Raw genomic sequence first — 57671 nt, 5'->3', positions numbered from 1 at the left:
TCGTGGGTAACCAGGATCATAGTCATACCTTCGGTGGCCAGTTGCTCCATCACTTTCAACACCTCGCCTGTAAGCTGCGGGTCGAGAGCGGACGTCACTTCATCGAACAGCATCAGTTTTGGCTCCATTGCCAGGCTTCGGGCGATGGCGACGCGTTGCTGCTGACCGCCGGAAAGCTGTTCGGGGTACGCCTCGAGCTTTTCGTGAAGCCCGACCTTTGCAATTACTGCTTCCGCGACGGTTCGCGCTTCAGCACGCGAGACGGCCTTGACCAGGCGCGGCGCAAGCATCACGTTTTCGGCGACTGTGAGATGTGGAAACAGATTGTAGCTCTGGAACACAATGCCGACATCGCGCCGCAAGGCCTTCAGATCGATTTTTTCATCCTCCAGCCTATGCCCGCAGATCATCATCGATCCACCCTGGATAGTTTCGAGCCGGTCCATGCACCGAAGCGCCGTGCTTTTGCCCGATCCGCTCTGGCCGATGATGGCGGCGACTTCACCCCTGTTCACTTCGAACGAGACGCCTTTCAGGATTTCGAGATTGCCGAAGCTTTTGCGGACGTCCTTGAGTTCAACGATTGGCGACATTGAGCTTCCTTTCGAGTACCCGGCTTTGAACGGAGAGCGGGTAGCAAATGGCGAAATACATCAGGGCGGCGATCCCGAAGTAGAGGAACGGCTGAAAAGTGGAGTTGTTGATGATCTTTGCGTTGTACGACAGTTCGGCGTAGCCGACGACGAGTGAGGCGATCGATGTATTCTTGATGATCTGAACCATAAAACCGACCGTCGGCGGTGTGGCGATGCGCAGTGCCTGCGGCAGGATGACGTGACGCATCCGGTGCCAACGACTGATGCCCAGGCATTCGGCGGCTTCCCATTGGGGCTTGGCCACGGACTGAAGGCAACCGCGCCAGATCTCGCCCAGATAGGCGCTGCTGTAGAGTGTAAGGGCAAAGGTGGCAGCCTGCAGCGGGCTCAGGGAATCGTACCCGAAAATACCAGGTCCATAGAAGCATAGGCCCATCAACACCAGCAGCGGCATACCCTGCAAGATCTCGATATAAACGCTGGTCCCTCGTGAGATCACCGCAACCGGAGAGATTCGGGCCAAAGCGATGATGAAGCCCAATATTCCGCCAAATATGAACGTCAGCATACTGAGGATAACTGTGCCGAAAAGGCCCTCCAGCAGAGAAATGATAAAAGCGTAATTCATTGCATTACCTCCAATCTCACAGCGACGTCCCGAGCTTGCGTCGGCGCGGGAACAGCGCAAGACCCAGCAGCGAGAAGCCCGTTCGCACGACCACAGCGAGGATGAGATAAAGGACGCCAAGAACCACGAAGACCTCGAAATTGCGGAACGTGTCGCTCTGGATTCGGTTGGACATGCCGAAAAGCTCTTCCACCCCGACAGACGATAGAATGCTTGAGGCCAACATCAGGAGAACATACTGGCTGGCCAAAGCGGGATAGACTCGCTCCAGTGCAGGGCGAATGATGATGTGGAGATATGTCTGGACCTTGGAAAGCCCCAAACATTCCGCCGCCTCCAGCTGACCCCGATGAATAGATTCGATTCCGGCACGAACGATCTCGGTCGTGTAGGCGCCGATATTGACCGTCAGGGCAATGGTCGCGCCGACAAGGATCGGGAGACGCAAACCCATGCTGGCAATGCCGAAAATCAGGAAGTAGGACTGGATCAGCAATGGTGTGTTGCGGATAAATTCCACATAGAGTCCGACGATCGTGCGCGCCCATTGCGGGCCACCGGTTTTGACCAGGGCGCAAAACGCCCCAATCAGAATGCCGAACACGGTCGAGAAGAGAGTGAGGCGGAGAGTTGTCCATGTGCCTTGCAGCAACAATGGCCAATATCCCAATACAGCCCCAAAATCGAATTCATAGGTCATGGATAGCTTTCTGCCTCACTTCTTCTGGGTCATTGCGATCCGGCAATGACGGCCTCGGGAAGGTCGGTGCCCTGGAATGTCTTGTAGATTGCCTGCAGCTTGCCGTTGGCGATGTTGGTCTTCACCCATTGGTCGACCCACGTCTTAAGCTCGACATCGCCCTTGCGCATGCCCACGCCCATGGTCGCGGTACGCAGCGTTAGTTTTGGCTCAAGGCTCAGGCTGGGGTTTTTCTTGTTGATGAGGTCCACCAGCGACTGCGCGATCGCGACGATGTCGACTTGATTCGATACGACGGCGGTCATGGTAGTGGCCTCGTCTTCAAACCGGATAATTTCGGCATCAGACGGAGCCGACTTTGTAATATCACCGTCGTTGGTCGTTCCACGTGTTACGGCAATGCGCTTGCCGGACAAATCGGCGAAGGACTTGATGGGTACATCTTTTGACGCGAAAACGGAGGTTGTGTTGCCAGAGTAAGGCAGCGAAAACGCGATGGTCTTCTTTCGTTCGTCCGTTATGGACAGCGCCGACATGATTATATCGGCGCGATTCTGCATCAGATAGGGAAGACGGTTCGCACCGTTGGTGCTGACGATCTCCATTTTCACGCCAAGATCCGACGCCAGCAGTTTGGCGGCCTCGACCTCCGATCCGGTGGGATTGAGACTGTCGTCCTTGAATGACCACGGCGGCACGCTGAGATCGATGGCGATCCGAATCGTGCCCGCCGATTTAATCTTGGCGAGTGTATCCTCGGCAAATGCGTGGCTTAAAGATGCGCCGACCATAGCCAGCGCCGCAAGTAGAGTTGTGACTTTGCGCATTTTCAATCCTCCCGATTGATGTTGGCAGTTACATAGATGCTGGAAACTCTTCACCGATCCGCGCGAATAGTGGGGTAAGACCTTCCACAATGCTCCCATCAAGGTAGACGCCGGATTTGCGTGCCTCCTGCACGCGTGCCCGTGCCCGATCGCCCGGAACGCGCACCGCATCGACGCCTGGCCGAGGCGGATTGGCGTGGCACGCGTTCGTGAGCCACGTCGTTTCATCCAGGAAGTTGGTCGAGCCGCCGAATGCAGCGGGATCGATAACCTGAAGGAAGGTATTCATTGCAATGCCGGAGAGATGGTCCTTGCGGCCGACGCCGCATAGGCCCTGGGTTAGGGCTTCAACCAATAGAGCCATAGCATAACCCTTGTGGCCGTGGTCCAGTCCGCCGACCGGCATCAGCGACCCGCCATGCGACAGGACTTGAGGATCGGTCGATGGCCTTCCCTCCGCATCCAGCGCCCATTCGCCCGGATAGGATCGCCCTGCCTGTGCCAGCTGCCCAGACCGCTTGATTGTCGTGATCGAGCAACTGATATCGAGAAGGATGGGATCGGCCTGCGTGGGAATTCCCGCAGAAAGCGGGTTGGGGGTGAACAGTCCGACGGTACCGCCATAGGGCGCAACACCGGTCGAGGCTGGGCCCGAACAGGCCAATATTACCATGAGCCCTCGGTCAGTCAGACGCGGCAGATAAGTCGCAAGCGCTCCAGTATGGTGTCCATCGGCGATCGTGACGGTCACGACACCAAATTGCGCAACCCGCTCCAGGGCGCAGTCGATAGCACGATTGACGAGCCAGGCCCCCGGAAGTCGCCGACCATTCCACGCCACACAAGCGCCGCGGTCCGAGATCTGCTCGAAACTTCCGTCAAGACGCAGACCGCCGCTTCGGATTTCATCCAGATACCAAGGGGCAATGACCAAGCCATGGGTCGAGTGCCCCATCATGTCTGCCGTAAGCAGGCACTCGGTTACGTCGCGGGCTTTTTCGCCATCCATGCCGGTTGAGCGAAATAGTCTCTCGACCGCTGCGCGCACCGTGTCAACGTAATACCGGCCCGAAGTGTCACTGTTGCGTTTGTTGAGGTTATTTTGCATCCGTCACCTCTGGCGGAAGATCGAGACCAAAATGCCGCTTATAGATGGCATTGAGACTACCATCTATGATGCTGGCATTGATCCACTGATTGAGCTTATCTTGAAGCGTGGTTTCGCCCTTCTTGACACCAATGCCTGTGACGTTCGTTTTCAATACGATCTTCGGCTCAATTTCCGCGGACGGGTTCTTCTTATTGACCGTGGTCAGCAGTGCCGGCGCCGTGACGTAGTAAGAGGCCTGGCCGCTCAGCAGTGCTGTAATTGAGGTCGCGTCATCTTCAAACCGGACAATGTTCGTTCCAGGGATTGCGACCTTGGAGATCTCGGCATCATTGGTGGTTCCACGCGTGACCGCGACCTGCTTCCCGACAAGATCCTCCAGCTTCGAGATGGTGTCAGTCTTGGGCGCACCCACGACGATCTGGATCGCGCTGTAGGGTTTGGAAAAGTCGATGACCTTCTTGCGTTCATCGGTGATCGAGAGCGTTGAAATCACGACGTCTGATCGATTGGTGACAAGGTAAGGGATCCGATTTGCAGGAGAGGTCGGGATCAGTTCCAGCTGAACGTTCCAGTCTTTTGCCAACTTCGCTGCAATCTCGACCTCGGATCCGGCATATTTGCCGGCCTCGCTCACAGAAGAGTATGGCTGCGCGGCCGGATCGATCGAGACACGGATTTTGCCGTTCGCGGTAATATTCGCCAAAGCATCCGCACTGGCTACCCCGGATGTCAGAATGGTCAATGCCACTCCGACGCCGAGCAGTACTCTTTTTCCATTGTGAGATGAAATACCCATTTTTGTCCTCCCAGATCGAACATCTCAGCTCTCATATTTTGAGACGTTAAGATTTGTTGTGGCTAAACTAAAGCTTCTTTATCGCCATCCCGAATCGGCGTCTCACGTTGTGAGAATCATGTCGATGAGAGCAGGAGAAGACGCAGCGGTAACCCGACGACCAGCCAAGCCAGTCGACTTACCCGGCGTTTGCGAGCATGAACTCAAACAGCAGCTCTATCTGGCCATCGAGCATGTGGGTTCCATCGCGTGTAAGGCAGCCGATTTGGGCGGCTTCCTGCAGAAATCGTGTGGGCACCGGATCGGTAATGACATCAGCCGCAACCATGTTGGCAGAGAGCTGCGAGGCGTCGACCGGCAGGGGATCAGTTGCCTTCATCCCTGCCGATGTGGCATTTAGGACAATGTCGCAGTCCTTCGGGACTGTCGTCGACACCGATACCCTGCCGGGATAAGCGCCATTCAGTTTTTCGAGAAGCGCTTGCTGGTTCGCTTTGTTGATATCATGGAAAGTGAGGTGACGAGCGCCTTCCTCAAGCACCGAGACCGCGATCGATGATCCAGCGCCGCCGGCTCCAACCATGAAAACGCTTTTCCCCCCGATAGGATGACCGGCTTTCAAAATGCCGGTGATCAGTCCTGCTCCGTCGAAATTATCTCCAAACCAGCTGCCATCCTTTTCACGACGCATCGCGTTGATTGCGCCGAGAACCTTGGCGCGATCAGACAGGCGGTCGCAAAAGGCAGACGCTCCAAATTTGTGAGGCAGCGTAATGAGAATGCTGTCGACGTTGGGCATGGTCTTTAGCACCGGCAAGGCGCTGGCAAGGTTGTCCTTCTCGATATGCAATGGCACCAGTATGCCGTCGTAACCGGCCTTCCGCATTCGCTCGGTAAGCCAGCCAGGCGCAAGAACCTGTGCGATCGGCGAGCCAATTAGGAAGTGGACGCGGGTTTTCCCAGTTATCGTGGGTTCCTTCATCGTAGTATTCTCTCTAAGCCAGCGTGTAGGCCGTCTTGACGACGGTGAAAAACTCGCTCGCATACTTGCCCTGCTCGCGTGACCCGAAGGACGATGCCTTGCGACCGCCGAACGGTACGTGGAAATCGACACCCGCCGTCGGCAGATTGACCATCACCATGCCGGCTTCCGAAGTGCGCTTGAAATGTGTTGCATGTTTCAGGCTCGTCGTGGCAATCCCGGCCGACAGACCGAATGGTGTGTCGTTGGCAACGGCGAGCGCTTCATCATAATCCTTGACGCGAATGACCGATGCGACAGGTCCGAAGATTTCCTCGCGGCTGATACGCATGTCGTTCGTCGCTTCCGTGAACAGAGCAGGCTGCAGGAAGAAGCCGGGCGTATCGCGCTTCAGCACTTCGCCGCCAAACGCCAGCTTGGCGCCCTCCTTTTTGCCGATCTCGATGTAATCGGTGTCCTGCTTGAGCTGCTTTTCATCAACGACCGGGCCGATATGCGTTTCCTTATGAAGCGCGTTGCCGACATTCACCTTGGACAGGCGCTCCGTCAGGGCAGCAACGAACTTGTCGTGAATGCCTTGGGTGACGATGATGCGCGAGGATGCAGTGCAACGCTGGCCGGTGGAGAAGAAGCCGGAATTGACTGCAGCTTCGACGGCAACACCGAGATCGGCGTCATCGAGAACGACGAACGGGTTCTTGCCGCCCATTTCCAGCTGGAACTTGCGGTTGAACGGCAGCGAGGACGCAGCAACGCGCTGGCCTGTGCCGGTCGAACCGGTGAAGGTGATGCCTGCGAGATCCTGGCTGTCGAGTATCGCCTGCCCAACGACGGAACCACGACCCATGACGAGGTTAAGAACGCCCTTCGGCAGACCTGCGCGGTGCAGGATATCGACGATTGCCCATGCGCAACCCGGTACGAGGTCGGCAGGCTTGAAGACGATGGTGTTGCCGTAGCAGAGTGCAGGCGCGATCTTCCAGGCAGGAATAGCAATCGGGAAGTTCCATGGCGTGATAATGCCGATGACGCCGAGCGGTTCACGGGTGATCTCGATGCCAATGTTCGGACGAACCGACGGCAGGACTTCGCCAGCCAGGCGCAGCGTTTCGCCGGCGAAGAAGTCGAAAATCTGCGCTGCGCGGATGGTTTCGCCGATGGCTTCTGGAAGGATCTTGCCTTCCTCGCGGGCAAGTAGTGTGCCGAGTTCGTCCTTGCGGGCGAGGATTTCGTCGGAGGTCTTCCTCAGAATTGAATGCCGCTCCAGGATGCCGGAGCGCGACCAAGCGGGAAACGCGGCCTTGGCGGCGGCGATCGCCTGCCCGGCATCCTCGGCGCTACCCTGAGCATATATTCCAACGACATCATTCGTGTCGGACGGGTTTATGTTCTTGGAAACCTCCGTACCAACCCATTCGCCGGCAATGAGATTTTGATACATGGTCATTTCTCTTCGATCCTGTTCTATCGCCATTGAACGCGGCGGAAAGGAAGGACTTCGATGTCCTTCCAAACGCCATCGACATGGTAGATTTCGCTGTCGATATAAGCCTGCAGCGCTGCGCGATCGGGGAACTCGCAAAGGACGATCGAGCCAATCATCTTGCCGTCGTCGTTGAGAAGGGCGCCGCCGTCGATGATCGTTCCTTCCGCCTTCATGGCGTGGATGCGTTCCATGTGCTTCTCGCGTGCTGCGAGACGCTTCTCAAGCGTCCCCGCGGTGGTATCGTCGCGGGCGATAAGGGTGAACTGCATGTGCTGTCTCCTAATCAACTTTTGGCGCGGGCGACGGGGGTGCCAAGGCGTAGCCGCGCGCCTCGTAATCGAAATCGTGAAGCTTGTTGACTGGTTCAGCCTTGTTGACCGGCGACGCATAGTAGGCGCGGATTTCCACGATCCGCGTTATGTCTTCGTTGAAGATGTACCACTCGTCACCGCGCAGCACTTCACCGATAGCTGTCTTCCAGTGGGTCCACTCGATCACAGCTTCGCGGCCATCCTGAGAGGTCAGCACCTTTTCGATAGTCCAGCGCGACCCCATGTTCTTCACGCACCAGACCCAACCATCGGCGATCGCCTCGGCGCCCCGCCAGGGCGCGCCGGGGAGACCTGGCGGAAAATAATGGACGCCATCTTTCGTGAAGCTGTCAACCAGACCTTGATGGTCCGCGTCGTTACAAGCTTGGAAATAACGCCGGATAAGCGCTTCGGCCTTGGCCACAGGTGTTAACTCCGACATAGTTTACTCCGCTGCGTTCTGGCGAGCGCGCCAATCGGCATATTCTTTCAGGGTTTCTTCGTTCGGAGGATAAGTGCCCCAGAGCGGCGCACCGGCATCGATCTTGGTGAACAGGAATTTTTCCCGCATTTCCTGCTCATAGGAATCGTTCGCCAGTTCCTCGGCAATCGAGCGAGGGATAACCACGACACCATCGCTGTCTCCAACCACGATATCGCCTGGATAAACGGCGACCCCTGCGCAGCCGATCGGCAGTTGCATGTCGACGGCGCGGTGATAGGCGGGGCGTGTCGAGGCGGTGTTTGCTGTGCAATAGGCCGGAAACGGCATTTTCGAGATTTCCGTGCCATCGCGGAAAGCACCATCTGTAATCGCGGCCATAACGCCTTTTCGCATCATTCGCGTCATCAGCATGTTACCGGCGGATGCAGCCCGAGGATCATTGCGACTGTCGATTACCAGCACCTGACCGGCTTCGATGGTCTCGATGGCCTCCCACTGCATGTTGTCCTCGCCGCGCTTCTTCAAGTCACCGAGGTCCCAGTCCTTGTCTTCCCGCGAGGGTATGAAACGCAAGGTAAACGCCTCACCGGCAAAGGAACCGGCATTGGGGTTGAGCGGCGATATTCCGACGAGGAACTGCTGACGGTAGTTGCGTTTGAAGAGCTGGGTGGTGAGCGTTGCCGTAGAACATGCCTTCAGCTTGTCGAATGTCTCGGTGGAAATTTTGGTCATAGAGGCGTCTTTCTAGGTTTTCAGAAAAGTGGCGTCAGGAGGCAGCCGCAACTGCTTCGTCGACCATGTCGAACATCGAATATTGAGGCGCGAAGCCGAGGATCGAACGGGCCTTCACACTGCTACCATGCGTCTTGCCGAGTTCGACCGGTATCTTTGCCTCGACAAACCGGCGGCCGGTCTTCTCCGCCAGATAGGGAATGAATTGGCCCAAGCTGACAGGAGAAACGGGCGCCAGGTTGAAAGTCTCTCCGATAGCTTCAGGCTTGTCGAAGATCAGCAGCAGGCCCTGCACGATGTCACGCACATCGACCAACTCCTGGGTATGGGCAAGGCCATTGGCATCGACCGGCAATAACAATGGTTCATCTGGACTCACCAACGGTTCCAGGATCGACAGGATCTGCGTGAGTTCGGAGTTCGAGGTAGCCCCGGCATGATGCGTGCTGCTTGCCTTCAGGCTGCGCACGCGGCTGTTCACATAGAAAGCCGGGCCAGCATATTCGCCATTGGGATCGATGAGTTCACGAGCCGCCTCCGTGTGCGAGAACACCGCGGTGCTGATATCAAGTTTCTTCTCGGACCGGTGGTAAAACTTCACCATGTCCTCGCCGAGAACCTTGGTCATGCCATAGAATGTGTATGGTTCCTTCGGGTGGTTTTCATCGGTTGGACGGTAACGCGCAAACCGCGTCGGGTAAACCTGATCGCTTGAGGCGAAGACCATACGGATATGCCGCTTCTGGGACTCCACCGCAGCGGCGCGGAGAACATTGTACGTCCCGGCGACATTCACGTCCCAAAGGAGGTCCCTTGCAGTCGGCTGGAACGAGATGACCGCAGCCATGTGGAAAATGGCATCTACACCTTCCAAAGCCTTGGCCACGTCGTCATAATCAGCAAGGCTACCTGTGTGGCAGACGACACCTGCCGCCTCGGCGGCTGCCTTGTTCGGATCGTTTGGAACGGCAATCGTTCGAACATTGTGACCACGCTCCTTCAAAGCAGCCGACAATACGCCCCCTACCCGACCGGTGGCGCCGGATACGAAAATATTCATGACTTCATCCCTGCAGTGGCGCCGCGCGGATCACATCGTGAGATCAATCCGGCGCGGATTTAATTCAAATCTCGCTCCAGGAACTCTTGTTCCCGGCAAGCTTACTTTATCGCCAAACAGTGTCAGTTAAAGTATTCTTTCCAAGGCGTGGAAGTCTCGTCTCATATATTGAGACTTATAGACTGGCGGCGTATCTTGCCATAACATCCGGGTCCGGTGTGAAGCCGATGCCAAAGTCATCGCCCGCGCTGAGCAACCCGTTGACTGGCTGCGGTGTTGCCGCCAGCCAAGCCTCGGGTTCAACAAAAAGATACTCAACCAAGGTGCGCGGTGACGTCAGCGGTAGCATTGCAAGCGTCGCAAAATATCCAGGGCCAAAATAGGGTGTATGCGGCATGGCGATCTTGCCTGCCTGCGCGCAGGATTTTAGCACGCTGATGAATTCTGAAATTCCGCCCACCTTTGTCACACTCGGCTGCGGATATGTTACGGACTGGATCAGGCGCTGGAAGTCGAACGCCGTTGAGACATTCTCGCCGGCTCCGGTCGCGATGCCCTGACCTTCGATCCTGGCAAGCCCTGTATAGTCATCTGGCGGGAATATCGGCTCTTCGACCCACAGAACATCACACTCCACAAAGGTTTTGCGAAGAGCGATCGTCTCTTCGACCGACCATGTGCAATTCGCGTCAACCATCAAGGGGACATCCGGTCCGACGATTTCGCGAGCTCGGCGAATGACGTCTGGCGCGATCTCATGAAGCTTGACGTGCCTGTAACCGAGATCCAACGCCTTCTGACATTGCACTGCGACAAGATCGGCGTTGCCGTATCGAACAAGGCTGGCGTAGGCCAGACGCTGGACGGCCACGTCAGCGTCCAGCAGCATCCAAAGTGGCTTTCGGGCGCGCCGCGCGGCCAGATCCCAAAGAGCGATATCAACACCCGAAAGCGCAAAAAGGGTGATGCCATAACGTCCAAAAAGGTGAAGCTTTTTCTGGATGTCGATGTTCCATGCGGGAATATCGCTGATGCTTTGCCCCACAACAAATGGTGCTATCATTCGATCAACTGCAGACTTTACCGCCTCAAGGCAGAAGTATGCGAACGCCTCGCCCCAACCGACGTTGCCTTCGTCGTCCTCCACACGGATCAGCACCATATCGAGGACATGCCATCGACTTGGCGTCCCACCGGTTCCAGCCCCCCCATCAACAAAGGGTATACGCACCGGATGGGTCTGCAGGGATATGATTTTTGGCAATTCGGGGTTTGCCTCGGGCATCGGGGACCTCTTAAAGTTTTCCAAGAGTATCGGGCAGTCCGCGCTCGCCGACATCGATCGACAGCAACTGCCCGGAAAGTGGCGCGTTGGTCAGGCTGTCGCGCGACAGACCGCTTCGCGCACTGGTGACAAAAATTTCACAAAGATTGGCTCCGCCGAATGCAATCCCCGTTGGATTTGCAACGGGAAGCGCGATGGTTCGCTCGATCTCGCCGTTCTCGTTGAGCTTGATGATGCTCCATCCGTCGGAGAGCCCAACCCAGGGATTAAGCTCCTCGTCGATCGCCAGCCCGCAAGGCGATCCTGCGACTTTTGGTATATCGGCAAACTTGCGTTTGCGACCACTCGGAGTCTCCAGCAGATATATGCTCTGACGCACTGGCTGTGCAACCATCAGCCCCAATTCACCTGCAAAAGCGATGTCGCTGACATCGCCCGCCAAATCGAAAACAGGCTCCAGACCGTTCTCCCGGGCCCAGGGGCCGATCTTGCTGATATTTGCTTCGGCATCAAAACACGCTGCCCAGATATGCCCATCAGGGTTTGCGCGCAGCGATCGGATTGACAGGTTTGCCGCTCCGGCGAAGCGTTGACGAACGCCATTGCGATCTCCGGCCAGGAGATCACAGCCAGCCGCGCAGACAAAGCCGCCCTCCGTCAGACAAAGCGAATTGATCCTTTCTGATAGGGTATGCAGCGATGCAAAATCTTCGACGTCGCCTCCCACCCTGATTGAAGGAGCGAGAAGATCCGCCCAGAAAATCGACTGCGTCCTCACGTCCCACCGCGGTGCTGATCCGATAAAGGCCGGGTTGCGGCTCCAGACCTTACAGTCACCAGAATACTGAGCCGATGTTCTTAGCGACGGTGCGAGCTGGCTCGAAATCCGCTTTGCGGCCTCTGCCAACTCCTTGCCCAGCTGTTCCGCACGTTCCGGATGCATGCGGAACGTCGGTCCTGCGACACTGATCGCAGCAATCGGCTTGCCATCCGGATCAAGGATGGCGGCGCCGACACAGCGTGTTCCTAGAACGATCTCCTCGTCGTCCATGGCATAACCTCGCGCCCGCACGATCGCCAGATGTGCTCTCAGTTGCTCGACGTCCGTGATCGTATTGTCGGTAAAGGCGGTAAGTCCCGATGTCAGGACGTGCTCAAGCTGAGCTTCGGACAGATGTGAGAGGATTGCCTTGCCCTGGCTTGTGCAATGCATCGGCTTCAAGGCGCCGAGTTTTGCATTGGATCGTTTGTCATGCGCGCTTTCGAAACGCCCCAGCGCAAGTACATGGCTTCCTTCCTGCACGGCCAGGTAAGAAGTCTCGCCGGTCAGATCGCGCAACCGCCTCAGTTCCACCGACGCAATGGAAGCCAGATCCGAAGAAGACCAGGCGTTTTGGGCAAGTTCCAGGAAGCTGAACCCGAGCGTGTAGTTTTGGCTAAGCAGGTCCTGCCTGATCAGGCCACGCGATATCAGGGCTGCAAGGATCCTATACAAAGTAGCCCGCGGGATTCCTGTTTTCTCTGCCAGCTGCGCCTGCCCAACCAGCCCCGGAGAGTGCCCGATGATTTCGAGTATATCGCATGCCTTGCCGATCAGGGCTGTCCCTGCGACATTTTTCGGCGATATCAAATCTGAAGACCACTGTAATTCATTCATCAGCATGCCTCGCTTTTAGGCTCAATATGTAAGTCATTCCACACGAGGGATCGCAAAAGCGCTCCGCTATCAAGCAGAATGTCCACATATTGAGATTTTGCAAATTTGCTGGCGCGAACGTTCAATTGTATGGGATCTACAGGGTCACAGTGATCTTGATCTCGCCTGTCAGAGTATCTCCAGGCTGCAGGACGCGAGCTCCGGTGCTGCTCTTATCAGCATCCAAGTTCCAGGCATTGGTGATATGAGTTACCGGCTCAACGCAGATGTGGGCGGTGTCTCCGCGATGCACCACAAGATAATCAAGTGGCGCCGCCGCGGTCATGGTCACCCGAACGCCGTCGGCGCACGTAATGGTCGCCTGGGTCCAGCTGTCCAGATAGCTGGTTGGCTGCCGTTCCAGCGCCTCGCGTTCCGTGATCACATTGCGGTTGCCGACCGGAAGATAGTCATGCGCATGGGGCCAGTGAAACGCAGCATCCGTGTCAGCCGGGTGAGTGGAGGCAAAATACGGGTGCCATCCGAAGCCTGCTGGCATTGGCCTGGTGTCCCGGTTGGATAAAGATACCTGTAATGTGAGGACGTTGTCCTTTACCAAAAATTCCTGCGATGCGTGAAAGCACCATGGCCAATCCGGATCGGCATTATAATTTATCTCCATGGCGAACCTGTTTGTCTCGTGCCTTAGGACGCGCCATGGTCGACTATGGCTGGGACCATGCAAGGTATTCGGTTTGGCCGCCGGATGCGCCTGAAGGGATATGGCTTGTCCGCCGACGTTGACCGAGGCATCGGCGAGCCGATTATGGTAGGGTATCAGTGGGTAGGCGCCGGCGCGTGGCCAATGCAGGACATCGAACCGATGCGGATTGAACGGCACAACGATATCGACGCTATCGCCGTACTTCAGACCGAGAAGGCGTCCCCCCATCTCTGGTGAGAAAGTCGCTCGGAGATCACGCGACAATATAGAATAGGATTGTTCGCTGTGTAAGCACCGTATCATCTTCGTGCCCCAAAATCGCACCACGCCAGCCAATTCCGGCATGAATCCGGCTCAAACTAGCGATGCAAAATTCCGGATCAATAAGATTAACAACGCGCTGCCCACTATGTGAGAAGCGCAAGGCGGGCCACCCCAATACGTACAGCCCGACGGCTTCTTACGATGCAACAAATCCTGTCAAAACGTGCCCGGCACATCTCCTCGAACAGCATTTATTCCACGCGCCCAGTTCGATAATCGGTCCCAAAGGACATCATCGACACCCAGTCCTTCTCTCAATTGGCTAGCCTTTTCAGCCATCGCCCGCTCGCCTGGCAACCGGACGCCCGACTGCCCTCGGCCGCGCGACTTTCTTTGCACTGCCGCACGAAATCCGTCGTTTCTTGAAGAAAAGCCTCCCGCCCTGAGAAGAACGACGGGTCGATAAACTGAAGAAAGACTCCCTGTGCGCCGCGCTGCTTTGGCGTAAACCGACCGTGTCCCGACAGCGCCAGTCCACAATGAACGACGTAGGCGAAAATCGCAGATGCGGGCAGGTTCACGCAGGCCGGCGTCCGGCTCGGCATACCGAAATCAACGGTCAGCCAGCCGGTGCGTCTGATCGCCTCGGCGTTCGCGCGAAATTCGGTCGATGTCGGATTGATATTCGTAGACAGAGGCATCGGTCAGTTCCGGCTCCCGAATGCATTCTGATCGCAAGCATTGAGTGAGGATGGCGCCCGCTTACCCAACGCCATCCTTAGGGTTTCAGGCCGCGCTGTTCACCACGATCGTCTGGGAATTCGTATATTCTGCCAGCCCCTCGAGGGCGTTTTCGATGCCGATCCCCGATTGCTTGTGGCCGCCGAATGCCACGTGCGGAGAGAATGTGTGGATCTCGTTGATCCAAACGGTGCCAGCTTCGATACGCTCTGCTGCTTTACGCGCAGCATCGATATCCCGGCCCCACACCGACGCGGCAAGCCCGTACTCGGTGTTGTTGGCGCGCTTGATGACGTCATCCAGGTCCTTGAACTTGAGCAGTGGCAATACGGGTCCGAAAGCTTCTTCCATCACCACCCGGCTATCTTCGGGCGGATTGTCCACGATCGTCACCGGCACGAAGTACCCCGGTCCCTCGCCGATGTCGCCGCCCAGAAGAACGTTCTGGCCGCGATCCTTGATGTCAGCGAAGAGGTCCTTAAGTTTTTCGAATTGCATCCGATTCTGGATAGGGCCGAGGTCGGTGCCCTGATCGGAACCGTCTCCAACCTTGACCGTGCGAGCAAAAGCCACCAGTTCGGCGGCGAGCTCATCGTAGATGTCCTCGTGGATGTAGAGCCGCTTGGCGGCGACGCAGAATTGCGCACTGTTCTGGAATGCGGCCCAGAACAGTTTTTGAGCCGTTTCCTTGATGTCGACGTCGGGCAAAACGATCGCCGGGTCATTGCCGCCGAGTTCCAGAGTGATACGCTTCAGATTGCCTGAGGCTGCCTCCATGATCTTCCGACCTGTCGCCGTGGATCCTGTGAAGCTCACCTTGCTCACCTTCGGATGCTTGGTGAGCCAAGCCCCCAGTTCATTGCCGCCCGAAACGATGTTGAAAACGCCAGGAGGCAGGATTTCGCGCAGCAGTTCGCCAAGCTTCAGTGTGCACAGCGGTGTGTAGGGAGACGGCTTTAGAACGACCGTGTTTCCAGCCACCAGCGCCGGAGCGATTTTCCAGACAGCCAACAGCACAGGGAAGTTCCATGGCGTGATACAGCCGATGACGCCAAGCGGGACTCGACGGGTCTCGACGCGGCGGTCCGTTGACAGCTCGGTTACATGGACCGGCAACGACTGCTTGGCGATCTCGCGACACCAGTAGGCAGAACCACCGATTTCCCATTCCGCGCCCTTTCGCGCCTTGCCCTGCTCGCGCGTCAACAGGCGCATGAAGGACTCGGCATGTTCTTCGATCACATCGCCGATCCTGGAGACCAGCTGTTGGCGCTCTTCAATCGGCCGAGCGCTCCACTGGGGAAAAGCCGCTTCGGCTGCGGCCACCGCGGTATTCAGTTGCTCGAGGCTGGCTTCCGGAACCGAAGCAATTCGCTCCTCGGAAGCGGGATTGAAGGCGTCGAACATACCTGAGCCGCCAACGGCCTTTCCGCTGATCGTCATCGAATAGTCGTTGAAGAAATCAATACTCATAAGCTCCTCCTCCTAAGCACTTGGTTTCGTGGACTGGTTGCGTGCATCCTCCCGCAAAGTGCGGCGCAGGATTTTGCCGGTGCTCGTCTTCGGTAGGTCCTCAACGAAAGCAATGCGGCGCGGGATCTTGTAGGCTGCCAGATGCTGCCGGCAGTGGAGCAGCAGTTCGGGTTCCTCGAGCGTGACACCTGCATGGAGGACGACGAAGGCTTGGGCGATTTCGCCCTTTTCTTCATCTGGGACTCCAGCGACCGCGACCATCGCTACACCGGAGTGCATCGCGACGACCTGCTCGAGCTCTGCTGGATAGATGTTGTAGCCAGCAGTGATGATCATGTCCTTCTTTCGATCGACGACAAAAACGTAGCCATCGCCGTCCCTAACAGCGACATCGCCGCTGGCAAGCCAGCCTCTTTCATCGAGCACCAGAGCGGTAGCAGAAGGATCGTTCCAATATCCCTTCATCACTAGCGGTCCACGGACCATCAGTTCGCCAGGCTCCCCGTTTCTCGCATCGTCGTTCGGATGTTCCAGCGAGGCGATCCGAACTTCCATCGCGGGAAAAGCCAATCCGATAGAGCCGTGCCGGGCTGGCCAGAAGGGCGAATGGCTGACCGCGGGTCCGGCAACCTCTGTCATGCCCCAGAGCTCCAAGAGTGGGCATCCAAAACGATCAACAACGGCTTCCATTTTGGCCGTCGGCATGGTCTGGCCGCCGACCGTGCATCGATTGAGGGACGATAGGTCGGCCGTCGCGATGTTCGGATTTGCCAGCATCTGATAGTACATCGTCGGAACACCGTCGAAGAGTGTCACATGTTCTGCAGCAATGAGTTCGAGCGCGCGGGCGGGCTCGAACCGGGGCAGCAATACCAATCGCGCTCCGCTCTGCATTGCGGAGTTCATGACGATGTTGCCATAGACATGGGGAAGCGGCAGCGCGGACAGAATGACGTCGCTCCTGTGACGGACATGCACTGTCGCGGTCGATGCCATGCTCCAGAAGACGTTCGCGTGGGTCAGCATCGCGCCTTTCGGCCGCCCCGTGGTGCCGGAGGTGTAGCCAATCTTGAACAGATCGTCCGGATCGCGCGCCACGGGGGCCAAGTAGTGGCCGCTCAGAACTTCGCCAAAGCCTCTGTCGCCACCGTCCGGAGCAATAAAGAGCCTCCCCTTCGTATGCTCGACCTGATCCAGACGATCCGTTGGCAAAATCACCGCTCGGGCGTCCGAATCCGAAGCAATGTAGGAAACTTCGTCCGGGCTCAGCAGAATATTGGCTGGGACGACGACAGCGCCCAATCTCGCGATTGCATGATAGGCGACGATCCACTCCCAACCGTTAGGCAGGTAGAGAACGACGCGGTCGCCCGACGATATGCCGAGGCTTAAAAGGCCGCCTGCGAACTGTCCTGCCCGGAGATCAATTTCCTTGAATGTGAGGCTCTCGTTGCCAGGGAGGGTAAGCGCGATTGCATCCCCAAACTTTTGCGAAGCTTCGGATGCCACGGTCGTCATGACAGCGTTTTCCATTGCCCTAACTCCGATCGCGATGTGGTTGCAGAGCGAGAAATAGGCGGCCTATCCGGCACCATGGTGCCGAAGGGGATAGTTCCTGAATCATGTGCTCCTCCCTGTTTTCAGTCCCTTTTCAGTCTTTCCGAACAAAGATCCGATCGCATCACCGGCTCCTCTCCGGCGGAGCATCGGCAAACCAATGTCAGCGCATCAACGATGGGCTGAACACCATAAGGCTCAAGATCTCGAACAAGACTTGTGCGCCGACGTGAGCGGTGTTCGTCGTGGCGTCGTATTGCGGGGCAACTTCCACAACATCGCCGCCCACAAGATTGATGCCCTTGAGGCCCCTGATCAGTTCGAGCGTTTCGCGCGTGGTGAGGCCGCCGACCTCCGGTGTGCCTGTGCCTGGCGCAAAACTCGGATCGACGCTGTCGATGTCGAATGAGAGGTACGTGGGTCCATCACCCACGACCTTCCGTGCCCTGTCGATGATGGCTGGTATCCCGGTGGAGGTGATTTCCTCCGCATGGGTTACCGTCATGCCGGAATCGTAGCTGAACTCCCAAAGATATTCGGCTGAGCCGCGAATGCCGATTTGAATCGTCCTCTGCGGATCGAGTACACCGTCCAGAACTGCATTCCGAAATGGTCCGCCATGATGGAACTTCGTTTGGTCGAAAGCTCCTCCAGTGTCGCAATGCGCATCAATGTGAATCAGGCCAACTGGTCTTTCGCGGCCGACTGCCTTCAGTATCGGGTGCGTTATCGAATGATCGCCACCAACCGATAGAGGCAAGACAGCGCGCTCGACGACCTTGGAGAAGAAAGCCTCGATATCCTGATGGCTGTGTTCCAGCCGATACCGGCTTGCGAAAGGAACATCTCCGATATCCGCAACTCTCAACTCATGCACCGGCGCGCAATCGAGCACGTGATTGTACGGTCCGATGCGCTCTATCGTGCGCAGCGCCCGCGGACCGAAACGGGACCCGGGACGGTTCGTGACGCCCAAATCCATCGGTACTCCGATGAGGGCGACATCGAGGCCTGAGAGATCGAAGTCTTCGCCCAGCGCACGATATGGTGCGGTGAGAAATGTTGGCAGGCCAGCATATGGCGCAACGCGCGTCCCAGTGCTGGAAAACAGCTTATCTGCCACTCGCTTGAAGCGGGGATCGTAGAAGTTGCCCCCCGAAGTGTCGCCGTACTTGGCGCGCAATTCTTCCAACTTGCTATGTCCGGTCATCCCTGTCACCTGCTCACCCCAAGCTTACGGTCAACGGCGCCGGAGGCGTTTCGCGAGCCTCCGAGGATATTGTCGGCAGCCTGAAGACCCGACCAATGTGACTGGCCTACCGTGCTGTTGATCATATAGTCTCCAGCAAACGCGATCCCGGGGAGGTCGGGCATTTGACGGAACGCAGCGAGGCGCTTCACGAAGCCAGCTTCGCGGCGGCAAATCGCCAAGTCGTTTCGCTGCAGATGCCGGTCAACAAAAACGGCATTGGCGATCTTCGGCTCGACCCTGGCGTAATCGTCCCATGCTTGGTCGAGTATCGCGTCCTCGCTTTCGCCCAGCGTGCTGGCGCAAAAAGCCCCCTTGAGTTCTCCGCTTGCAAGAAACCGATTGTTGCCCTTCCGCCAGAAGTGCAGGTTGGAAACGCGCTCAAAACCGTCCTTTGTGGGCAGGAGCAGGGACGGCGGCAGTTCGTCCATCTGCGCGTCGAATAGATAGTGCACGATGTGGTGACCTACGTATCCAACGCTGCGAAGGAAGTTCAGCCTTTCGTCGTCGAGCGTGGGCATCATTTTCGGGACCAGCGGCGCAGGGACGGCAAATATCACCGCATCGGCCTCGATCTTTCGCGTTGTCTCGCCTTGCAGGATCGTTGCCCGCACCTTGTCTGCTTTGGTGACGTCGACAACCCTCGAACCAAGCAGGACTTCGCAGCCGGCATCCTTCTCGAAGTGCTGGCCCATGGCATAGGTGAGCATGCCGACCCCGCGCTCCTTGAAAGACCACCAGCTCCCGCTCCAGGGAAAGCTGGCCATCAGCCACATCAGCCATGCGACGGAGTAGTCATCCTTCTCATAACCACAGAACATCTGCATGGTCGGCTCGAGGATGTAGTCCGCAAAATTCGGAGAGATGCGCTTCATGAAGTCGTATGCACTCTCCGTGTCGAGCGCCGACGCGGACGTCAGGTCACGGGGGTCGTTCCGCCCGATCTGCTTGGCAAGAGATGGGAGCATCTTTGCAAGCGACGCCTTTTCCCCGATGGACAGGAGTGGGTTCCTCAAAATGTCCGCAGGGGAGAACGAGGGCTGTCTTACAATGCCCTTGACGTGATGAAGAAGGTATTGCTCATGAGCCTCGGTGAGGTTGGTAAGACCGTCTGGCTTGTAAATGCCAAGTGCCTTGCTCTGTTCGATGAGGTTGTCTTCCGTCCCAACGAAGGCAAACGCGCCGCGGACGCGCCACCCGTCCTGCCAATAGTGAGTGCGGCAACGGCCCCCGACTTCGCTGTCGCTTTCGACAAGCGTGACTTCCGCCCCGTTTTCCCGAAGGCGCCATGCTGCCCCGAGGCCCGCAATCCCTGCACCGACCACAATGACTTTCATTCTTTCCTCCAGCTGCATTTGCAGGTGCCAATGATAATAGAGCCAATTCTTTTATAGAGTCAACTCTATTTTTGTCTGGTTCGATAATGGTCTCGTCACCGAGGTTTCGCGCTGGGACGAGCGCTTCGCGGAAGAGCAAACTCCCGCGGAGTAACCATCAGTTATCTATTGAAGATGGATGCGCCGGAATGCCCCGGCGATGACGGGTTACCCGCAGCTAAGCGGCTGAAACCAGGATCGCATCACCGGCGTCCCATTCTATTCGCACCGGACTTCCGACAGAAAATGCGTCATCGCGCATCGACGACGGCATGCTTACGTTTATTGGACCGAATGGGGTTTCTACCATGTAGACGCTTTGCGGGCCGAGAAACGCCGATCCGATAATCTTGCCTTGCAGCGCGCCAGGTTCCGACGCCACACCGGGTCGCAACCGAAGCCTTTCTGGCCGCAAGACGATATTTACATCACGATCATTGCCCGCGTACGCCGCTTCTGGAACGACAAACTGAAAATCCCGGCACTGCACGGTGATCAGATTGTTGTCATTCGCGACAATCGAGCCAGGAAGAATTGCGGCATGGCCCACAAATTCGGCAATGAAGCGCGAGGACGGTCTATTATAGACGTCTTGGGGCGTACCCACCTGCTCCAGTTTGCCATTGCGGAGAATGGCAACTCGGTCGGACATTGCCATCGCCTCCTCCTGGTCATGCGTGACGTTGATAAAGGTCGTACCAAGCCTTTCGTGCAAGCTTTTCAGCTCGAACTGCAGTTCGCTGCGCAATTGTTTGTCCAGTGCGGAAAGTGGTTCGTCCAAGAGTACCACGCTTGGCTGGAACACGAAGGCCCGAGCTAAAGCCACGCGCTGCTGTTGGCCGCCCGAGAGTTGCCGGGGCTTCCGATCCTCCATGCCCGCAAGTTTGACAAGATCGAGTACCGCTTTCACAAGTCGGGCAATCTCGGCGCCCGGCAGCTTTCGCAGTTTGAGAGGGTAAGCGACATTCTCAGCAACCGTCATATGGGGAAACAGAGCATATCCCTGAAACACGACTCCGAGCGAACGCCTTTCGGCTGCGAGCGGCGTAATGTCCGACCCATTGACCAATATTTGGCCGCCGTCGCATCCGACGAAGCCCGCAATTGCCATCAACAAAGTCGATTTCCCCGAACCAGACGGCCCAAGAAGGCTTATGAATTCGCCCGCCCTGACATCCAGAGACACGTCATGCAATGCGCGAACAGATCCGAAATGCTTGCTGAGCGATCGGATCTCGACCGAGTGGCCGGATTGGGTGAAGTGGTTCATGTCAATGATCCTGTCGAATGGGATCGGATGCTCGCAGGAGGTTTCCTACGGCCAGAACGATCAAGGTGAGAATGATGAGCAGCGCGGAGACGGCAGCGACCGAAGGATCGACATTTTCCTTGATGCCGTCCCACATTTTGCGCGGCAGCGTGTAGACGACCCGATTTGCCACGAACAGCGTCAGGACGAGTTCGTCCCACGACATGATGAACGCAAACAAAGCACCGGCCGCGGCCCCGCCCTTGATGTTCGGCAATATCACATCAACGATCGTGCGTAGCCTCGATGCTCCGAGGCTACGGGCTGCTTGCTCAAGCTTCGGATCAACCAGGGCGAGTGAGGAAGACACTGTTAGCGCCGCAAACGGCGTCGCCAGGATCGAATGAGCGAGGATGACGCCAATCCAGGTGTCATAGAGGCCGATTGCAGTCCACATCTTATAAAGTGCTACGGCCGACACGATCGGCGGTACGATCATCGGCGAGACAATCAAGACGGTAAGCGCCGTCGTCCACCGAGCTTTGACGTGCCAAGTGCCGATGGCGAAGGCTGTGCCGATTGCAGTCGAGATGAGAGCTGTGGCTGTGGCTACGATGAAGCTGTCTCGCATGCCGGTCAGCCACATCGGGTCCGTGAATACGGTCACGACATGCTGCATTGAGAGATGTGAGATACTATCCGGCATAACGACAAATCGACTGTCGTTCAGGCCGATTGGGAAAACAATGAGTGTTGGTGCGAGGAGGAAGAGGCCGAAAAGCCATCCAAGAGAAAGCAGGACCAGACGGGTGCGACCGTTGAAAAGCATAAGCATCAATCGCCCTCCATCAGCCGGCGAAACCCGACCAACCTTCCGACCAATCCCATGAAGCATATGGTCGCAAGCAGAATGGCCACGGAAAGCGCGGCGGCAGCTGTCCAACGCAGCGTCACGAGGACCGAGAGGCTCACATACTCACTCACCATGACGACCCGTCCACCGCCGATGATTGCCGGAGTGACGAAAAATCCTAGACAGAGCACGAAAACGAGGAAAGATGCAGAGATCACCGAGGGTAGGGTCAGGGGGAAATGTACGTCTTTCCAAGCGTGGAATTGAGTAGCTCCGAGGCTCTTGGCAGCCATGAGATGCCGCGAGTCTAAGGCGTTTATCGCGCCTAAGATTGGAAAGACCGCGAACGGGACACAGAAATGAACCATCGCGATCAGGACCCCGAGTTGGTTTCGAGCGAGCTTTAGTGGCTCTGACACAAGGCCTAGCGAAAGAAGCGTTTCGTTCACCAGCCCGTTGTTGCGAAGCAATATAAGCCAGGCAAGCGCACGCACGAGCGCCGATAGCCAAAACGGTATGATCACCAAGGCAAGAAGAAAGGATTTGGCGCCGCCTTTCGAATGGATGATCGCCAAGGCGATGATATAGCCGATCACCACCGAAATGACCGTGGTGACGATAGAAACCTTGAACGTGATCCAGATGACATTCCGCACGGCCGAAGACGCGAGCATGTCTGTGTAGGCGGAAACGCCCGGCGAACCAGGGATGCCGAAAGAGGAAAGGAATAGCCCGGTCATAGGTATCGCGTAGAGCACAGCGATTAGGCTTGCTGCCATCCAGGCAAATGATTGATACGGTGCCTCCGCGGCCCGCTTGTAAGGAAAAAAGCGGTCAATCATGGCATCAACTCTGCCCGATTGCATGAGCGCATGCCTATGAAGAAGTAGCGTGGCAGGTCACCATTCAACCCGGATTTAAGATACATTGTGTTCCCCTTTATGAGCGTGTTTTTGTCGCTACCGCGTCGTTACCGTCGCTTTTTTTATTCGGCCCCATAGACACATCACCCAGTAGGATACTGATTTGTCGGGTTGCATCTTCTTTCGCGGATGCCAGGCTCGTCTTCCCTGTCAGAAACAACGACCAATGCAGGTTTCCAACGGATAGCCCCAGTTCAGCGAGATCCTCTGAGGAGATGGGGACCTTAACCGTGCCCGTCCGCTGAAGAGCCTCAAATAGCTCTCGCATTTCCTCATAGACAGCGTCATCAAAAGCGCGGACCACTCCACCAAAGCGTGCCGGTGGTCCGGCATAGCTTTCCGCGTAAGCTTCTCTCCAAAGCGCGGGCGAGAGATTCCGCATGGAACGGTCGAAAATGGTCGTAAAATACCGGTCTATTGCGACAATCGGGTCGGATGGAGGGCACCGGATCAGTTTCGACACGATCGTGCGCGTCACAGCGCTGTGACGTCGAAATACCTCCAGAAGGAGGGCTGCCTTATCGCCGTAGTAGTTATAGATGGTTGCAGGGGATACTTCTGCTCGGGCCGCTATCGCGTCAACCCTAGAGGCGGCAAAGCCCGCGAGCCGGAACTCGGCCTCCGCGGCCGTTACAATCGCGGTCGCTCGCTTTATGCGCCGCTTTTCTCGAAGATTATTCATAGAGTCAACTCTATGAAAGAAATTTATCTAAAGCAAGAGTTATGACTAAGTTTGTCGCGCGAGTCAGTGATAGCAAGTTCCCTCGTAAAAACAAACAATTAGCCTAAGATCGGCCAAGAAGCCGTTAAGGTGCAGTGAAACACGCGAACTTAGCGCGACACTGCAGATGTGGGTTTGACGTTGGCTCGATCAAGGAGGATACGAATTTGGCGGATCGCCTCCGTGCGCGCCACCTCAAGATCAATTTGCCCGGTAAGGAAGCGGGACCATTGAAGGTTCCCCACGGCCAGGGCAATTTCGGCCAAGTCGGATGCGGCGATCGCGCTACCGAGGGATTTTCGCTCTTGAAGGGTACCGAACAGCGACTTCATGTCTTTGAAAAGGCGTGCATCCGTTTCAGAGACGATGCCACCAAGTGTGGCCGCAGGGGCAGAGTAACTCGCTGCGTATGCCTCACACCACAATTCTCGTGAAAGGTCATGCATTGAGTGGTCAAACACCGCCGCAAAATATCGATCGATAGCCTCGAGTGGATCGTCCGGAGGGTTTTGCACCGCCTGAACCATCAGCCCCCGGGTTTGCATGCTATGGTCCCGGAACATTTCGAGCAGCAAGCCCGCTTTGTCGCCGAAGTAATTGTAAATGGTTGCGGGTGCCACTTCCGCCTTGGTCGCGATTACTTCAATCTTGGCTTCGCTGAAGCCGACGTTCCGGAATTCCTCCCCGGCGGCCGCCAGGATCGCCTGAATTCTTCGTTCTTTTTGTAATGCTCTAAGTGCGGCCATAGACTGAACTCCAAAAGAAGATTCATCTCTAACCTAGCCGGCGCCTGTAGACAACCATGCGCATGACCGAGCGTTGTCCACTGAGTTTGCCAAAGTAATTGTAAACGCACGCCTCAATGGTTCGTGGCCGGTCAGCCCAAATCTCGAAATGCGGAGGCTGCACAGCAGCCTCCGCCCGTCCGTCAGTTTGCGATACCGTCGTACCACGCAGCGACCGCAGCATCGTAATTCTTCGCGTACCAGTCCTCACCTCGCACGATTTGCTGATCGAGATTGGGTTGATACCCCGGATCGACGCGTTTCATCTCGTGGGTTTCCAACGCAAGGGTCGCAGGATTGCTCGGCCCTTGTGCCAACATCTCGAGGGCGGCTAACTGCCGCTCGGGAACGAGGATAGAGGCCAGGAATTTTTGCGCCTCTTTGGTGCCAGGTGCGCCCTTTGGAATCACGAGGGCACCCGGGCAAAACAGTCCCTGCTTCCAGGTCCAGGTTACCCTTCCACCGGTGTCCTTTTCGAGGTTGGCTGCGCGGGACGACCAGATCACGCCCATGATCACTTCTTCGTCGATGAACATCTGCTGGCTATCGGCTCCAGAGTCCCAGTAGATGATATCATCCTCCAGGGTCTTCACCTTCGCGAGCGCCTTTTTAACATGCTCCTGGGCAGACATCGAGTACAGCTTATCGGGCGTCACGCCGTCCGCAAGCAGGCAGGGCTCCGTCGCGCCGCACTGATATTTCCACAAGGTACGTTTGCCTGGATATTTCTCGCGGTTGAAGAAATCCTCGAACGTCGGCTCGCCGTCTGGAAACTTCGTTTTGTCGTAGGCGAGCACGTAACTGTACGTGTAGTTATGAACGCCGAACGGAAAAACAAACCCCGGGCGGATATTGGCCTTATCGACTACAGAGTAATCGATCGGCTCCAGAACGCCGCTCTCTCCTAACTGTTGGCTCGTGAAACCATCGGCTTCACAGATATCCCAGACGATGTTTCCGGACTCCACCATCGCCTTTATTTTTCCCGGAAGGGGGGAGGCGCCGTCGACACGAACAGCGATCCCAGTCTCCTTCGTAAAGGGTTCGCCGTAGGCGATCTCTGTCGCTTTGACAGCGTCCCCTCCGAAATTCGCCAGCGTGATTTCTTTGCTCTGCGCCCAGAGCGATGATGGAAGGGCGCTCAGGCACAATGCGCCCGTACCCATCTTGAGCAGATCTCTGCGATTCATCTGAAGCATGTCGTTCTTATGCGCTTGCAGTGGACTGAAAATCATTTGTCGTTCCCCTTTTTGCCATTGCTAGAGTGAACTCTATTAAAGATTTAACTCTACATCAAGAGGTCATTTCAGGCTTTGTAGGGAAGAAGAGGACGAGCGCCAAAGGGCACTGGCTATGAATTCATAGTCAGGGCTCTAAAAAAGAATTGACTCTATAATTTGATCAGATACCCTCCCGCTGTCATCGAAATGGGAGAGATCCATGGCGAAGGTGATCGTCGTCGGCGCCGGAATTGCCGGACTGTCGGCAGCCTACGATTTGAAGAAAGCGGGCATGGACGTAACGGTTCTGGAGCGCGATGAGTTTGCCGGTGGGCGTATGGCCGACCGTATCATCAGCGGCGTAAATGTCCACACCGGCGCATCGGTGCTTTTTTCGTTCAACAAGGTCATGTTTGATCTTGTGAAGGAACTCGGACTTACGGAGGACCTCTATGTGTTTCCCGATCGCAACGGTGGATATAAGGTCGACAATGGAAGCCGCGAATATAAGCTCAAGCTGACGTTTGATCCGGTTTTCCTGCTCACTCATCCGGCCTTTGGTCTCAAAACCAAGGCCAAGCTAGCCAACCTCTTGCCTGACATGATTCAGGCCGGCCGGAAGACCGATCCATGCTTGATGCATACTGCTGCGCACATCGACGACGAGAATGTCGCCGACTATATTTCCCGCAAAGTCAGTAAGGAATTCCTCGAAAACTACATCGAGCCATACTTCCGAGCGCCTTGGCACTGGGAGCCAGAACAAATCTCGAAGGCGTACCTTCTCAGTCTTCTCGGACACGTCGTGAACGCTGATCTTCTATCGTTCAAGTCCGGGATTGGTCATCTCACGAGGACACTGAGCAGCAAACTGAGGGTCAAATTGAAGGCGACCGTAACATCGATTGCAATCGACGATCCAGGGGTTTCGGTGACGTATAGGGACGAGAATGGTCACAGCTCGACAACGCAGGCTGATTTCCTGGTGTGTGCAGTTCCCGGCACGAAAGTGACGGAGATCGTCGATGGGTTGACCAGCGCGCAACGCGGCTTCTTCTCGAAGGTTCGCTACAACAGGGGTGCCCGGATTTACTACGCCTTGGAACCAGGCCCGCTCGAGCATCATTTCCGATGGTTCACACGGCAGTCCGAATGCAAATTCTCTTTGTTTTACGCGATGCCGCACGATGACCTTGTGCCTGATGGCCATCACCAGCCCCCGTACCTGCAGTGCGAAATCACTCCCGAACTGTCTGAGCAGATCGAACGGGAAGGTGGGCAAAATCGGCTCGATGAGTACGTGCGAGACGAGGTAGAAAGACTGTATCCGGGTATCAGCAAGAGGATTAGCGGGGTTGCAGAGCAATGGTGGGATGACATGCTGCCACTCTGGTATCCAGGCTATGCAACAATGGTGGGCGGCTTCCTTAACCAGCAGCAGGATCACCGTTCCCGGCTGTACTTCTGCGGGGATTATCTGTCGCAGTCCCACACAGGCGGCGCCTGCGCGAGCGGGCGACATATCGCGGCTCTGCTTCAAAACCATTGGCCGGATCGAGCCAGATAGGCGTTTTTGGTGCCATTGGTGGGCGCAGGGACAAGGCCACGTCACTGAGGTCTGCGCCCATCCCTACTCCGACCACGACGATATCAGCCGCCAGAAACTCCTCCAGAACCGCGGCACTCTGGGCGAGATCATGCTGAAGCGCGCCGTCATGCTGGCCGGCCGCAGCGGTGGAAGCTGCGATATACTCCCCCGAAAGATGTGGAATCGGGTTTGCAGCAAGGTCACGATAAGTGACGGAGGTGGCGGGACTCTCCGCCTTCAATCTTTCGACGATATCTTTGGACAGTTGTCGGCTGACAGATGCGGTGGCGAGAATGCTTGAACAAGATGTAGCAAGTTCACGGATGTCTCCAATTCTGGGGATGGGAAGTAAAAAAGGATTCGGGTCCGGAAGCTGCGAACCGTCAGATTGCCTCATAGACGCCCAACGCTTCTTCGAGTTCGGTTTCCTCGTAACCGAAATGCGAGCGCACGACGTTACACCGGAGAAATTGGCGTCTTCTCCTTGCAGCAATGCGGGGTTCAATCCGAGTGCAAGTGCGCCTGCTCCGAATGCCAGAAACTGCCGGCGATTGGCATTCCAGGAAATTGATGTTCGGGTAAGTTTTGTCATGAGCAATATCCAGAAGAAGGAACAGGAGGGAAACAGCTATCGCTTAGTGGTTCAGCCACGTTCGCCCGGCCAGCGCTGAATCGCCAACGCCAAATGGAACAGAAACGGGCTGATGGGTTTGCTTGTCGTGCAGCGCAGCCCGCGGTGCTGCCCGGCGGTCTTCGCCCGTCTCCTCCACGCCAAGCTCGGCAAGGAGGCGGGCTCGCAATTTGGCAAACGCGGGATCCGAATGGCGGCGGGGGCGCTCAAGCCGAATATTGATATCAGCGGCGATCTTGCCGTCGGCAAGCACAACGGAACGATCGGCAAGCCATTAGGCGGTTGTATATAGCCTAGCGGCATCAAAAGTGGAGTGGTGTCTCAGCATATCCCTGCTCCGGTGCCAATCGACGCAGTATCAGGCAGGGTTGATCAGTTTTCCGTGACCGCGAAATTCCGATTTGCGGAATGCATATCGATCTGCTGACTGCGCTTAATCCAGGTTCGCATTTCGTCCCTGGAGAGACAGTCCAGGTGGCAATGCCGGGTCCCCCGCGCCAAGGAAAGGTGGCCCGCATCGAAGCCGACAAGACGGCTGGGCAAGTCACGGCTTACGATAATCGTGATGTCATACTAGCGGCGTACCCCGCGACGGTTGGCAGCGAGGACAATCCTTCTCCACGGGGTACGCACAAGGTGAAGGGCGTCGCGCGGATGCCCGTCTTTAGGTACAACCCAAAGGTCAACTTTAAGCAAGGGAAGAACGACAAGGTCCTCACCATCCCCAAGGGCCCCAATGGGCCGGTCGGAAGTGTGTGGATCGATCTAACCGAGCCAACCTACGGCATTCATGGAACGCCTGATCCCGAGCTTATCAACAAAGTCGGGTCGCATGGCTGCGTTCGTCTGACGAACCGGGACGCCGAGGAGCTAGCTGGAATGGTGAAGCCGGGCGTCGTTGTCCGGTTCATCAACTAAAGGTATCGGCGGCCGAATTCCGATCGAGTTCTCCATGAGCCAGTATGCGATCTTCGAAGCGCATACGCGAACGAAACCGAAGTTCATCATTCCAAAAATGAGAAATAATCCGGACACCATCAGCGAACTGATTAGAGAAGCTGTGTCAGGTCGGATGGATGAAACTGAACATCGCGAACAGGCGGCTCTTGTTGCCCACGGTACATATCAAAGGTAGTTCTATCATCGACATTAGAGATTGGCTTTTGCCTATAGCTAACCTGTTTTCAGGCTGTTACATCTCCTACACGGAATCGTTGCGAAGTAGGCATTGCGGCCTGAGCAGTGCTCTTCGATGACGAGGTCTATCATGATACCAGTTCCAGATTCGGTTGAGGATCCGGCCCGGTCCAGACTTCGTATATACCGCCGACGAGGATGCGTCGATTGTAGTAAAGGTCGGTTTCCAAGTTGGTCGTCCCGCTGATGCATGCCGCGACTTTCATTTCGGGCGAGGCCACGCACCCAGCATCGCTGCCGTTTCGCGTGCGGAGCGGGGCTTCATAACCGACGCTCCTTGCTTTAGGCGACAATTGCTGTTGCTGCAATTTCAACAAGAAAATCCGGGTCGATGAGACCACCTGCCTGTACCATCGTTGTCGCAGGGCGCACATTAGCAAAGACTGCACCGTGTGCCTTCCCCACGACCTCCCAATCTGACATGTCGCGCAAGAAGATTCTAGTCTCCACGATATCGGCGAGCCCAGCACCAACTGTCGCAAGAGCCTCACTGATGCGAGCAAGAATGACTTCAGTCTGCCTAAGTGCGTCGCCTGGATGCAACGCCCCATCAGGGCCCGAGGCCGCCGTGCCGGATACAAAGATTTGGTTACCCGCGCGCACGGCGCGGGAGTAACCAATTAAATTACCCCACTTATTGGTGACTTCAACGCGATCGCGGATCATCTTAATTCCTTTTAAAGAACGAGCGTCAGTGCGCTGCTACAGTTTTAAGGGCTCGGTCGAAGCCTGAAAGGATCTCATCAATGTCGTCCTTTCTCATGGGTGTCGAGAACGCCATGAGACCATTGCCGGCGATCATCACTCCTTCGTCGAAAAGCGCTCTGGCGAGCGCCGCTACACGCTGCGGACCTTCAGCAGCTGCGAAAGTCGACCGATAATCGCTCAGCGGAGCGTTCGTCATGTGGACTCGACGCAAGGAGCCGATGCCTGTCACCTGGCCGTCAACTCCGTGCATCTGAAACAGCTGGCGGACGCCGTGTTCGAAGCGGTGGCCTAGATTCTCGAGTTTTTCGAACGCTTCGGGCGTCAATTCTTCAACGGCGGCAATGCCGCACATCATCGACATTGGATTTGCACTGAAGGTGCCCCCGTGGGGAACGGCTGGCGCGCCTTTGCTCGGATCGAAAACCGACATCACCTCTGCGCGGCCACCGATGGCCCCGATCGGAAAGCCCCCACCAATTACCTTGCCCAGCGTTGTAAAATCAGGATCGGCGTCAAAACGACCCTGGGCGCCATTATAGCCAAGCCGGAATGTGATTACCTCATCAAGGATCAAGAGAGCTCCGAACTCGCGGGTCACGCGGCGCAGCATCGCCAGGAAATCCGGTCTGGCCGGAACGAGCCCTGCCCGGTTGGGCATGACATCCACTAGAACCGCAGCTAGCGCATGGCCCTCCGCCCGCAGGATTTTCTCCGCCACCGTAACATTGTTGAACGGAATGACGACGATGTCGTCCAGGACCCCCTGTGGAGTTCCTTTTGCAGTCGGTACGCTTTTCGGCTTTTCGATATCGCCCCAGGTCGAAGGACCGGCGTCCTGACTTACTTCGGCAGGATCATAGGTGCCATGGTAGGCGCCTTCACATTTAGCAATCTTGGAGCGTCCCGTATAGGCACGCGCCGCTTTGATGGCATTCATGACGGCTTCGGTGCCCGAATTGGTGTATCGAAGCTGCTCCACGGAGGGAAGACGCTCGCAGAGCAGCTCCGACAACCGGATCTCGCTCTCTGTTGACATGCCGTAACAGGGACCGACCTCGATCTGGGAACGGGCTGCATCCAGAATACGTTTATTCCCGTATCCATGGATCAGGGCGGTAAAGTTACCGACAGCGTCAATGCGGACGTTGCCGTCCACGTCTGTGATGCGGCAGCCGTCGCCCCTCTGGGCGTAGAATTGGTGCGGCGTGCGGAAGACGGTTGTCCGTGTGTTTCCCCCAGGCATGACTCGTTTGGCGCGCTCGTACAGTTCGGCCGATTTTGTATTCGTTTTATTTGGCATGGTGTTCTCCTCAACATGGCATGGATCGACGCCTTCTTGCGTGAGACGGCTCGTCGATCCTGACTAAGGCGGTCAGCAGTCGGCAATCGCTCCCGATTTAATGAGGTCGATCCGCTCGCGGCGCAGCAGCGGAGTGTCGACGTCGAATTCCTCGGCAAACCGGTGCCCGGAATAGACGGCCGCATAAATAGCTGCGGGCGCGTTGCAATCGCCGATGCGAGATACTTTCGGATTGCCTTCTGTATGGCCGTAATGACTGCTAACCGTGTGGAAAAGCTGGCTATTCGGGAGACGCGAGGTGACCAGAACCAAGGCGTCGGCAGAATACTCCGCCCTTGCCCCCGTTCGCACATCACCAACGAGCACCGTATCCTTCTTACCCTCGACAAGGCTGGAGTGCGTTATCATTTTGACGTTGCGGTCAAACAACCTCCGTGCCACCCGAATGTTTTCGAGCGTGTTTATTGAGAATGACGAAACGTCAGACGCTGGCGTGATAAGAGTGACATCATTTCCCTCCAATGCCAGCTTCTCGGCAATCACCGAACCCATGTAATAGTGATCATCGTCATAGACGGTGATCCTTCCCTTAGGGCTGACGCCGCGCATGATGTCATCTGGAGTAAAGACCCGCATTGCCGTTGCCATTTTTAAAGGAAGATGGGAGGCGCGACCTATACCGTCAGCTCTCCAGTGCGATCCCGTTGCGATCACTACGTGATCTGGATCAAATTCGGCGACGTCCGCAGCGGTCAGTTCGCTTCCGACATAGACCTCGACGTTCGCAAGCTTGTTTAATTGCGTAACACGCCAGTCGCGAACCCGCAGCCATTCCCGCAAACCAGGCAGTTCGCCTTCGAGCGTCACTCTGCCGCCGAGCTTCGTTTCGCGCTCAGCCAAAGTAACTCGATACCCGCGCTCGCCCAAAGCACGGGCACACTCGAGTCCGGCCGGACCGCCGCCTACCACGAGAACGCTCTTGTCCTGCTTCTTTGGTGCGATCCGCTCAGGATGCCAACCGCGGCGCCATTCTTCGCCCATCGTAGGGTTTTGCGTACAGCGCAGGTTCGTCATGGCGAAATGGCTGGATACGCAAATATTGCAGCCGATGCATTCGCGAATGTCTTCGTATCGTCCTTCCTCGATTTTTTTGGGCAGAAAGGGGTCCGCGATAGACGGCCGCGCCGCGCCAATCATGTCCAGAACGCCGCGGCGAATAAGGCTGGCCATTGTGTCCGGGGAAGTGAAACGGCCGACTCCGATGACGGGCTTAGTGGTGACCGCCTTGACGCCGACCATGAACGGCTCGTGATCGTTTTCAGGTGCGAACCGTGATGTGGGGGAGTCGTCCGCCCACGTGCCGATCACGAGATCCCAGAGATCCGGCAGTTCTGCAAGCATCCCGATGGCTTCAATACCTTCATCCGGTGCCCGCAAGCCCAAATTTCCAAAAAGCTCGTCCACAATGAGACGGACGCTGACGGCACATTGGTCGCTTCCGCCCTCGCGGGTGACCTCGATCAGCTCTTTCAAGAGACGGATACGGTTCTTGAGGGAGCCGCCATATTCATCGGTACGCTGGTTTCGTGGCGAAAGGAACTGGAAGGCAATCGTGGAAAAATTGGCGTCAACATTGAGGATGTCGAAACCCGCTTTCCGCGCCCTGTTGGCCGCTGCCTTCCACCAGCCAAGAAGATTCCGGATATCCTGCTTGTCCATCGCCCGAACCTGGATAGGATGATGACCGCTGACAGGACGGTCCATTGGGCCAAGCGGAACGTCGCGGGTGAGCCTGTTAGCGTTGTAATATGCGGGATAGGCAAGCTGGACGCCCGCAAGTGAGCCGTGCTCGTGAACAGCATCAACCATGAGCGCGAGCGGCGGAATGTCCCCGTCATCCCATAACATCTGAAGGACTTCGGGCATGAGGTCGCCCGAGGGATGTACCGAGCAGTGTTCCGTGTTGACGACCGCCCAACCTCCCTCAGCCTTCACGCCGCGCATGGCGGCGTGGGCCTGGGGACGCAGATTGCCCATGCCGTTGCAGTGCGGAGTCTGGTAGAACCGGTTACGCGCCGTATGGGGTCCGATCTGGACCGCTTCAAACAAGATATCAAAACGCGGATCGCGCACTATAAGCCCCTAATCTATCTGCTACGGAATGTGACCGGCTGTTGAGTGGTCGCCTGAATCAGGCGCGGATCTTGATCCAAGTGGTCTTAAGCTCGGTGTATTTGTCGATCGCATGAAGGGACTTGTCCCGGCCAAACCCCGACTGCTTGTATCCGCCGAACGGAACGGTGATATTGCTTTCGTCAAAGTTATTGACCCATACGGATCCTGCCCGAAGGCGGCGTGCGGTCGACAGTGCGGTGTCAATATTGTCTGTCCACACGGCCGCCGCGAGGCCATATATCGTGTCGTTGGCGATCCTGACGGCTTCGTCCGTATCGGCAAATGAAATCGTCGCGAGCACCGGTCCGAAGATTTCTTCCTGCGCGATGCGCATCGAGTTGGTAACGCCGTCAAACACGGTGGGCTCAACGAAGTAGCCGCCTGTCTCGGTGAGATGCTGCTTGCCGCCGGAAAGCAGCGTCGCCCCTTCCTTGCTGCCAACCTCAATATAATCCAGGACGCGGTCCAACTGGTTCTTGCTGACGATCGCGCCCATCTTGGTCTGCGGGTCGAGAGGATCGCCGGGGATTAGGGTCTTTCCGACAGCGATGACTTTTTCGACAAACGCGTCTTTGATCTTGCGGTCCACGAGCAGGCGGGACCCGGCGTTGCACACTTCACCCTGATTAAAGAAGATGCCGAATGCGGCCGCCGTCGCTGCCTCGTCGAGATTGGCGCAGTCCGCCATGACGATATGCGGGGTTTTACCGCCGCATTCCAAGGCAATGCGCTTCAGGTTGGATTGGCCCGAATAACCCATGAAGAGCTTCCCGACCTCTGTCGATCCGGTGAACGTGACGATGTCGACGTCCATGTGCAGGCCGAGCGCCCTGCCTGCAGTTTCGCCGAGACCGGTCACCACATTGAAGACGCCATCGGGAACGCCAGCCTCACTAGCCAACTCTGCCAGACGAAGTGCTGACAGAGGAGACTGCTCCGCTGGCTTGAGGATCACCGAGTTGCCAGCCGCAAGCGACGGGCCGAGCTTCCAGCATGCCATCAACAGGGGGAAATTCCAGGGAACCACCGCCGCAACAACACCGACCGCTTCCCGTGTGATCATTCCAAGCGCGCCGTGTCCCGTAGGCGCGATCTCGTCGTAGATTTTGTCGATAGCCTCGGCATACCAGGCGATGGTGTTTGCGGAACCGGGGACATCGATCGACCGTGCATCACTGATGGGCTTACCCATGTTAAGGGTCTCGAGCAAAGCGAGCTCGTCAGCGTGTTTATACATGAGTTCGGCAAACCGCTGGAGGACCTTCTTGCGCTCTGCCGGGCTGCGACGCGACCATACGCCCGCCTCAAAGGCCTTGCGCGCTGAATGCACAGCGATATCAACGTCGGCCACATCGCAGGACGCTACTTTGGTCAATATCTTTCCGTTTGCTGGATTGATTGCGTCGAACACATCACCGGATTGAGCGGAAACGAATTTACCGTCGATAAAAGCATTGTTGCGGAAAGTCAGATTGGCGGCTTCACCATGCCAATTGATCGGTTGCGAAGTCATTGCGTGCCCTTTCTCATTAATCGGTAATTGATATCGATTAATGAAATACAGAACCCTACGTTTTGTCAACTCAATGGTGCGAAATTTTCTGCAATTTAATTAGGAAAATCAGCTACTTAATTTAGAACACACGAATGCGCCGTGAGGGTTGGCCGCACGGCTGAGAATCCCAAAATTTGTGCCAGTAGTGCCGACGGCAACTAACTTGCTTGGCGAAACGAACCCTTGAATTTCTCCTTTAAAAGCTCCGCCATTTCGCGTGCTGCATGCTTAACCGCCAGAATGTTTGCATCTCGGTTCGTTTCGATAATTCCCGTGGTTGTACCCGTAATGCAGACGCTGTGCTGGACAGGGTGCCCCTCCACCACCACCGGGGCAGCCAAAGCAGAGAAACCTTCAACATCCTCGCCCACACAATACGCGATGCCGACTGACCTGACTTCGTTCAATTCTTCGCGCAGCGCGACGAAATCGGTCTTCGTGTCAGGCGTATAACGCTCCAATGGCCGATCCAATAGATCTTCAATCAACGAGGGGTCCTGATAGGCCAGGATGGCCTTTGCCGATGCCCCCGCATGCAAAGGAATTGCCTGCCCGGGGATGATGTAGGCTCGAAGAAGATTGTCCGGGGCCACCATATCAAGGCTGCGTACGATATTACCTTGGAACCGCGCAACAAAGCACGCTTTTCCTACGGATTGTGCAAGCTCCTGGAGGATAGGATGTGCAACAACCTTGAACCAATCGTCGTCGGCATTCGCAAAGAGCAGCTGCTCAAGTCGCTTTCCAATCCTGCATGTCGCTGTCGGCGGAGCCGACAATTCCACCAGCTGGACCTCTGTCAGGCTCCGGATAAGTCGGTATGCAGAAGCTTTCGGAAGCCCTAGCATCTCCGATACCGTTATCGGAGAAACGCCATCAGGAAACCCTGCGATGATCTCGAGGATACGCACATATCTCTCGAGCGGTTTTTCGGTGGATTTTAATAATTTCGTTGGGTTGGACATGAAACTCTCATTGATGGGTGGCGATTCGTCTATCTTGCCAATCAAAATAACGCATAGCGAGCGGCAAAAACCACGGGGAGCCCCGATAAAGGGGAACTGAGGGGAAGTTCTCTACGTCGAATACTGTCCCCGTATTTCCGCGTTGCAGAATTCGAGCTGCGATGAGTTTGCCAAAATGCGTGCCGAGCGGAATACCGGCAAAGTTATAACCGAGCGCAAAATGAACTCCATCCCTCAGCCCGATATGGGGCATGAAATCAAATGTGCCAGCACAGTGACCGGTCCATGCGCGGCTCAAGCGCACGTCTTGAAGATCGGGCAGGATCGTGACCATCCGGGCGTGCAACGCGGCTGCAAGTCCGGTGCCCGTTTCGCAATTTGTGCCAGTCATGCCGCCGAAAAGAATGCGGTTGCTGTCGGGAGCCGGCCGGATGAAGTCGATGTTCATCTTCGTGTCCAAATAGGTTCGCCGGTTTGGCAGGACCTTATCAATGGTCGCCTCAGGCAAAACTTCCGTGGCGATCACAAACCCCCTGAACGGAATCACCCGACGGGCGTGCCAGGTTAAGTCTTTGGTCGTGTAACCGTTCGTGGCGATGACGACGTGGCGCGCTTCCAGGACGCCGCGGTTGGTGCGGACATGTTTCAAGCCGTCGCCGCCTTCGATACCCCGAACCACCGTATGCGAATGGATACGCACCCCAGCTTCCAGGGCTTTTTTCACGAGACCGGCATGATAAAGGCCCGGGTGGATAGAGCCGAGATCGGGAATGACTGCACCGCCGTGATAGCGATCGGAAGCAAGTTCTTTGTGCATCTCATGTTTTTCGATCACGGAGAAATCAAAACCAAGATTTCGCTTCATGGACTGGAGATCTGCAACCGTACTTCTGAAGTGAGCAGGTGAATTGGCGGAGACAAGGCGCCCACAAATCATATGGTAGCAATCGATGCCTTCCGCGTCGACGAGAGCCTTCACCCCCTTCAGTGCAGAATCGAGCTCGCGGTAAACGCGAACAGCGTGATCGCGACCTTCCTTTTTCGAGATCCACTCGACGGAACGCTTTAGCGTTCGGCCGACGAAGCCTGCATTGCGCCGTGCGGCGCCCTCACCGATATTCTGAGCGTCAAGAATAAGAACATCAGCACCGGCTCGCGCCAGGTACAGCCCGGCGACAAGCCCGGTGATCCCCCCGCCAACTATAGCAACCTCGGCTTTCCCCGGCAGCCGCGTCTCTGACGACGGGCCAGTGGCAACCGGCGACGCGGCCGTCCACCAATATGGCTCCTCTCGAAAGTCGTCAGCGAACACACCGCTTGAAACCCGATGTTCGAGCTGCTTTGCACTCATTGCATGTAACATAATGGTCCTATTTCTTGTTCAGCCGTAGTGCGGCCAGCATGAGGAATGTCGTGAGAAGGATCATCAAAACCGCGGCGGCGATGATTGTCGGATCGAGCTGTTCTCGCAGTCCGGTGAACATTTGCTTCGGTAAAGTGCGTTGCTGGGGGCCGGCAACGAAGAGCACCATAATTACCTCATCGAACGATGCGGCGAAGGCGAACACGGCCCCTGCCGCTACGCCTGGCGCGATAATCGGAAGCATAACAGTTCTGAAGGCCGTAATTTTGCCAGCTCCCAAACTGGCCGCCGCGCGCATCAGGCGAAAGTCAAAGCGTGTCAGCGTCGCTGTCACCGTTATCACCACAAACGGCGTCGCAAGCATCGTATGGGCAATGACAATTCCAACAAAAGTGTAATTAAGGCCGAGAGATGAGAAGAATATAAAGAGGCCAAGCCCCAACACGACAACGGGGACAACCATTGGTGATATGGCGAGCGCCATGACGCCGTTGCGAAGCGGGAAACGAGGATTGACGAGACCTATTGCAGCAAGCGTTCCTATCGACGTTGAAACGAATGTCGTCACAACCGCAATAAGTATGCTGTTGATGATGGCTGCTTGCCACATTGGCGACGCCAACAGCTGCTCGAACCAGCGCATGGATAGCCCGCTGAATGGATAGGAGAACCATGGCTGTGCGTTGAGTGAAATCGGTAATGCAACAGCAAGAGGCACAATCAGCAGCGCAAGTGCAGCTGCCGTAAAGGCATAGAGCGGTATACGGATGTAGAGTGGAAGGTCGGCGTACTGGGGCTGGCTCATTGGTCAGATCCGTTCCGAAGAGTGTTTCGCGACATAGCGAGCGAAAGGAAAGGCAATGATGCCGGCGCCGACAACGAGAACCACGCTTAGAGCGGATGCAAGACCCCAGTTCAATTCCTCGTTGGTGAACCGGGCGATGAAGAAGCTCACCATTTGATCGGCGGGCCCGCCGACCAACGCTGGGGTGAGATAGAATCCGAGACAAAGAACGAAAGTTAATAGACCACCGGCGGCAATGCCCGGAACGGCTTGCGGCATAAATACGGTCACATGCGCGCGGATAGGTCCAGCGCCAAGGCTGCGTGCTGCTCTGACATGACTTGGTGATATCGCCTTCATCACACTGATCATCGGTAACACCGTAAATGGCAGCTGGATCTGGATCATGGCCAGGACGGTGGCCAGCCGGGTATAGAGCAACTTCAGAGGTTCTGCGGAAATACCCGAGCCGACCAGAACACTGTTGAGGACGCCGTTTGTCTGCAGCATGACAATCCAGGACATCGTTCGAACCAGCAATGAGGTCCAAAAAGGCAGTAGAATAAGGAACAGAAGAAGTGCCGCTGTCCTGCCCTTCGCGTTGGATATGACGTAGGCCAATGGATAGCCGATTAGCACCGTCAAGGCGGTGACAAGAACACTTATGGCGATGGTGCGCAGATAGATCGAACGGAAGTCGTAACCCTGGTCTGGCGCGGCGGTGCCGTCAATGTCGCGTACGACCTGAAACCCCAATGCCCAGCGCAGATAAAAACTGCTGTAGTTTCCATCATACTTCGAAATAATCTGCCAGATGCCAGGTCGGCTCCAGGCGTCGTTCGATGCGACGAGCACGTCTTTCCAGGTCTCAGGCGACGCAGATGCGGTGTCGATCTGCCGGACAGCACGCGAAGCGTCCAGGACAATGTTAAGTCCGCGCGGCAGCTCATACCCGATACGTCGGCCGAGAGGCCGCAGCTTGCCTGATGTCGCGGCCGCATCCAGATCCTGCCCGAGCGCCGCAAATGCCGCGGCGGGCGGGATTCCGTTGAAGTCTGAACCTTTCAGGCTCGAGAGCGTACGAGGAAGCGCAACTACGATGTCATTGTCAGATACCGACGTTTTGAAGATAAAAAACATCGGGACGACAAGGAATGCCATCATGAACAGGAGTAATGGAGAAGCCGGCAATATCGCCATGATTGTCCGAAGGCGCTCGTCCGTTTTTGCGGTCCTCACCACCATCGGAGTAGTTTTCGAGGAAACCGTAGCAGTTGGCGCAATCGCCAAGGTTTTTTCACCGGCCATCTTATTAACTCGTCACCTCAATTTCCAACTTACTGTGAAATCCAGCTGGAAAACCGCGCATTCAGGGTCTCACTGTTCTTGCCCCAGAACGCGCCATCCTGAGCGAGCGCGCCTTTGCTGTTTTCAGGCGCAGACGGCAGGTTCGGCGCAATCTCCGCAGGGACAAGCTTTGCCGCGGCCTCGGTGACCGGGCCATAAGCGACGTATTTGCTCAATTCAGCATTCGTTTCCGGCTCGAGAGACGACAGAATAAATTCACGCGCGATATCTGCGTTCTTGGCCCCGGAGGGAATTGTCCACATGTCAAAGCCCCGGATCTGGTCTGACCAGCCAATGCCCAGATCAGCCTTTTCTTTTGCATTGGCATCGGCAATTCGGCCGTTCCACGCCAGCGCCATCTTGACCTCACCGGACTTCAGCATTTGTGCTGGCTGTGCTCCTGCATCCCACCAGACGATGTCCGACTTGATTGTGTCCAGCTTCTTGAACGCGCGGTCCACACCTTCCGAAGTCGACAGAGTGTTGTACACTTCGCCTGCCGGAACGCCGTCCGCCACAAGGGCGAGTTCCAGAGCGTCCACCGGGCTCTTGCGCATGGCGCGCTTTCCCGGAAATTTCTTACTATCAAAAATATCCGTGGTGCTTGTCGGCGCCTCGCTGAAGGCCTTTTTGTCGTAAGCAAGCACGGTCGCGTAGGTGCTGGTCCCGACAGCGCATGGCGTTAGACCGCCAGGTACCAGATTCGTGGCCTTGAATGCCGCTTCCTCGCCTATTCTCTCCAGAAGGCCGGATTCGCACGCAGCGGCGGCGGTCTGTGGATCCATATCGACGACATCCCAGACGACGTTGCCTCCATCGACCATCGCACGCAACTTGGCAAGCTCACCACTCCAGCTATCCTGTGTGATTTTCACGCCTTTTTCTTTGGCGAACGGATCGATGAAAGCCTTCGTCTGAGCATCCTGAAGGGCGCCGCCCCAGGACACAACGGTCAGTTCCTGAGCGGAGACGGCCGACGATAAGGCAAGTGACACGATGGCGGTAAGTGCATAGGTTTTCATGGTATTCCCCTTTTCTTGTTGGAGTTAGTTGACAGTCCTGCCGTCGAGCGCCCACGCGCTGTCTGGCTGCCAATGCAGGTGGACTTCCGCTCCGACCTCCATTCGCGTTTCCGCCGTCGAAGCTGCGCTTTTCACGAAAAGCCGCTCACCGCCGGCAAGCTCGACATGTGTTCTGAATTGATCGCCACAATAAATCACGTCGGTGATCCGGCCAGGCACCGAATTTCGCTCAGTTGCATCAACGAAAGAGACGTTCTCAGGCCTTACCGCGATTGTTGTCTTTTCGCCTTTCCTCGCATGCAAGGTGGACTTCGCGTAAACGAGATGACCACTGGCCAGACGGGCCGTGACCAATGTGCCTTGAATATTGGTGATCTCCGCATCGATGCAGTTGTTGTCGCCGACAAATTCGGCCACGAACCTGTTGTTGGGGCGAGCGTAGATTTCGTCGGCGCAACCTACCTGCTGGATGCAGCCGTCGTTAAAAATCGCAATGCGATCCGACATGGTGAGGGCTTCATACTGGTCGTGCGTCACATAAACGACCGTCAGATCAAACCGGTCGGCAATTTGGCGAATTTCCAGCTGCAGATCTTCACGCAGCTTTTTGTCTAGTGCGCCGAGTGGCTCGTCCATGAGGACAAGGCTGGGTTCAAACACCAGCGCTCTCGCGAGCGCAACCCGCTGCTGCTGACCGCCGGACAGTGCTGACGGCTTGCGGTCGGCGAAAGCCGAGAGCCGGACCATGGCAAGCGCCTCAGTGACCCGGCGATCAATCTCGGCCTTCTGGACACCTCTCACTTTTAGCGAGTATCCGATGTTCTCAGCCACTGTCATGTGGGGAAAGAGCGCGTAGTTCTGAAATACCATTCCGATATTGCGTTTTTCCGGCGGCATGCTCTGGATCGGTTTGCCATTGACTGAAATTTCACCGGTCGTTGGAAACTCGAAGCCTGCAAGCATCATCAAAGTCGTCGTCTTGCCGGAGCCCGACGGTCCGAGCAGCGTGAGAAACTCACCCTTGGCGATCTGCAGATTCAAATCTTTAACGACGAAGCTCTTCCCGTCGTACGTTTTTGAGATGCCTTTGAATCCGACGTGTGAGTATCCTTGAAAATTTAACGCAGCCTCTCCCATCTCTACCTCCCTTTGCTGTCTCGATTTTCGATATCCAGTCTTACATATCAATACTAAGCACCGCTTTTGATTTCCGTCAAGCGCGGTTGATGATTTTTGTCGCTTGTCATGGGAGTGCTAATACTTTGTGCAATGCACCATACTTTTTTTGCAGGGCGGCGCTTAGGGCAGAGATTTGAGTTCATGAAAAATGCAGAAATGCCGGCGGCACGGCAGCGTGTCGCGCGGAATAGTTGTGCAGTCGGCGTGGATATCGGCTCGCACCTGGAGGTGACGCCATAGATGGCAGGCGTCAGCTATTTCTCGCCAGCCGCAAGGTCGTACTTTTCCCACACCAGTGTGACGACGCTCTCACGTCCATCCCCGCTAAAAGCGAAGGGCTCGGTCGTATAGACGACTTGCTGGCCGCTTAAAACGAGATTCCGCTTCATTTGCGTGCCGCTCCAGGTCTCGTTCCAGGAAGTGTCGATGTAGTGGACGATTGAGCCCTCCTCGAGATCGTAGGTTCCGGCATATGCAAAGAAGGTTTTGAAGAGCGCCGCCTGCTCAACGTCCGTCAGACTTAGGGGGTCGGCCAGTTTCGGACGGCCGTCATGAGCGACCACCACCATCATCCGCCCATCTCCGCCGTAGTTAATCCAGCCATTTGGCCGACCGCCATAGGAATTGACGACTTCCCCGGTGTCGAGAATCGTCCGCGTGCTGGAGACCAACCGCCACGTTCCGATAAGTATCTCTTTTTTCAACTGAATTTCTCCTCACGTCACCCAGGAATGATCGATGTAGCTGTGGCCCGCCTTGTCCGTTAACTCTCATCCTAGAGAAATTTAGTCTCGATTTCTATCACTACTTCTCAATTTTCGACTTGCGAAACGGAACGAATTGCGTTTTTCTCTGCTCGGAGTGGGCGCGAACTTGATGTGATCGCCGCGCCGGGAAGCCGCAATCAATCCTGTGGGAGGAGCTTTTGCTAAGAGATGCGCTATCACGCCTGGGTGCTTCACACTGGTTCGCGAGGACCGATGAGGCAAATGTACCGATTTTCAACCCCGCCAGCGGTGAGGAAATAGGTCGCGTTCCGGATCGGGAGGCCAATTTCGTGGAAGAGGCGATCGAGATTTCGCAGGAAGCCTTCCGGGACTGGTCAAGGTTGGCGGCTAAGGAGCGCGCCGCTCATCTCCGGCAATGGCACGCCCTGGTGATCGAGAACACCGACAGTCTTGCCGCAGTCATGACCGCAGAACAAGGCAAACCCTTATCCGAGGCTCGCGCCGAGATTGACTACGCTGCCTCATTCATCGAATGGTTCGCCGAAGAGGCAAAACGCGTCTATGGCGACGTAATACCCTCCCCCCAGACGGATAAACGCATCATCGTGCTCAAGCAGCCGGTTGGCGTATGTGCCGCGATCACGCCGTGGAACTTTCCGGCCGCGATGATAGCCCGTAAGGCGGCGCCTGCACTTGCTGCGGGCTGCACCATGATCGTGAGGCCCGCGCAGCAGACCCCCTTGACCGCGCTGGCACTGTCGGAACTCGCAAACCGGGCGGGCATCCCACGCGGCGTCCTTCAGGTCGTTACGGGAGACTCCCGCACGATCGGTGGCGTGCTCACGCAAAGCGAAGTCATCAGGAAGCTTTCCTTCACAGGATCAACCCAAGTGGGACGGGTCCTGATGGCGCAATGTGCGCCGACCATAAAAAGGTTATCCCTTGAACTGGGCGGGAACGCGCCATTCATTGTCTTCGATGACGCAGACCTTGAGGCCGCGGTCGAGGGCGCCGTTGCCGCAAAGTTTCGAAATGCCGGGCAAACCTGTGTCTGCGCCAACCGGCTCTATGTCCAAAGAGGTATACATGATGCATTCGTCCGCCGCTTGTCCGAGCGCGTGGCCCGGCTGACGGTCGGCAACGGTTTCGACAAAGATGTGCTGATAGGCCCGCTCATCGACACGTCAGCCGTCAGCAAAATCCGAGAGCACATTGCAGACGCCGTCGCAAAGGGCGCGAAGGTGGCGGTGGGAGGAAATACTCACGCAAAGGGCGGGCTATTTTTTGAGCCCACCGTCGTCACCGGCGTTACTGCGAAGATGGACGTCGCCCGCGAAGAAACCTTTGGTCCGCTGGCGCCTGTCTTCCGGTTCGATACGGAAGATGACGTGCTCGATGCGGCCAATGACACTGAATATGGGCTCGCCGCCTATTTCTTTACCGAGAATTCGAGCCGCGCATGGCGGGTCGCCGAACGGCTGGAATACGGGATGGTCGGGCACAATACCGGTCTGATCTCCAACGAGGTCGCACCCTTTGGCGGCGTCAAGCAATCAGGTATCGGCCGGGAGGGTTCCAAGTATGGCATCGATGAGTATCTCGAACTGAAATATCTGTGCATGGCAGTGAAATAATGGACCTTTCCCTCCAATTCCCGCGAGCTCTCGATGAAATCTTTTCAGTTTGATACGGTCAACTCCATTCAATTCGAGTGGGGCGCGGCACGGCGCCTCGGCGATATCCTCGGCGCGATACGGCCGGAACGCCAGCTTCTTCTGGTAACCGACAAGATCCTACGACAATTGGGCACCTTGGATCAGGCAGTCGCTTCGCTGCAGCAAAGCGGATTCACGGTCACCATTTTCGACGAGGTCGTCGCCGATCCGCCCGAACAAATTTTGATGAGATGTGCCGCCATCGCACGACAGTCCGGAATTGACATCGTTGTCGGGCTAGGTGGCGGTTCGTCCCTGGATATCGCGAAACTTGCGGCCCTACTGGCGCGTTCCGATCAACCTCTGTGCGAACTATATGGCATCGGAAACGTTCGCGGGGAGCGTCTCGCACTGGTGCAGATCCCAACAACGGCGGGCACCGGGTCCGAAGTTACCAACATCTCCATCCTGACCACGGGCGAGACGACCAAGATGGGCGTCGTCTCCAAGCAGCTCTATGCCGACCTCGTTATACTTGACGGGGAGCTGACGCTGGGGTTGCCGCGGAGCCATACTGCTGCGACCGGGATCGATGCGATGGTCCACGCAATCGAAGCTTTCACCAGCCGGCACAAGAAGAATCCGGTGTCTGACGCTCTTGCAAGGGAGGCCCTGCACCTGTTGTCGTCTCATATCGAGACCGCATGCAACGACGGTCAGAACCGCGAGGCGCGGGAGGCCATGCTTCTCGGCTCAATGCTGGCGGGGCAGGCCTTTGCCAACGCACCAGTGGCCGCTGTGCATGCTCTCGCTTATCCGCTCGGCGGACACTATCACATTCCACACGGTCTCTCGAATGCACTGATGCTGGGCCCGGTTCTGCGATTCAATATGAAAGTGGCGGCGCCGCTCTACGCTGAGCTGGCAGACGTGCTGGCCTTGGACCCCTCTGGAGAAACAGAGCATCGCGCGCTGCGGTTTGTCACCTATCTCGAGGGTCTTATGGATCGCACCGGCGCCCCGCGTCGCCTGCGGGACGTTAAAGTCGAACGACGCGACCTCGGAATGCTTGCGTCCGAGGCGATGAAGCAGCAGCGTTTGCTGGTTAACAATCCCGCCGAGGTCGACCAGGCCGCAGCCCTTAAAATCTACGAAGCCGCTTTTTGAACAGCCACGTTTCGGGGCGTCCCACCGCCATTCATCAAAAAACGAAAACAAACGCCGTAGCACAGCGGCAATTGGAGGAGAATATGAACAACGACGTGAAGAGCGACTACGAAGTCATTGTTCTTGGTGCCGGGTTCGGGGGGCTGGGCATGGCGGCGCAGCTGAAGCTCGCTGGTCGCGACGACTTTTTGATTGTCGAAGCGGGAGATGAGGTCGGGGGGGTGTGGCGAGAAAACTCGTATCCCGGATCGGCATGCGACACCGAGGCGCATCTTTATTGCTATAGTTTCTTCCCCCATCTCCGTGTGAGCCGGATGTATGCCGGGCGGGATGAGCTGCTGGGATACGTTAAAGCCCTCGTTAGGCGATTTGAATTAGAGGACAAGATTCAGCTGAATTCGCGTATCGATGTGGCGGAATGGGATGCTTCAGTAAACCGGTGGCGTTTCAAAACCTCTGATGGAAGCACCCTTACGTCGCGCTTTTTCGTGCCGGCCTGGGGGCAACTAAACCGTCCATCCATTCCGCCTTTCAATGGCCTGGAAACGTTCGCCGGGGAACGATTCCACTCCGCGAACTGGAAGCACGATGTGAATCTGATCGGCAAAAAGGTGGCGTCGGTCGGCAATGCAGCAAGTGCAGTGCAATATGTTCCGGCGATCGCCCCGGTCGTTGACCACCTGACCGTTTTCCAGCGCAGCGCCAACTGGATCATGCCGCGCAATCAGATTGTTTTCAGCGAGGAACAGCTTGAGGCCTACGAAAGTAACCCGGCGCTCTTTGAAGCGAGCCGCAAATCCCTCCATGAATTTAGAGAAACTGGGTTCCAGCGAACACGCCACGGGACCGACGCTCAAAAAGAGGGTATCAGAATCGCGTTGGAACATCTGGAGAAGCAAGTTCCTGATGAGGCACTGCGCAGAAAACTAACGCCCGATTACGAGTTTGCCTGCAAGCGGATCCTCAGGTCTGACGATTATTTTCCAGCCCTCATGCGGTCAAACGTAATGTTGGAAACGAACCCGATTGCTCAGTTTGTCCCCGACGGTATTGTTACAGCAGACGGGACCCATCACTTTTTTGACGTGGTCATCTTCGGGACTGGCTTTGAAAGCCAGGCGTTCAATGGGGACCTTGATGTTTTTGGACGCGGCAAGCGCAAGCTCCGCGACGCATGGAGCGCGGGCGCAGAGGCCTACCTGGGAATGACCGTTCCTGACTTCCCGAACATGTTCATGATCTATGGACCGAACACCAACCTCAATCACAATTCAATCATAACGATGCTTGAAATTCAGCAGCGATACGTGATTGACGCCGTTGAAGACCTCGGCGGCCGCGGGAGTGCCGTCGAGGTCAAAGCCGATGTGTTCGCGTCGTTCAACACGCATCTGCAAGCCGCAATGGAGAATTCGGCTTTCTCTTCGAATTGTTCCAGCTGGTACAAGAATGCGGCCGGCAAAGTCATCAATAACTGGTCGGGCACCGTTGACGAGTATCGCGCGCTCGCAGGGTGGAGTTCTGCCCACTACGTTTTGCATCCCGAACCATGACAGCACAGCAATCCGGCTTCCATGTCGATCTAACTGACGTTGCGCCTGACGCTAGGGCGCTTGTCCAGGCGTTTCGCGACAACGGTGCGGTATCGTTCGAGCACGTACCGGTGCCAGTTGCGCGAGAAAATTACAGGCGCTCCTGTTCAGCCAACGGAGTCGCCAGGGAAAATGTTGAGGCGGTGGAGACCATGTCTGTCCCAGTCGACGGCGGCACCATTCGGCTTCGCCTCTACAGAAACCACAACACTGTAGGAGCCCTTCTCCGGCCTATCATTTATTTCATACACGGCGGCGGTTGGGTCATCGGCGATCTGGAAACCCATGACAGCTTGTGCCGCTTCATAGCGAATCGGACCGGTTGCATCGTCGCCGCCGTTGATTACCGACTGGCTCCAGAGTTTCCGTACCCGGTTCCTCTGGAGGATTGCTGGCAGGCTTTAGGTGTTCTCGTCGACGGAGCTGAAGCCTTCGGCATCGATATGACGCATATCGCCGTCTTTGGAGACAGCGCGGGTGGGAATATGGCCACAGTTATCGCGAACACGCCCGGCCGCTGGCGACCGGGTTCAAATATTGTCGGCCAAGTGTTACTTTATCCGGTGACCGATCTTACTATGCAAACTTCATCCTATAACAGAGTAACGGATGGCTTTGCCCTGACGGCCCCGACCATGCGGTGGTTCGCTGACCACTACGCCCCGGCAGAATTCGATCGGGCTGACGTTTCCCTTTCACCGCTGTTATGTCGCGATCAACGGGCGCAGCCGCCTATGTTCATCGTAACTGCCGGACATGATCCTCTAAGTGATGAGGGAATAGCATATGCTGGTCTTGCAGCTGCCCGGGGTGCGCGGGTCATTCATCACCATCTTCCCCGTCATATGCATGGGATTTTTACCGCAGCAGGAAAAATCAAAACAGGTGAAATACTGCTGAAACAGGCGTGTGAATTTATTCTTAGCCTGTCCGTCATCAAATGATTTGAGACCAGATTGGTCTGGGTGGAGTTTCTGGCTCGTCTGGTTATGGATTTAACCAGCTTGCCGGCTGTGTTGCAAGCGCCTGAGTTTGATGGTGTCGCGTTTGATCCGTTCTCGCTGTAACAGGATGTTTTGGCCACGTCCAAAGTAGACGTCGGCCGGGGTGAGATTGCTGATGCTCTCATGATATCGGCGGTGGTTGTAGTGATCGACGAAGGCGGCGATCTGCGCTTCGAGGTCTTCCGAGAAGAAGTAGTTCTCGAGCAGGATGCGGTTCTTCAATGTTTGGTGCCAGCGCTCGATCTTGCCTTGGGTCTGTGGATGGCCGGGAGCGCCGTTAACCTGTTCCATAGACCGCTTTTCCAGCCATTCGCCCAGCTCGCCCGCGACGTAACACGGGCCATAACACCTACGGAAGGAATGCGTTGCGGACACTGAGACCGCGGTGCGTGCAGCTTCCCGGCTCATGTTGTCAAGCTGGTCATGGCTATGGAGGATCCAGAGAGGCTCTTACCCGATATGGCGCGGTTCGTTTGATACCGCCTGCCTATGTGAAGCCATTTAATGGGATGGACGCCTCTCCCTCCAACGGTCAAGCTGGTTGAGAGAATGTTCAGCCAAAGGAGGAGAAGATGGCAATTGCATTCATAGGTATCGATCTTGCAAAGAACGTGTTCCAGCTTCACGGAACCGATGCGGCGGGCCGGCAGCTATTCAGCAAACGCTTGCGCCGAGATCAGTTGCTGCCTGAATTGGTTAAGCTGCCACCTTGTATAATCGGCATAGAGGCTTGCACCGGGGCATTCTTTTGGCAGCGCCAGTTCGAGAAGCTGGGGTACTCGGTGAAGATCATTGCGCCCCAGTACGTAAAGCCTTTCGTCAAGCACCAAAAGAATGATCAGAACGACGCCGAAGCGATCTGCACTGCGATGCGTCAGCCTAACATGAAGTTCGTTCCGACGAAGAACCAGGAGGAGCAGGACATACAGTCTCTCCACCGCGCACGCAGTCGCTTGGTGAATCACCGAACAGCTCTTGTCAGCCAAATGCGTGGCCTTTTACTTGATCGTGGGATCACCGTCGGCATCACAATCCGTCGCGCAAGGCGGGCCATCCCGGAAATCATCGCGGACATGACCAACGATCTGACAGATATGACCCGCGACGTTATCGCTGAGCTCCTTGAGTTTCTTGATCAAATCGATCAAAGGGTCAAAGCTTTCGATCGACGTATCGAAGCGGTTTTCCGCGCGAATCCGACGTGCCAGCGGATCGCACGCATTTGTGGTGTAGGTCCGAAGACAGCAACAGCTATCGTGGCCGCGGTGGGCGATGGCAGTGAGTTCAAGAACGGCAGACATCTGGCCGCGTGGATGGGCCTTGTGCCCAGGCAACATTCCAGCGGAAATCGGAAGATCCTGATGGGGATCAGCAAGCGCGGTGACCAGCGCCTACGAACCTTACTCGTGCACGGCGCGCGGGCCGTAGTCAGAGTAACAGCCAAAAGGGAAGACGCCTTTAGCCGCTGGGTCAACGCCCTTCGTGAGCGGCGTGGGATGAATCGTGCGATCGTCGCGGTGGCAAATAAGAATGCTCGGATAATCTGGGCCGTGCTCAGGCGAGACGTGGAATTCCAGTCGGCAACCTGAGGCTGGGATAAGGATTGCAAGGAGATCCAAGAAATGTGACCGACCGCCAATATCCGGTTTGTGAGGAACCTGACTTTTATAATGGCCCTTCGAGGCCGACCATTTGTTGAGGCTCACAGCGCGGAATTCCCATTTGGGCGCACCAATCCGGTGACGCCGGATAGATGTTCGCAACCTGGGAGAGCGCGGTTAGTTCAAATCGAGAGAACCTTGCAATGGGAGAGACGTCCATAGATGTAAAACGACAAAAGAACGATGCTCCCGATGCCGAAGCAATCTGTGAGGCAGCACTTCGCCCTACAATGCGTTTTGTTGCTGTGAAGCGAGAAGAGCCAGGCTGCGGCCATTGTGTTCCGCACGCGCGATCTTCTCGTGCGGCAACGAACCCAGATCATCAATGCCCTGCGCGGCCATCTTGCTGAGTTTGGAATTGTCGTCGTGCGAGGCCGCGTCCGGTGCTTGAGGTCTTAGTTGAAATGCTGCGCACATTGGATGAGCGCATCAGGCTACTGGATACCGAGATTGCCCGCCGTGCCAAGGAGGATGAAGTCGCGCGGCGCCTGATGACTATTCCTGGTGTTGATCCTGTCATCGCCAGGGCGCTGACAGCACTGGCACCGGCAGCCGAGACATTCAAACGCGGGCGTGACTTTGCAGCGTGGCTCGGGCTCCACCGCTGCAACATTCCACGGGTGGCAACCAGCGGCAGGGCAAGACTTCGAAGATGGGGGAACGAACCTTGCGCCGCTTGCTCATCATCGGAGCGAGTGCCGTTGTACGGTGGGCAGCACGAAAGGGAGCCGTAGCAGGATCGTGGCTGGCGAGTATGCTCAAGCGCAAACCGCCCATGCTGGTAAGGTTTTGCCAACAAGATGGCTCGTATCGTCTGGGCTTTGACGGCCAAAGGTGGAATTTATCGAGCTCAGATCGCGGCAGAGTAACCCTGCAACGATCGTGAGGCTGTCGGAGATGTAGGAAGGTCAGATGGAAGATATGGCGTACCGGTCGACGAGACGAGACCGGGAAAACCAGATTGCGACAAAGTGCCTTGAGCACGCGGTTGTGAATTGGACCCGGTCTGCGAACTCCCATACAGGCCCGAGGCATGTGGAACGCTGCATCAGAGGCTCACGCAATATCTCTTCTAAAAGATTCTTGTTGCACCCACCGGGGCGTCCATACATGTCGCAAATTTTGATGATAGACGCGATGGATGAAGTGTCACGCTCAGAATGCAGGCAGAATGTGACAATTGCGTAACAAAAGCCGCGTTGATCTAACCATTCGATTTAGAGATTGCCTCAAATTTACATAAAATTATGCCCTTATTTCATGGGACAAAGTCGCTTCAGATGCGGGGCAACTGCCGTCAAAGCACTGACAGAGGTATCCTGGATGGCCGAGATGACCAAACGTAGTAAGGCAGCGGTATCGGTGCAGGTCCGTGACACTGCGTGGCATGCGCACATATCAAACCGATCCGCAGGAAGATACCCTTTTCGCAGGGCAAGGCCCTTGTTCACCAGATTTTCGACGACGCCGAGGTTGCCCGCCCCTTCGTAAAGTGTTTGCCGGCGCATCATCGCACATTGGGATTTGCCACACAGGAACACGAGATCTTCCTGCAGGACACGACGTGGGATGACACCGTCATTCAGTGCGCTGCTGAGCTGTTGCTCGGTCGAGCAGACACTCAGACAGTGGGCGACGCGGATAGCGTCGGACAAGAGCAGCTGGAGAACTACTTGTATCTCGCCACGTGCTACACCGTAATGAATCGGGGAGCGGCGCTTGAAGCCTATGCATTGGAACTCTCTGCGATCGCCGGCCTTGTCGTTCGGCCTCGCCTCACGATCAGCCCAACGCGTTCTTCCTGGGCAGAGCTTAAGCCAGGCGACAGCCTTTATGAAACAGCCATCGGCACTGGCTGCCGGCTCTACAGGCGCTATGGCGAACCGCAGCCGCTACGCGATGCGTAACAGGAAGCTGCGGCCCTTGTCAGACACAAGATTTTCAACAAGGCCAGAACGGAGCCGTGCGCCTGAATTTGCGCCAACTGTTGTTCAGCCGTCTGGCTCCGGCAGGCTCGATATGCCCTTGCCAGCCGATTACCGCGCCGATGGCCCGATGTACGCCGGGACTATCCACATGTTCCCGGACATCCGAAAGCAACGTTCGCGTGGTTCTGATGTCATTGGCTTTGCCCAATGCATCCTGCAGCCGCGACAGTTGCTTGAGATATTTCCTGGTCGACGCCTGATTTGCATAAAGCGGCAGGAAAAACTCCGCAGAGCATCGTAATTTCTTCAAGGTGATCCGCAGCCTGTGGCGCGCTTCTGGCCGGAGACGATGGAAGCGCCGGCCGCGCTTGAGTGCCTTTCGTTCGAGGGGGTCAAGCACGCGCCCGCAAACTTCGCCATTGGTACGGCCATTCCGAGATCCTCGCTTGCAACGTCATTGCGCCAGCTTCTCTGCTCGATGGCAAGCCCCAAGAACAATAGAAAGCGGTTCGTCTGCGGGTCGGCGATACTGTCACGCACTGCATGATTTAAGAAATTTTGATGTCCAGACAGTCCGCTACCCGCAACGGCTATGTGATGGTCCGTTGGCACATAGCCTACGCGCACCGCGGCATTCTACTATTGCCAGCTACTGATCGCCTGACACGAGTCGGGCCGCAGGCTCGCCACGAATGATGGGATCAAACGTCCATCCAAACAACCGGACTACGCGAGTTGCACGAGCAGTTTGCCGAGTGACACCTTCGCATCGCCATAGAACATGCGGGTGTTCTCCTTGTAGAATAGTGGATTCTCGATGCCGGAGTATCCGGTTCCCTGGCCACGCTTGGAGACGAAGACTTGCTTTGCCTTCCAGACTTCGAGCACGGGCATGCCAGCAATTGGTGAGTTCGGATCGTCCTGGGCAGCCGGATTGACGATGTCATTGGAGCCGATGACGATTACAATATCAGTCTCGGAAAAATCCTTGTTGATCTCGTCCATTTCGAGAACGATGTCGTATGGCACCTTAGCTTCGGCAAGCAGGACGTTCATATGACCCGGCAAGCGACCGGCAACAGGGTGGATGGCGAAGCGCACGGTCTTTCCCTGTGCCCGCAGCTTGCGGGTGAGTTCCGAGACAGATTGCTGCGCCTGCGCCACCGCCATGCCGTAGCCTGGCACGATGACGATGGTATCGGCATCCTTCAGGGCCGCCGAAACGCCATCTACATCGATCTCCACCTGCTCGCCGGCTATTTCCATCTGCGGGCCGGTCATAGTGCCGAAGCCGCCGAGGATGACCGAGACGAAGGAGCGGTTCATCGCCTTGCACATGATATAGGAGAGGATCGCGCCCGAGGAGCCGACCAGCGCCCCGGTGACGATCAAAAGATCATTGCCGAGGGTGAAGCCGATGGCCGCCGCCGCCCAGCCGGAATAGGAGTTCAGCATCGACACCACGACCGGCATGTCGGCGCCACCGATCCCCATGATCAGATGATAACCGATGAAGAAGGCGGCGAGCATCATAAGGATCAATGTCCAGCCGCCGGCCCCGTTGAGATAGAGGACGAGCAGGACGATGGAGAGGAGCGCCGCGCTGGCGTTCAAGCCCTGTCCGCCCGGCAGCTTCTTCGCCTTGCCGTCGACTTTGCCAGCCAGCTTGCCGAAGGCGACGACCGAGCCCGTGAAGGTAACCGCACCTATGAAGATGCCGAGGAATATCTCGACCTTCATGATCGTTAGTTCAACCGGCGTCTTGTGCGCGAGGATCGCGGCAAAGCCGGTGAGGGCGGAACGGGAGGCCTCGTCGAGCCCGGCGAGTTCGGCCGCTTCGATATGGGCGTTGAAACCGATGAACACGGCCGCAAGGCCAACGAAGGAGTGCAGCGCGGCGACGAGTTGCGGCATCTGCGTCATCTGCACGCGGGCGGCGACGTAAGCGCCGAGCACGGCCCCGCCGGCAATCATCAGGACAACGACGAGCCCGTTGCCGACACCCGGTCCGAACACCGTGGCGAGGACGGCAAGGCCCATGCCGACGATGCCGTACCATACGGCGCGCTTGGCGCTCTCCTGCCCCGAAAGCCCGCCGAGCGAGAGGATGAAGAGAACAGCTGCCGCGATGTAGGCGGCCGAAACGATACCGATCGTCATGATGAATTTCTCCCGGTCAGGACTTCTGGAACATGGCAAGCATGCGTCGGGTTACGAGAAAGCCGCCGACAATGTTGATCGTGGCGATTAGAACCGCGAGCGCCGCGAGCACCGTTACCAGCCAATTGCCCGAGCCAATCTGCAGTAATGCGCCGAGGATGACGATGCCGGAGACCGCGTTGGTAACAGCCATCAGCGGCGTGTGCAGGGAATGCGAGACGTTCCAGATGACCTGGAAGCCGACGAAGCAGGCGAGCACGAAAACGACGAAATGGCTCATGAAGGCCGAGGGGGCGTAAGCCCCGACGAAGAGCAGGAGGGCCGTGCCGACTGCAAGAAGCGCGAGCTGGCTGCGGGTCTGCGTCCTGAAGGCGGTAGCCTCGGTGGCACGCTTCTCCTCCGGCGTCGGCTCCTTCACCTTTCCCTTGGGCTTTCGCGCCGCGATCGCCGCGATCTTGGGGGGCGGGGGCGGATAGGTGATGGCGCCCTCGAAGACAACGGTTGCACCGCGGATGACGTCGTCCTCCATATTGTGGACGATCACGCCGTCCTTGCCTGGCGTCAAGTCGGCAAGCATATGGCGGATGTTGGTGGCATAGAGCGCGGAGGACTGCGCAGCCATGCGGCTCGGAAAGTCGGTGTAGCCGATGACGATGACGCCGTTGTCGGACACAATGCGCTCGTCGGCGACGGTAAGATTGCAATTACCCCCGCGTTCGGCGGCTAGATCCACGATCACCGAACCGGGCCTCATCGCCGCCACCATGTCGGCGAGCCAGAGCTTCGGCGCGTCCCGACCTGGGATCAGCGCCGTGGTGATGACGATGTCCATCTCGGGCGCCAGTTGGCGGAATTTTGCCAGCTGCTTCTCGCGGAACGCTGGGGAAGACGGTGCGGCATAGCCCCCGCTCGCCGCTCCGTCCTCTTGACCATCATCAAAATCGAGATAGACGAACTCGGCGCCCATGCTTTCGATCTGCTCGGCGACCTCCGGGCGCACGTCGAAGGCGTAGGTTTGCCCGCCGAGCGAAGTGGCGACGCCGATGGCTGCAAGCCCGGCGACGCCCGCGCCAATGACCAGCACTTTGGCCGGTGGTACCTTCCCTGCGGCAGTGACTTGGCCGGTGAAGAAGCGGCCGAAATTGTTGCCCGCCTCGATCATCGCCCGATAGCCAGCGATATTGGCCATGGACGACAGCGCATCCATCTTCTGGGCGCGCGAAATGCGCGGTACCATGTCCATGGCGATGATGTTGGCGCCCCTCTCCTTCGCACGCTCCAGAAGCACCGCATTCTGTCCGGGATAGAAGAAGGAGAGAAGTGTCTGACCGGCTGACAGTCGCTCGACCTCCTCCACCGTCGGTGGGCGAACCTTGACGATCACATCAGCAGCCGCAAACAGAGCCGCGGCATCCTCAACCACGGTAACCCCCGCAGCGCGGTAGGCCTCGTCCGAAATCCCCGCACCTTTGCCCGCGCCAGCCTCAACCAAGCATGCATGCCCGAGCTTCTGCAATTGCTGTGCTGACTCCGGTGTCATCGCAACGCGCGATTCTCCAGAGGCCAGCTCCTTAAGAGACCCAACCTTTTGTCCCATTATTTAATCCGGCGAAGCCGGCCCTCTAGTAGGCGTTTATCGGAATTGACCAAGAGGTGAACTGCGTAGCCAGGAGCAACCCACGGGATGCAGCGTTCGAAGCGGCGGTTTCAACGCGCGAGACCCCGGCGCCTTGCTAGTGTGCAACCAGGACGCCCTTCGCCTCGAAAATGTCGCGGATTGTGCGAACATAGCCGTGATAGGCTTTGTCCTCCTGTATTCTGCCCCAGTGGCGCGGGCGAGGCATGTCGATAACGAGGTCGAGGTCAACGCGGCCGGGTCGTGGCGACATCACCAACACGCGGTCTGCCATAAACACCGCCTCATCAATACCGTGGGTGATGAAAAGCACGGTGTTTCCAAGCCGCATCCACATTGCCTGAAGGTCCATGATCATCTGTTCGCGCGTCAGTGCATCGAGCGCGCCGAACGGTTCATCCATAAGCAAAAGTCCGGGCTCCTGGATCAGCGCACGGCAGATGGCTACACGTTGGCGCATCCCTCCGGAAAGTTCTGAGGGGTATTTGTTGCCAAACCCCTCGAGCCCTACCTGGGCCAGCAACTCTTCCGCGCGGGTTCGGTATTGGGTGACATCCAGCCTTTTAATCTCTATAGGCAACAAGATATTATCGAGTACGGTACGCCAATACAGCAGTAGATCGGACTGGAAAACGACGCCAATCTTGGGATGTGGTTTGCTGACGGCCTCTCCATCGATGGCAATCGAGCCTGTCGTAGCCCCGATAAGGCCAGCAAGCAGCGACAGGAGCGTGCTCTTGCCGCAACCGCTCGGACCGACGACGGCGACAAAGGTGCCTGGCTCAAATTTGAGGTCGATCTTGTCGAGCGCCACGACATCTTCGTCCTCACGTGTCCTGTAGATCTTCGAGAGCCGGGAGATATCGACCGCAGCGCCCGCCGGGGAAATAACATTCATGGGACTACCTCACTGAAGCTTTGATTGTTTTGACCGGTCACACGGATCGCAGCCTATTTGGCGTCGTCGCGCTTGTATGTGACGCGCCTCTCCACGAAATTGATGATGAAATAGAGCATTACACCGAGACCAGAGATGGTAACCACGGTGGCAAAGTTTAGCGTGGTGTCGAACAGAGAGTTTGCCTGGAGTTGCAAGTAGCCAAGTCCGCGTTCGGCAGCAACATACTCACCAATCACCGCGCCGATAACAGCGAGCGACACCGCCACCTTGAAACCACCGAATATGTTGGGAAGCGCGGCCGGCAGGCGCACCTTGAAGAAGGTCTGCCATTCGCTGGCACCCATGGAACGGACGAGGTTTACAAGGTTCTTGTCCAGCGACTGGAGGCCGACGACCGTCGAAATGACGATGGGGAAGAACGAGATGAGGAAGGCAAGCGTGATCTTCGGAGCCCAGCCATAACCCAGATAAAGCACCAGGAGCGGCGCCAAAGCTACCTTTGGGACGGTCTGCAGCGCAACCAGGATCGGATAAATGGCACGCTCGAATGCGCGGGAGTAGAATATCGCGAGCGCCAGGGGAATTCCGATGAATACACCCATCGCAAAACCAGCGATGACTTCGAACAATGTCACGTACGCATGGGTGGCGAGCAGTGGAAGGTCGTTGACGATACGTGTAGCAATGGCCAGCGGCGTCGGCAGGACGAATTCTGAAAGTCCAGAAAGTGGAACCAGTATCTGCCAAGCGGCGAGCAACACGGCCGCGAGAATAACCGCCGAGTAGCGTTCAATCCATGGTCCTCGCGCTTTCTTCCTGCTCATGGCTTTATCCCGTTTGGACTGCGCGCGTCTGGCGCCTAATACATTCGTGTTCGCCACCATAGCCTCACTGTGTCAGAAGTTCATTCGTGTAAAAAGTCGAAGCCGGCTTCGGATCGCCGATTTGCTCGACGCCGCTGACAAGCTTAAGCGCATTGGCGATCACCTTGTCATCAACCCAGCCAATTGGCTTGCCGCTCGGAGAATGAACCGACGCGGAAGTCGCCTCAATCTGCTGCTGGATGACCTTGTCCGAAGGGCCAGCTTGCCAGACAGCCTTGAGCGCGACCGTCGCGGCGGCCGGATCCGACCGCGCCATCTCGATCGCCTTGGCATTGGCGGCAAGGAAACTCTTCAGTGCAGCGCCCTTCTCAGCGATACCATTATCGCTGGCCACCACCGCCATGCCGGGAATAGCGAGCCCGTACTTGGTCATGTCAAGCACCGGAAACTTCTGGCCCGTCTTATCTTCGAGAACGGGCAGATCATTGGTCCTGTAGACGCTGACCACATCGACCTGGCCTTGCAGGAACTGCGGGACTCGCGACTGAGAGTCCATCTGAATTTTTGCAACCTTGCTGCAATCGACCTTGTTGATCTCGCAGAAGGCGCCGAGATAGGACGTGCCGGTCTCCCCGACGGCATGGGCAATGGTCTTGCCCTCCAGGTCCTTTGGCGTGGTTACCGGCTTGTCGGAATGCGATATCAGGACGATCGGTGACTCCGGCTGATAGAGGGCTATGATCTTGACCGGCATTCCTTTCTGAATTGCGGACAACGCAAAAATACCGGGCAGGATGACAGCGTCTTCCTGGCCTTGGATGAGCGAACCGAGTGCTGCCTGTGAGCCGGCGCCTTCGCCGAGCTTCAGAGT

Annotated in this window: 53 protein-coding genes and 5 pseudogenes (2 of these 58 cut by a window edge); 13 read left to right on the top strand and 45 right to left on the bottom strand. The window is 56.7% G+C overall.

Annotated features, from left to right (window positions below; all coding sequences use genetic code 11):
* The 26 genes from BLM14_RS28395 to BLM14_RS28270 form a co-directional block, all read right to left on the bottom strand.
* Positions 1-593 carry the 5' portion of an amino acid ABC transporter ATP-binding protein gene (locus BLM14_RS28395; RefSeq protein WP_100003382.1) on the bottom strand. 142 nt of this gene lie to the left of the window's left edge, so 593 of the gene's 735 nt are visible here — the first part of the coding sequence; its start codon is at positions 591-593; its stop codon lies off the left edge, out of view.
* Positions 577-1224, bottom strand: a complete 648-nt coding sequence (locus BLM14_RS28390; RefSeq protein WP_100003381.1) for an amino acid ABC transporter permease — start codon at positions 1222-1224, stop codon at positions 577-579. Before BLM14_RS28390 ends, BLM14_RS28395 begins: the two co-directional genes overlap by 17 nt.
* A 16-nt stretch (positions 1225-1240) precedes the next feature.
* Entirely contained in the window at positions 1241-1924 is a 684-nt protein-coding gene (locus BLM14_RS28385; RefSeq protein WP_100003380.1) for an amino acid ABC transporter permease, read from the bottom strand.
* 29 nt (positions 1925-1953) lie between these two features.
* Positions 1954-2805, bottom strand: a complete 852-nt coding sequence (locus BLM14_RS28380) for a transporter substrate-binding domain-containing protein (protein WP_237143699.1) — start codon at positions 2803-2805, stop codon at positions 1954-1956.
* Positions 2780-3859, bottom strand: a complete 1080-nt coding sequence (locus BLM14_RS28375) for an Ldh family oxidoreductase (protein WP_100003378.1) — start codon at positions 3857-3859, stop codon at positions 2780-2782. Before BLM14_RS28375 ends, BLM14_RS28380 begins: the two co-directional genes overlap by 26 nt.
* Entirely contained in the window at positions 3849-4658 is an 810-nt protein-coding gene (locus BLM14_RS28370; protein ID WP_100003377.1) for a transporter substrate-binding domain-containing protein, read from the bottom strand. The genes BLM14_RS28375 and BLM14_RS28370 overlap by 11 nt, the downstream gene beginning before the upstream one ends.
* Positions 4659-4836: 178 nt before the next feature.
* Entirely contained in the window at positions 4837-5640 is an 804-nt protein-coding gene (locus tag BLM14_RS28365) for a shikimate dehydrogenase family protein (protein WP_157929629.1), read from the bottom strand.
* Positions 5641-5653: 13 nt separating this feature from the next.
* Positions 5654-7087, bottom strand: a complete 1434-nt coding sequence (locus BLM14_RS28360; protein WP_100003375.1) for an aldehyde dehydrogenase family protein — start codon at positions 7085-7087, stop codon at positions 5654-5656.
* A 17-nt stretch (positions 7088-7104) separates the two neighbouring features.
* Positions 7105-7395, bottom strand: coding sequence for a YciI family protein (locus BLM14_RS28355; protein ID WP_100003374.1), 291 nt, complete (start codon positions 7393-7395; stop codon positions 7105-7107).
* A gap of 10 nt (positions 7396-7405) precedes the next feature.
* Positions 7406-7879 (bottom strand): nuclear transport factor 2 family protein, encoded by a 474-nt coding sequence (locus BLM14_RS28350; protein ID WP_100003373.1) that lies wholly within the window; start codon positions 7877-7879, stop codon positions 7406-7408.
* Between the two features lie 3 nt (positions 7880-7882).
* Positions 7883-8614 (bottom strand): RraA family protein, encoded by a 732-nt coding sequence (locus BLM14_RS28345; protein WP_100003372.1) that lies wholly within the window; start codon positions 8612-8614, stop codon positions 7883-7885.
* A 34-nt stretch (positions 8615-8648) separates the two neighbouring features.
* Positions 8649-9674: an NAD-dependent epimerase/dehydratase family protein gene (locus BLM14_RS28340; protein ID WP_100003371.1), complete on the bottom strand. Its 1026-nt coding sequence runs from the start codon at positions 9672-9674 to the stop codon at positions 8649-8651.
* Between the two features lie 175 nt (positions 9675-9849).
* Positions 9850-10959 (bottom strand): mandelate racemase/muconate lactonizing enzyme family protein, encoded by a 1110-nt coding sequence (locus BLM14_RS28335; RefSeq protein ID WP_100003370.1) that lies wholly within the window; start codon positions 10957-10959, stop codon positions 9850-9852.
* Positions 10960-10969: 10 nt separating this feature from the next.
* Complete coding sequence (locus BLM14_RS28330; protein WP_162293267.1) at positions 10970-12616, bottom strand: IclR family transcriptional regulator domain-containing protein; 1647 nt, start codon at positions 12614-12616, stop codon at positions 10970-10972.
* A gap of 136 nt (positions 12617-12752) precedes the next feature.
* A complete protein-coding gene (locus BLM14_RS28325; RefSeq protein ID WP_237143724.1) occupies positions 12753-13547 on the bottom strand; it encodes an aldose epimerase family protein in 795 nt (264 codons plus the stop codon).
* 350 nt (positions 13548-13897) lie between these two features.
* Positions 13898-14284, bottom strand: coding sequence for a hypothetical protein (locus BLM14_RS28320; RefSeq protein WP_100003367.1), 387 nt, complete (start codon positions 14282-14284; stop codon positions 13898-13900).
* An 85-nt stretch (positions 14285-14369) separates the two neighbouring features.
* Positions 14370-15797 (bottom strand): aldehyde dehydrogenase family protein, encoded by a 1428-nt coding sequence (locus BLM14_RS28315; protein ID WP_100003366.1) that lies wholly within the window; start codon positions 15795-15797, stop codon positions 14370-14372.
* Positions 15798-15809: 12 nt separating this feature from the next.
* Positions 15810-17330, bottom strand: coding sequence for a class I adenylate-forming enzyme family protein (locus BLM14_RS28310; RefSeq protein WP_100003365.1), 1521 nt, complete (start codon positions 17328-17330; stop codon positions 15810-15812).
* Between the two features lie 187 nt (positions 17331-17517).
* Positions 17518-18564, bottom strand: coding sequence for an agmatinase (gene speB / locus BLM14_RS28305; protein ID WP_100003364.1), 1047 nt, complete (start codon positions 18562-18564; stop codon positions 17518-17520).
* Positions 18565-18569: 5 nt separating this feature from the next.
* Positions 18570-19940 (bottom strand): protoporphyrinogen/coproporphyrinogen oxidase, encoded by a 1371-nt coding sequence (locus tag BLM14_RS28300; protein WP_157929628.1) that lies wholly within the window; start codon positions 19938-19940, stop codon positions 18570-18572.
* Between the two features lie 217 nt (positions 19941-20157).
* Positions 20158-21249, bottom strand: coding sequence for an ABC transporter ATP-binding protein (locus BLM14_RS28295; RefSeq protein ID WP_100003362.1), 1092 nt, complete (start codon positions 21247-21249; stop codon positions 20158-20160).
* 1 nt (position 21250) lies between these two features.
* A complete protein-coding gene (locus BLM14_RS28290; RefSeq protein ID WP_157929627.1) occupies positions 21251-22063 on the bottom strand; it encodes an ABC transporter permease in 813 nt (270 codons plus the stop codon).
* Positions 22063-22923 carry an ABC transporter permease gene (locus BLM14_RS28285; RefSeq protein ID WP_157929626.1) on the bottom strand — a complete coding sequence of 287 codons (861 nt, stop codon included), beginning with the start codon at positions 22921-22923 and terminating at the stop codon, positions 22063-22065. Before BLM14_RS28285 ends, BLM14_RS28290 begins: the two co-directional genes overlap by 1 nt.
* Positions 22924-23020: 97 nt before the next feature.
* A complete protein-coding gene (locus BLM14_RS28280) occupies positions 23021-23686 on the bottom strand; it encodes a TetR/AcrR family transcriptional regulator (protein ID WP_100003359.1) in 666 nt (221 codons plus the stop codon).
* 149 nt (positions 23687-23835) lie between these two features.
* Complete coding sequence (locus BLM14_RS28275) at positions 23836-24471, bottom strand: TetR/AcrR family transcriptional regulator (protein WP_100003358.1); 636 nt, start codon at positions 24469-24471, stop codon at positions 23836-23838.
* 182 nt (positions 24472-24653) lie between these two features.
* On the bottom strand, positions 24654-25745 hold the full coding sequence (locus tag BLM14_RS28270) for an ABC transporter substrate-binding protein (protein WP_100003357.1): 1092 nt from the start codon (positions 25743-25745) through the stop codon (positions 24654-24656).
* Positions 25746-25950: 205 nt separating this feature from the next.
* Here BLM14_RS28270 and BLM14_RS32285 point away from each other — a divergent pair, with 205 nt between their 5' ends.
* Complete coding sequence (locus BLM14_RS32285; RefSeq protein ID WP_100003356.1) at positions 25951-27297, top strand: protoporphyrinogen/coproporphyrinogen oxidase; 1347 nt, start codon at positions 25951-25953, stop codon at positions 27295-27297.
* A gap of 121 nt (positions 27298-27418) precedes the next feature.
* Here the strand turns inward: BLM14_RS32285 and BLM14_RS32505 are convergent.
* Positions 27419-27715: pseudogene (locus BLM14_RS32505) on the bottom strand (NAD(P)H-dependent oxidoreductase); the annotation flags it as partial.
* On the opposite strand from BLM14_RS32505, the gene BLM14_RS31490 reads away from it, so the two are divergent.
* The 4 genes and pseudogenes from BLM14_RS31490 to BLM14_RS28245 all read left to right on the top strand — a co-directional run bounded on the left by BLM14_RS31490 (position 27612) and on the right by BLM14_RS28245 (position 29084).
* Positions 27612-27989, top strand: coding sequence for a hypothetical protein (locus BLM14_RS31490; protein ID WP_162293249.1), 378 nt, complete (start codon positions 27612-27614; stop codon positions 27987-27989). The pseudogene BLM14_RS32505 and the gene BLM14_RS31490 overlap by 104 nt on opposite strands.
* Positions 27990-28022: 33 nt before the next feature.
* On the top strand, positions 28023-28241 hold the full coding sequence (locus BLM14_RS32585; protein WP_157929625.1) for a hypothetical protein: 219 nt from the start codon (positions 28023-28025) through the stop codon (positions 28239-28241).
* 116 nt (positions 28242-28357) lie between these two features.
* A pseudogene (locus BLM14_RS28250) lies at positions 28358-28867 on the top strand (L,D-transpeptidase); the annotation flags it as partial.
* A gap of 34 nt (positions 28868-28901) precedes the next feature.
* Positions 28902-29084 carry a hypothetical protein gene (locus BLM14_RS28245; RefSeq protein ID WP_100003353.1) on the top strand — a complete coding sequence of 61 codons (183 nt, stop codon included), beginning with the start codon at positions 28902-28904 and terminating at the stop codon, positions 29082-29084.
* 344 nt (positions 29085-29428) lie between these two features.
* Here the strand turns inward: BLM14_RS28245 and BLM14_RS28240 are convergent, their stop codons facing one another.
* The 11 genes from BLM14_RS28240 to BLM14_RS28190 form a co-directional block, all read right to left on the bottom strand.
* Positions 29429-29812 (bottom strand): RidA family protein, encoded by a 384-nt coding sequence (locus BLM14_RS28240; RefSeq protein ID WP_100003352.1) that lies wholly within the window; start codon positions 29810-29812, stop codon positions 29429-29431.
* A 25-nt stretch (positions 29813-29837) separates the two neighbouring features.
* Positions 29838-31154 carry an aspartate aminotransferase family protein gene (locus BLM14_RS28235; RefSeq protein WP_100003351.1) on the bottom strand — a complete coding sequence of 439 codons (1317 nt, stop codon included), beginning with the start codon at positions 31152-31154 and terminating at the stop codon, positions 29838-29840.
* Positions 31155-31226: 72 nt separating this feature from the next.
* A complete protein-coding gene (locus BLM14_RS28230; RefSeq protein ID WP_100003350.1) occupies positions 31227-33287 on the bottom strand; it encodes an oxidoreductase in 2061 nt (686 codons plus the stop codon).
* 58 nt (positions 33288-33345) lie between these two features.
* A complete protein-coding gene (locus tag BLM14_RS28225) occupies positions 33346-34842 on the bottom strand; it encodes an aldehyde dehydrogenase (RefSeq protein WP_100003349.1) in 1497 nt (498 codons plus the stop codon).
* Between the two features lie 200 nt (positions 34843-35042).
* The gene (locus BLM14_RS28220) at positions 35043-35849 is read right to left on the bottom strand and encodes an IclR family transcriptional regulator (RefSeq protein ID WP_100003348.1); all 807 of its coding nucleotides are present in this window, start codon (positions 35847-35849) and stop codon (positions 35043-35045) included.
* A 7-nt stretch (positions 35850-35856) separates the two neighbouring features.
* A complete protein-coding gene (locus BLM14_RS28215; RefSeq protein WP_237143698.1) occupies positions 35857-37161 on the bottom strand; it encodes an NAD(P)/FAD-dependent oxidoreductase in 1305 nt (434 codons plus the stop codon).
* 58 nt (positions 37162-37219) lie between these two features.
* Complete coding sequence (locus BLM14_RS28210; protein WP_100003346.1) at positions 37220-38017, bottom strand: ABC transporter permease; 798 nt, start codon at positions 38015-38017, stop codon at positions 37220-37222.
* A 3-nt stretch (positions 38018-38020) separates the two neighbouring features.
* Positions 38021-39304, bottom strand: a complete 1284-nt coding sequence (locus tag BLM14_RS28205; protein ID WP_100003345.1) for an ABC transporter permease — start codon at positions 39302-39304, stop codon at positions 38021-38023.
* 29 nt (positions 39305-39333) lie between these two features.
* On the bottom strand, positions 39334-40365 hold the full coding sequence (locus tag BLM14_RS28200; protein ID WP_100003344.1) for an ABC transporter substrate-binding protein: 1032 nt from the start codon (positions 40363-40365) through the stop codon (positions 39334-39336).
* A 24-nt stretch (positions 40366-40389) separates the two neighbouring features.
* Positions 40390-41502, bottom strand: coding sequence for an ABC transporter ATP-binding protein (locus tag BLM14_RS28195; RefSeq protein WP_100003343.1), 1113 nt, complete (start codon positions 41500-41502; stop codon positions 40390-40392).
* Positions 41503-41798: 296 nt separating this feature from the next.
* Positions 41799-42248, bottom strand: coding sequence for a lipocalin-like domain-containing protein (locus BLM14_RS28190; RefSeq protein WP_237143697.1), 450 nt, complete (start codon positions 42246-42248; stop codon positions 41799-41801).
* Positions 42249-42469: 221 nt separating this feature from the next.
* Here BLM14_RS28190 and BLM14_RS28185 point away from each other — a divergent pair, with 221 nt between their 5' ends.
* The 4 genes from BLM14_RS28185 to BLM14_RS28170 all read left to right on the top strand — a co-directional run bounded on the left by BLM14_RS28185 (position 42470) and on the right by BLM14_RS28170 (position 47630).
* Positions 42470-43906 (top strand): NAD-dependent succinate-semialdehyde dehydrogenase, encoded by a 1437-nt coding sequence (locus tag BLM14_RS28185; protein ID WP_338066486.1) that lies wholly within the window; start codon positions 42470-42472, stop codon positions 43904-43906.
* A gap of 33 nt (positions 43907-43939) precedes the next feature.
* Positions 43940-45094: an iron-containing alcohol dehydrogenase gene (locus tag BLM14_RS28180; RefSeq protein WP_100003340.1), complete on the top strand. Its 1155-nt coding sequence runs from the start codon at positions 43940-43942 to the stop codon at positions 45092-45094.
* Between the two features lie 83 nt (positions 45095-45177).
* Complete coding sequence (locus BLM14_RS28175; protein ID WP_100003339.1) at positions 45178-46647, top strand: flavin-containing monooxygenase; 1470 nt, start codon at positions 45178-45180, stop codon at positions 46645-46647.
* Positions 46644-47630 (top strand): alpha/beta hydrolase, encoded by a 987-nt coding sequence (locus tag BLM14_RS28170; RefSeq protein ID WP_100003338.1) that lies wholly within the window; start codon positions 46644-46646, stop codon positions 47628-47630. The genes BLM14_RS28175 and BLM14_RS28170 overlap by 4 nt, the downstream gene beginning before the upstream one ends.
* Positions 47631-47681: 51 nt before the next feature.
* Here BLM14_RS28170 and BLM14_RS28165 read toward each other — a convergent pair.
* Positions 47682-48032, bottom strand: a pseudogene (locus BLM14_RS28165) (integrase core domain-containing protein); the annotation flags it as partial.
* 230 nt (positions 48033-48262) lie between these two features.
* Between BLM14_RS28165 and BLM14_RS28160 the strand changes: the two are divergent.
* The 4 genes and pseudogenes from BLM14_RS28160 (at position 48263) to BLM14_RS28150 (ending at position 51258) form a co-directional block, all read left to right on the top strand.
* The gene (locus BLM14_RS28160) at positions 48263-49279 is read left to right on the top strand and encodes an IS110 family RNA-guided transposase (RefSeq protein WP_100003337.1); all 1017 of its coding nucleotides are present in this window, start codon (positions 48263-48265) and stop codon (positions 49277-49279) included.
* A gap of 236 nt (positions 49280-49515) precedes the next feature.
* Positions 49516-49726 (top strand): annotated as a pseudogene (locus tag BLM14_RS32875) (IS110 family transposase); the annotation flags it as partial.
* Between the two features lie 29 nt (positions 49727-49755).
* Positions 49756-50237, top strand: a pseudogene (locus BLM14_RS32870) (transposase).
* A gap of 496 nt (positions 50238-50733) precedes the next feature.
* Entirely contained in the window at positions 50734-51258 is a 525-nt protein-coding gene (locus BLM14_RS28150) for a hypothetical protein (RefSeq protein ID WP_100003336.1), read from the top strand.
* A gap of 34 nt (positions 51259-51292) precedes the next feature.
* Here the strand turns inward: BLM14_RS28150 and BLM14_RS32865 are convergent, their stop codons facing one another.
* From BLM14_RS32865 to BLM14_RS28120, 6 genes are all read right to left on the bottom strand, one after another.
* Positions 51293-51679, bottom strand: a complete 387-nt coding sequence (locus BLM14_RS32865; RefSeq protein WP_100003335.1) for a CHAD domain-containing protein — start codon at positions 51677-51679, stop codon at positions 51293-51295.
* Between the two features lie 326 nt (positions 51680-52005).
* Entirely contained in the window at positions 52006-53439 is a 1434-nt protein-coding gene (locus BLM14_RS28140) for an NAD(P)(+) transhydrogenase (Re/Si-specific) subunit beta (RefSeq protein WP_100003334.1), read from the bottom strand.
* 16 nt (positions 53440-53455) lie between these two features.
* Entirely contained in the window at positions 53456-55036 is a 1581-nt protein-coding gene (locus tag BLM14_RS28135; protein ID WP_100003333.1) for a Re/Si-specific NAD(P)(+) transhydrogenase subunit alpha, read from the bottom strand.
* Between the two features lie 136 nt (positions 55037-55172).
* Positions 55173-55973: an ABC transporter ATP-binding protein gene (locus BLM14_RS28130; RefSeq protein WP_100003332.1), complete on the bottom strand. Its 801-nt coding sequence runs from the start codon at positions 55971-55973 to the stop codon at positions 55173-55175.
* Between the two features lie 53 nt (positions 55974-56026).
* Positions 56027-56800, bottom strand: coding sequence for an ABC transporter permease (locus tag BLM14_RS28125; protein ID WP_237143695.1), 774 nt, complete (start codon positions 56798-56800; stop codon positions 56027-56029).
* 64 nt (positions 56801-56864) lie between these two features.
* Positions 56865-57671, bottom strand: partial view of an ABC transporter substrate-binding protein gene (locus BLM14_RS28120; protein ID WP_100003330.1) — the 3' portion only. Its footprint extends 186 nt past the window's final position; the window shows 807 of its 993 coding nt (coding positions 187-993); the start codon falls outside the window, past its right edge; it ends in the stop codon at positions 56865-56867.

The sequence above is a fragment of the Phyllobacterium zundukense genome (assembly GCF_002764115.1).
In the GTDB taxonomy this organism is placed as follows: domain Bacteria; phylum Pseudomonadota; class Alphaproteobacteria; order Rhizobiales; family Rhizobiaceae; genus Phyllobacterium; species Phyllobacterium zundukense.
Note: the sequence above shows the minus strand (reverse complement) of the source record. Positions and strands in the feature narration are given on the sequence as shown.

Excerpts from the sequence above, each read along its gene's own strand:
- BLM14_RS28390 (WP_100003381.1), bottom strand. The coding sequence starts at position 1,224 with ATGAATTACGCTTTTATCATTTCTCTGCTGGAGGGCCTTTTCGGCACA.
- BLM14_RS28385 (WP_100003380.1), bottom strand. The coding sequence starts at position 1,924 with ATGACCTATGAATTCGATTTTGGGGCTGTATTGGGATATTGGCCATTG.
- BLM14_RS28375 (WP_100003378.1), bottom strand. The coding sequence starts at position 3,859 with ATGCAAAATAACCTCAACAAACGCAACAGTGACACTTCGGGCCGGTAT.
- BLM14_RS28370 (WP_100003377.1), bottom strand. The coding sequence starts at position 4,658 with ATGGGTATTTCATCTCACAATGGAAAAAGAGTACTGCTCGGCGTCGGA.
- BLM14_RS28365 (WP_157929629.1), bottom strand. The coding sequence starts at position 5,640 with ATGAAGGAACCCACGATAACTGGGAAAACCCGCGTCCACTTCCTAATT.
- BLM14_RS28360 (WP_100003375.1), bottom strand. The coding sequence starts at position 7,087 with ATGACCATGTATCAAAATCTCATTGCCGGCGAATGGGTTGGTACGGAG.
- BLM14_RS28355 (WP_100003374.1), bottom strand. The coding sequence starts at position 7,395 with ATGCAGTTCACCCTTATCGCCCGCGACGATACCACCGCGGGGACGCTT.
- BLM14_RS28350 (WP_100003373.1), bottom strand. The coding sequence starts at position 7,879 with ATGTCGGAGTTAACACCTGTGGCCAAGGCCGAAGCGCTTATCCGGCGT.
- BLM14_RS28345 (WP_100003372.1), bottom strand. The coding sequence starts at position 8,614 with ATGACCAAAATTTCCACCGAGACATTCGACAAGCTGAAGGCATGTTCT.
- BLM14_RS28340 (WP_100003371.1), bottom strand. The coding sequence starts at position 9,674 with ATGAATATTTTCGTATCCGGCGCCACCGGTCGGGTAGGGGGCGTATTG.
- BLM14_RS28335 (WP_100003370.1), bottom strand. The coding sequence starts at position 10,959 with ATGCCCGAGGCAAACCCCGAATTGCCAAAAATCATATCCCTGCAGACC.
- BLM14_RS28330 (WP_162293267.1), bottom strand. The coding sequence starts at position 12,616 with ATGAATGAATTACAGTGGTCTTCAGATTTGATATCGCCGAAAAATGTC.
- BLM14_RS28325 (WP_237143724.1), bottom strand. The coding sequence starts at position 13,547 with ATGGGGGGACGCCTTCTCGGTCTGAAGTACGGCGATAGCGTCGATATC.
- BLM14_RS28320 (WP_100003367.1), bottom strand. The coding sequence starts at position 14,284 with ATGCCTCTGTCTACGAATATCAATCCGACATCGACCGAATTTCGCGCG.
- BLM14_RS28315 (WP_100003366.1), bottom strand. The coding sequence starts at position 15,797 with ATGAGTATTGATTTCTTCAACGACTATTCGATGACGATCAGCGGAAAG.
- BLM14_RS28310 (WP_100003365.1), bottom strand. The coding sequence starts at position 17,330 with ATGGAAAACGCTGTCATGACGACCGTGGCATCCGAAGCTTCGCAAAAG.
- speB (WP_100003364.1), bottom strand. The coding sequence starts at position 18,564 with ATGACCGGACATAGCAAGTTGGAAGAATTGCGCGCCAAGTACGGCGAC.
- BLM14_RS28300 (WP_157929628.1), bottom strand. The coding sequence starts at position 19,940 with ATGAAAGTCATTGTGGTCGGTGCAGGGATTGCGGGCCTCGGGGCAGCA.
- BLM14_RS28295 (WP_100003362.1), bottom strand. The coding sequence starts at position 21,249 with ATGAACCACTTCACCCAATCCGGCCACTCGGTCGAGATCCGATCGCTC.
- BLM14_RS28290 (WP_157929627.1), bottom strand. The coding sequence starts at position 22,063 with ATGCTTATGCTTTTCAACGGTCGCACCCGTCTGGTCCTGCTTTCTCTT.
- BLM14_RS28285 (WP_157929626.1), bottom strand. The coding sequence starts at position 22,923 with ATGATTGACCGCTTTTTTCCTTACAAGCGGGCCGCGGAGGCACCGTAT.
- BLM14_RS28280 (WP_100003359.1), bottom strand. The coding sequence starts at position 23,686 with ATGAATAATCTTCGAGAAAAGCGGCGCATAAAGCGAGCGACCGCGATT.
- BLM14_RS28275 (WP_100003358.1), bottom strand. The coding sequence starts at position 24,471 with ATGGCCGCACTTAGAGCATTACAAAAAGAACGAAGAATTCAGGCGATC.
- BLM14_RS28270 (WP_100003357.1), bottom strand. The coding sequence starts at position 25,745 with ATGATTTTCAGTCCACTGCAAGCGCATAAGAACGACATGCTTCAGATG.
- BLM14_RS32285 (WP_100003356.1), top strand. The coding sequence starts at position 25,951 with ATGGCGAAGGTGATCGTCGTCGGCGCCGGAATTGCCGGACTGTCGGCA.
- BLM14_RS31490 (WP_162293249.1), top strand. The coding sequence starts at position 27,612 with ATGCTTGAACAAGATGTAGCAAGTTCACGGATGTCTCCAATTCTGGGG.
- BLM14_RS32585 (WP_157929625.1), top strand. The coding sequence starts at position 28,023 with ATGGGTTTGCTTGTCGTGCAGCGCAGCCCGCGGTGCTGCCCGGCGGTC.
- BLM14_RS28245 (WP_100003353.1), top strand. The coding sequence starts at position 28,902 with ATGAGCCAGTATGCGATCTTCGAAGCGCATACGCGAACGAAACCGAAG.
- BLM14_RS28240 (WP_100003352.1), bottom strand. The coding sequence starts at position 29,812 with ATGATCCGCGATCGCGTTGAAGTCACCAATAAGTGGGGTAATTTAATT.
- BLM14_RS28235 (WP_100003351.1), bottom strand. The coding sequence starts at position 31,154 with ATGCCAAATAAAACGAATACAAAATCGGCCGAACTGTACGAGCGCGCC.
- BLM14_RS28225 (WP_100003349.1), bottom strand. The coding sequence starts at position 34,842 with ATGACTTCGCAACCGATCAATTGGCATGGTGAAGCCGCCAATCTGACT.
- BLM14_RS28220 (WP_100003348.1), bottom strand. The coding sequence starts at position 35,849 with ATGTCCAACCCAACGAAATTATTAAAATCCACCGAAAAACCGCTCGAG.
- BLM14_RS28210 (WP_100003346.1), bottom strand. The coding sequence starts at position 38,017 with ATGAGCCAGCCCCAGTACGCCGACCTTCCACTCTACATCCGTATACCG.
- BLM14_RS28205 (WP_100003345.1), bottom strand. The coding sequence starts at position 39,304 with ATGGCCGGTGAAAAAACCTTGGCGATTGCGCCAACTGCTACGGTTTCC.
- BLM14_RS28200 (WP_100003344.1), bottom strand. The coding sequence starts at position 40,365 with ATGAAAACCTATGCACTTACCGCCATCGTGTCACTTGCCTTATCGTCG.
- BLM14_RS28195 (WP_100003343.1), bottom strand. The coding sequence starts at position 41,502 with ATGGGAGAGGCTGCGTTAAATTTTCAAGGATACTCACACGTCGGATTC.
- BLM14_RS28180 (WP_100003340.1), top strand. The coding sequence starts at position 43,940 with ATGAAATCTTTTCAGTTTGATACGGTCAACTCCATTCAATTCGAGTGG.
- BLM14_RS28175 (WP_100003339.1), top strand. The coding sequence starts at position 45,178 with ATGAACAACGACGTGAAGAGCGACTACGAAGTCATTGTTCTTGGTGCC.
- BLM14_RS28170 (WP_100003338.1), top strand. The coding sequence starts at position 46,644 with ATGACAGCACAGCAATCCGGCTTCCATGTCGATCTAACTGACGTTGCG.
- BLM14_RS28160 (WP_100003337.1), top strand. The coding sequence starts at position 48,263 with ATGGCAATTGCATTCATAGGTATCGATCTTGCAAAGAACGTGTTCCAG.
- BLM14_RS28140 (WP_100003334.1), bottom strand. The coding sequence starts at position 53,439 with ATGACGATCGGTATCGTTTCGGCCGCCTACATCGCGGCAGCTGTTCTC.
- BLM14_RS28135 (WP_100003333.1), bottom strand. The coding sequence starts at position 55,036 with ATGGGACAAAAGGTTGGGTCTCTTAAGGAGCTGGCCTCTGGAGAATCG.
- BLM14_RS28130 (WP_100003332.1), bottom strand. The coding sequence starts at position 55,973 with ATGAATGTTATTTCCCCGGCGGGCGCTGCGGTCGATATCTCCCGGCTC.
- BLM14_RS28125 (WP_237143695.1), bottom strand. The coding sequence starts at position 56,800 with ATGAGCAGGAAGAAAGCGCGAGGACCATGGATTGAACGCTACTCGGCG.